This is a genomic window from Sinorhizobium sp. BJ1, assembly GCF_002531555.1.
Lineage (GTDB): Bacteria > Pseudomonadota > Alphaproteobacteria > Rhizobiales > Rhizobiaceae > Sinorhizobium > Sinorhizobium fredii_B.
In genome coordinates, this window is the sequence record NZ_NWTH01000025.1 from 1 (window position 1) to 57,671 (window position 57,671).

Genomic DNA, 57,671 nt, shown 5'->3' on the forward strand with positions numbered 1-57,671 from the left:
GAACGCGGCCCTCCAGCGTCTTGGCAAGCGTACCGAGACCACCGGACGTGTTGAATGCCTCATAGGTGACGCCGTCGAGCGAAAACTCTTCGCGCTCTTCCATTGCCGGAACCGTGACAAACTTGCCCTCGACGATGGCTTCACACGGTTCGATATATTCGTTGATCAGTCCATCCGTGCTCCAGGTCAGATTGTAGTTCAGAGCGTTCGAGGGATATTGCGGCAAGGCGCCGACGCGCATGCGCACGCTGTCCAGAGTGTCGAAGCGCTTTGCAAGATCATTAGCGACAATCGAGATGAAGCCCGGCGCAAGGCCGCACTGGGGGATGAAGGCGACGTCTGCGCCCTTGGAAAGTTCCTCGACCTTCTTCGTAGTTGCCACATCTTCTGTAAGGTCGAGGTAGTGCACTGAGGCCTTGAGAGCTGCCTCGGCGACCTTGCCGGTCAGGTTGAACGGCGCGGCGGACAGGACGGCGAACTTCCCGCGAAGCAGATCTACGAGAGCCGCGTCGTCAGTGATATCGACAACCTTTCCCGAGATCGCGGGATGCTTGTCGAGCTTGTTGATCTGTGCCTGATCACGATCGGTTACGACTACATTGTAATCGCCAGTTTCGGCCAGCATCAACGCGATGGCGCCGCCGATCTTGCCTGCGCCAATCACCACTACGTCTTTCATTGAAGTCCCCTTCGCTGTGAGATTTGAATATTGACAATTTCAGGCAAGGCGCTGCCGCTTCATAGGGGCACATTGCACTTTATGTCGTTTTGTTTTAAGCAATTCGTCGTATTTTGTTGTCTTAATGCAGGGGCTCCAATGAACGTCACGGAGAAGGATCGGGAACTGCTGGACTTGCTCGGCGAGAATGCACGCGCGCCGGTGGCGAACCTTGCCAAAAAGCTCGGTTTGTCGAGGACGACAGTTCAGGCACGGCTCGATCGCCTGGAGCGCGAAGGGGTTATTGCCGGATATAACGTCAGGCTATCCGACGCGTATCAATCGGGTCTTGCGAAAGCCCATGTCATGATTACGCTCGCACCGAAAGTCCTGGCGCAAGTCTGCGCTTCGCTGCAGGCAATTCAAGGTGTAAAGGCTTTGCATTCCGTGAGCGGCACATTCGATCTGATTGCTATCCTCGAAGCGCCCTCGATTTCGGAGCTCGATCAACTCGTCGATAAGATCGGCATGGTCGACGGTGTTGAGCGAACGCTTTCCTCGATTATCATGTCCACCCGGTTAAGTCGCTGACCGTATATGCCGCAACCAGTACCGTGACACCAATCAGGAATCGAACGACGATCTGTTGCCATCAACGAGGCGTTCGATGACTTGCAAGGGGTGTTCCAGGCTAACGGCGTCAAGCATCTTGACCTGCGACCGGCAGGAATATCCGGTGACCATGAGAACATCGTCTTCTTGTCGCCCCGCGAGTTGGGGCTTCCAGCTCAAAGCGTAAAGCTGTTCCGACAGTTTTCTGTTGCGCGTCTCATGCCCAAACGTGCCCGCCATCCCGCAACAACCTGTCTCCGCAATTGCCAGGTTGATACCCAGTTGCCGGAAAACCGCTTTCCATTGCCCTACGGCGGCCGGCGCATTCGTTCTTTCCGTGCAGTGAAGCATCAGCGTGTAACTAGCGCTTTCATCCGCTATAAGCGCGGGTTTCTCCGCCAGAGCATTTGCCAGCCATTCCTGTGGCAGAGCGACATCCGCCTTCAGGGGAGCGCCGGGCAGCGCTCTGTATTCGCTGCGGAAGGCAAGGGTCATTGATGGGTCGAGACCAACCAGCGCCACGCTGAGATCGGCAAGCCCTTGCAGATAGGCGGAGGTGTCCCTCGCCGCCTTCTCAAAACGAGCCAGAAAGCCATGCACATGCAGCGCCTTGCCGTTGATGTGCGGCGCGGCGAGCATCGGCTCATAGCCCAGCTTGCGCGCAAGTCTGATCGCGGCAAGTGCGACGTCCGGATCGAAATGGGCGGTAAAGACATCCGGTACGAAAACAACCGTCCGGGACAGTTTCTCAGGTGTGAGCCGTGTTAGATCCTCGGCGCACGCAATGGCCACCCCGAGCCGCCTGGCCTCCTTCTGCAATGAAACCGCCGGCAGACGCGGCAGTGCAGTCAGTCCGGTCATCCGCATCAGGGCCTTGCCAGGTGCTGTACCCGCGAAAAGGTTATAGAGCGGCCGGACACGCACCATGAGCGGCAGCATCGTCTCGATGGAGGCGACAAGCGGATCCTTCAGAGGCCGCAGGTAGCGGCCATGATAGATCTCAAGGAACTTGGACCGGAAGGACGGAACGCTCACCTTGACCGGACACTGGCCGGCGCAGGCCTTGCAGGCGAGGCAAGTATCCATCGCCGCTTTGACCTCGTGCGAGAAATCGTCAGCGTTTACCGGGGCCACCGAATTGAAGAAGCGGCGTGGCAGTTGCCATAGACCGGTGGCGTCGCGCGAGCGGTCCACTTCTCTTCGCGGATCGATACCCTTCTCGGCCAGCAGCCGCAGCCATTCTCGCATCAACGCTGCGCGGCCCTTGGGCGACATCCGCCGATCCCCTGTCGCCTTGTAGGAAGGGCACATGGGGCTAGTTTCGTCGAAATCGAAACAGGCGCCATTGCCATTACAATAGGCGGCGTTGTCGAAAGCGGCGCGGATGTCGCTGCCTAGAACCCTGTCGAAATCGCCGCGCAGTGGCACCTCGTCGATCTTCAGCAACGGGCGATCATTTCCGCTGGCGATCTTGCCGGGATTGAGCCGGTTTTCTGGATCGAAGACCCGCTTGATCTCCTGCAGGCATGGATAAAGATCGCCGAAGAACGCTGGCACATATTCGGAGCGGACGCCCTTGCCGTGTTCGCCCCACAAGACGCCACCATATTTGCGCGTCAGCGCGACCACGTCGTCGCTGATCCGGCGCACCAGGGCCGTGTGGTCCGGTCGAATCGGGTCAAGCGCCGGACGGACGTGCAGCACGCCGGCATCGACATGGCCGAACATGCCGTAGGACACGCCTGTGCCGTCGAGAAGGTCACGAAACTCGCGAATATAAGCGGCCAGATGCTCCGGCGGCACTGCGGTATCCTCTACGAACGGCACCGGGCGCACGGCACCCTCCACATTGCCCAAGAGGCCAACGGCGCGCTTGCGCATGGTCCAGATCGCCTCGGCATCGGCATGGCCGCGCGCTACGGAAAACCCCAGGCGGTTTGCGCCAGGCCCTGCCTCGAGCATAGCAGTGACCTCGGCAATCTTGTTCTCGAGCACGCGCGCATCGTCCGCCACCACTTCCACGATATTGATGCCGTTTGCTTCCCGATCGTCATCTGCCGGGAAAAAGCGGCTGATGGCGCTCCAGACGATATCGTCCCTTGCGAGACCGAGCACCTTTTCGTCGACTGTTTCGACCGAAGCGACGCCAAGTGTCACGAGATTGCGGGCATCTTCCAGCGCCGCATTGAAATCGCTGTAGTGAATGTTGATGAGCGCCACTTCGGCGGGAAGCGGCAGGAGATTGAGTTCGGCCTCCGCAATGAGGGCCAGCGTTCCCTCGGATCCGCACAAAACGGCATTGAGATCGAAGAGCCCGTCCTGCCGCCGCACATGTGCCAGATCATAGCCGGTCATGTACCGGTTGAGCTTTGGGAAGACGTCGGCGATCCGCTCCTGCTTTTCCCGCGTGATGCGTTCCACGACCCGATGCACTTCACCGATGCGGTCGTCACGCGCGCATAACTCAGCAAGCTCCGCGTTTTCGAGGGGGCGTGACCAGAAGTCCGAGCCATCCGTCAGCACCACCCGCAAGCCCAGAACATGGTTCGACGTTTTGCCGTAGAGGCAGGAGCCCTGCCCGCAGGCATCGGTCGAAATCATGCCGCCGATCGTCGCGCGGTTGGAGGTGGAAAGCTCCGGCGCGAAGAACAGGCCATAGGCCTTCAGCGCGCGATTCAACTGATCCTTCACGACACCCGCCTCAACGCGCGCCGTACGCCGCACCGGATCGATCTCGAGAATGCGGTTCATGTGCCGCGAACAGTCGATAACGATGCCATCCGTCAGCGATTGACCGTTGGTTCCGGTCCCACCTCCCCGTGGCGCAACGGTCAGATGACGAAAGGCTTCCTCGTCAAGGATACAAGCCGTCAGTTTCAGATCGTCCGCATCCCGTGGAAACAGGATGGCGGCCGGCTCTACCTGGTAGATGGAATTGTCCGTGGCATAGACGGTGCGCGACGAAGCCCGCGTCTCTATTTCCCCCTTGAAGCCTGCTTCGAGGAGCCGTTCAAGGAAGCTCGCATGCAACGGATCGACGGATGTGGGGCGAACAAGACGCGGTATCACGGCGGCTCAGTCTATGACTTCAGCGCCGCGCAGGCCCGTTCGATGCGGTCCAGCGCCTCCACCAGTTCCGCTTCGGAAGTGGCATAGGAAATGCGAAAGAACGGAGAAAGACCGAAGGCGGACCCGGGCACGACAGCCACATGGGCCTCTTCGAGCAGGTAATCTGTGAAATCTGTATCTATCAGCAGCGTCTTACCCTTGGGCGTGACCTTGTTCAGCACCCCCGCGCAGCCCGAAAAGGTATAGAAGGCCCCTTCGGGCGTGCGGCACTGCAAACCGGGGATGGCGTTGAGCCGGCTGACCACCAGATCGCGACGACGCTTGAAGCTTGCCTGGCGGTCCTTCAGGAATTCTTGCGAACCATTGAGCGCGACAACGCTTGCTGCCTGACTGACCGAGCACGGACAGGAGGTGGCCTGGCTCTGGATCACGGCCATGGCCTTGATCAGCGCCTTCGGGCCGCCGGCATATCCGATGCGCCAGCCGGTCATGGCATAGGCCTTAGAAACACCGTTGATCGTCAGCGCCCGCTCCTTCAGGCGCGGCTCCAGTGCCACCGGCGTCACGAACTCAAAGTCGTCATAGACGATATGCTCATACATGTCGTCCACCATCAGCCAGACATGCGGATGGCGCAGAATAACATCGATCAGCGGCCGGTAGTCGGCGGAACTATAGGCAGCGCCGGAGGGGTTAGACGGCGAGTTCAGCAACACCCAGCGGGTGTTCGGGGTGATCGCGCTTTCCAGTTGTTCGGCCTGAAGTCGGAAGCCCGCCTCAGCATCGCACGGCACCAGAACAGATGTCCCGCCGCAGACCTCGACGATATCAGAATAGGAAGTCCAGTAGGGCGTGGGGATGATCACCTCGTCGCCGGGGTCGATCGTCGCCATGAAGGCGTTGAACAGGATCTGCTTGGCGCCCGTACCGACTGTGATTTCATCGACCGCGTAATCCACGCCGTTCTCACGCTTGAACTTGGCGACGATCGCCTTCTTCAAGGCAGGCGAACCATCGAGCGCGGTATATTTCGTTTCTCCGGCATCGATCGCCGCTTTCGCGGCCTGCTTGACATGATCGGGCGTGTCGAAATCCGGTTCTCCCGCGCCGAGAATGATGACGGGCAAGCCTTCGCGTTTCATAGCAGCGGCTTTAGAGCCAATTTGCAGGATTTTCGACACGCCAACGGAGGCGATCCGCGAAGCGGGCCGGAAGCCCGCCTCCTCAACTTTCACTGTGATCGTCATGTGGACCCCGCCTTATTCGATGTCGAAAGAGACGCCCTGCGCGAGCGGCAGAGCCTTCGAATAGTTGATCGTGTTGGTGGCGCGGCGCATATAGGACTTCCACGCATCGGAGCCGGATTCACGGCCGCCACCGGTTTCCTTTTCGCCGCCAAAGGCCCCGCCGATCTCGGCGCCCGACGTGCCGATATTGACGTTGGCGATGCCGCAATCCGAACCGTCGGCCGCCAGGAACCGCTCGGCTTCGCGCATGTCCAGCGTGAAGATCGAGGACGACAGACCGGCGCCGACCGCGTTGTGATCGGCGAGAGCTGCGTCGAAATCGCTGTATTTCATCACGTAGAGGATCGGCGCGAAGGTCTCTTCGAGAACCGGACCGTCATGCGATGGCATTTCCACGAGGGCAGGCTTCACATAATAGGCATTCTCACTACCAGCATCGACCCGCTCGCCGCCATGGACCTGACCGCCATGCGCCTTGGCTTCCGCAAGAGCCTTCTGCATGCCGTCAAAAGCAAGCTTGTCGATCAGCGGGCCAACGAGCGCGCTTCCGTCCAGCGGATTGCCAACCGAAACGCTCGCATAGGCCTTCTTCAGGCGCGGTACGAGTTGGTCATAGACGCTGTCATGGACGAAGAGGCGGCGAAGCGTGGTGCACCGCTGACCGGCCGTGCCCATTGCGCCGAAGGCAATCGCGCGCAATGCCATGTCGAGATCGGCGGAGGGGCAGACGATGCCGCCATTGTTGCCGCCCAGCTCCAGGATTGCCCGGGCAAAACGCTTGGCAAGGCGCGGGCCGACTTCTCGGCCCATCCGCGTGGAGCCCGTTGCCGAAACCAGCGGCACTTTCGGGTGATCGACAAGGACTTCGCCGACCGTGCGATCGCCGATGAGGACTTGAGCAAGGTCCGCTGGCGCATCGCCGAAGCGGTTCAACGCGCGCTCGAGGATAGACTGCGCGGCGAGCGCGGTCAGCGGCGTCTTTTCGGACGGTTTCCAGACGACGCTGTTGCCGCAAACCAGGGCAAGGACGGTATTCCAGGCCCAGACGGCAACGGGAAAATTGAAGGCGGAGATGATGCCGATGACGCCGAGTGGATGCCAGGTTTCCATCATCCGGTGACCTGGGCGCTCGGTGGCGATGGTCAGACCGTATAACTGTCGCGACAGGCCGACCGCGAAATCGCAGATGTCGATCATCTCCTGCACTTCGCCCAGGCCTTCGGACGGGATCTTGCCGGCCTCGATGGAAACGAGACGGCCAAGATCGGCCTTGGCGGCGCGCAGTTCTTCACCGAACAGCCGCACCAGCTCACCGCGCTTGGGGGCGGGCACGAGCCGCCACTCTTTGAAAGCCACATCGGCGCGATCGATAACGGCGACGGCTTCCGCGGCGGAAACCGTCGTCAGGCTGCCGGTCTGCTCACCGGTGACCGGCGAGAAAGAGCTAAGATCCCCGCTCGTATAAGCGGATTTGTCCACGCCGAGGCGGTCAAGAATCGCGGCGGCTTCCGCTTTGAGGGAAAGGTTTGCAGCAACAATGTTCATTTGTGGAAACTCCAGAAAAGGATGGGGCCAGTCGGTCACTCGGCGGCGGGACGCTTTTGCAGCCCGTTAAGGCAGGCTTCGAGCGATGCCTTTTCGATGCTCGCGTAGTGATCGAACTCGTTCAGGACCTGGGCGCCGAGATCGGTCTCGAACCGCTTCTGGTTCGGGCTCGCCTCGAATTCCTGCTGCGCGCCGTCACCCAGATTGGACTGGAAGATGCCGGCGGCACTGACAGGCAGAAAGTCTTCATAGACAATCGGATCGAAGCAGATGATGCCTTCGGCGATCAGCGTATCGAGATCGAACGACGCCGGCGCCGCACGCTCCGCCTTTCCCGTCAGCGCATAGGTGAAGTAGCCGAGCCCTTGGCAACGGATCGACGCCCAATCATCCGGGAAAGCCTTGAACGTCTCGGCAAGCGCGGTCTCATAGGCAGCGGCATTGGAGCCATCGGCGGCCGGACGCACGATCTTGCGCGTGTGGTCGAGCAGCTTATCGTACAGGGCGCGGCCTTTCGGGGTCAAAGCGACACCGCGCTGCTCGATCTCGCCGAAGCGCGCCGTATGGGTGCCAGCGTGCCAGCCTCCCTTGCCGTCCTGAAAGGAGACCGCTTCTTCCAAAGCTTTGAACGAGGTCTGGCGCAGCAGGATCGGGCATTTGCGGGTGGGCGGACCTTCGACCACGGCCTTAGGCGCAATGCCATATTCCGGCATCAGGGTCTGCACCTTGTCGATGTCCAGGGTGCGGGGCGTCAGGTGGTTGATGTGCGGCCCCTTGAACGAAACGACATCGGCGATCAGCCGATGGGCGTCATGCAGGCGATGATACATTGACAGTTCGACATTGGCCTTGTCGTGCCAGCGGAACGTCTCCAACACTTCCGACACGAAGCGGGTCGCGTCTTCCTCGCTGAGTCCCCCTTCCCTCTCCGCCTTTTCCGTCATGGCAACGGCGCCAGGCGTGAAGATCTGGCGCTCGGCAAGAATGGCCTGTGCCTCTTGCCGCAGGATCTCGTCCGCGATCAGGTCGAGGCGAAGCAGCGACGTGAACACGCGGAAGGGATTGCGCTTCAACGCCTCCTCGCCAACTGGGCGGAAAGCCGTCGAGTGTACCGGGACGGCTGCGGTCGACAGGTCGTAATAGCCGACCGGGTACATCCCCATCACAGCGAAGACGCGGCGCATCATTGCAAGCTCCGCTGCGGTACCGAGCCGAATGGCTCCGTGCCGCTCCTCCGAAAGGCGCGACAGGTTGTCTGTCGCTTCGAGGCGGGATTTCAGCTCGGGATCGCTGGCCAGCGCTTCTTCGTTCACGCGAGCCACCAGTTCCATGAGCGTGCCGTAGGCCGGAACTTCATCGCGATACATTGCGGACATGGCACTCGAAAACGAAGCGCGGATGTCGCTTGCGGAAACTTTCTCGGTCATTGTGGAAATTCCTGTCGTTCGTGCATATCATTCACTACATTCACCATAACCCGGTTTTTTCGAATTGTGTTGTGAGGATTTCTGTTAAATTGATGAGGGTTTGGAATAGATATGCGCCGCGCTTTGATTCCTGACATCGTTAATTTGCAGGCGTTTGAATGCGCCGCGCGCTACGAAAATTTTTCCAGAGCTGCCGAAGAGCTCAATCTAACTCAGGGAGCTATCAGCAGGCAGATCGCTGATCTGGAGCAGCAAACAGGGCTGAGACTATTCGAACGCGTGAAGCGTCGGGTCGTTCTTTCCGATGCGGGGCAGAAGCTGCTGCCTGAAGTCAGACAATTGTTGGCGCAGTCGGAGCGCTTGATGATCGGAGCCGTAGCGGCCGGGACCATGAGTTCGTCTCTGCGGATCGCCACGTTGCCGACATTCGGGGCCAAGTGGCTGGTTCCGAAGCTCGGGAGATTCATCGCCGATCATCCGGACGTTGCGATATCCGTTGAGTCACGTTCGAGCTCTTTCAGCTTTGCCGAAGAAAGCTTCGATCTCGCCATTCATTTCGGACAGCCGACTTGGGCTGGCGCGACTGCTGTGTTTTTATGCCACGAGACGGTTCTGCCCGTTGCAAGTCCGTCCCTATTAAACCGCGGGAGGGATACCGGCGGCGATCTGTTTGAAAACGTGCCGCTGCTACACCTGACTACTCGGCCGAAGCTTTGGTCTGACTGGTCTACCCACCATGGCAAGCTAGTTCCCCATGCATATCAGGGACTTAGATTCGACCAGTTCTCGATGCTAACGTCGGCTGCGGTTGCGGGGCTTGGTGTTGCCCTTTTGCCAACGTATTTGATCGAGGAGGAGCTGGGATTGGGGACGCTGAGACCGTTCCTTAATCAGCCAATGTCGACGGATAACGCTTATTACATAGTTCGTCCTGAAAACAAGAGTACCCAGACAGTTGCGGGCGACTTTCAGGAATGGCTGCTTCGAGAGGTGAAAAGCTCCACCTAAGAAGCGCGACGCGAGCCCACTGCCCGGGCGCGACTAAAGCAATCGAACTTGCCGGACCAATCATATCGACAGTGAATAAATCGCTACATACCCAATATTTGACACCCCCCGGCAGCGGGAGAATGATCGGGAAAAGACACTGATCGGGGAACTTTGGCCGCTGCGGTGCCGCCCCATTAAGAAGCAAGGAAGAGGACATGACTTTTAGGGTGGCTGTCGGCGGCATCGAGCATGAAACGAACACATATCGCATGAAGGATGCGGATCTCTCGGATTTTTGCATTGTGCGTGGAGACGAACTTCTCTCCGAGCACGCAGGAGTGCGCACTTACCTTGGCGGAATGCTGGATGCTGCCGCCACCCATAAAGCGACCGTGATCCCCACGCTTCATGCGAAAGCCGAACCGGCAGGCGTAATTTCCGCGGCGGCTTACGATGAAATTGTGGTCGAACTCCTGGATCGGCTCAAGATGGCATTACCGGTGGACGCCGTCGGCTTGTCTCTCCATGGCGCAGGCATAGCGCGCGGCAGGGAAAATATCGAAGTCGATATTTGCCGACGTATCCGGGAGCTCGTAGGACCGAATGTCAGGATCGTGATTACGCTCGACCTTCATGGGAATCTTTCTCCAGAACTTTTCGATCTGGTCGATGTTGCATTCGGAACGCAAAATGCCCCGCACACGGATATGTTCGAGCGCGGTCGGGACGCGGTGGCGCTCGTTCCACAACTCATCGACGGCAGCGTCGTGCCCAAGCTGCACCTCGAACGACTACCCCTTCTCCTGCCCCCTGTTACGACGATGAATGGCATGACGGCGGAGATCAATCGGATCTGTCGTTCGATGGAAGAAGACAGCGATATCATCGCATGCACGTTCTTTCATGGCTTCCCATATGCCGACACCCCGTTCGGCGGAGCTTCCGTTCTCGGGATCGCCAACGGCAGCGCTGCCAAGGCACGAGAAGCGGCGCAGACCGTGACCCGGGCGATCTGGGACGCACGCATGGACATTCCAGCAAAGGCTTTCACGCCCCAGGAGGCTGTCGAACGCGCCCTTCAAGAGACGGTGAAGCCAGTCGCGGTGCTCGACGGAGCGGATAACACCGGCGGCGGTTGCCCCGGCGACGGCACATACGTGCTGCGGGCGATCTTGCAGGCAAAGCCCGTAGATTCATGCTTTGGCGTCATCTGCGATCCGGAAGTGGTCGAACAGGCCCACCGGGCTGGGCCGGGATCAGAAATCGAAATCCTTCTGGGAGGGAAATCGGACGATCTCCATGGCGACCCCGTATCGGCGGACGCATATGTGAAACTGCTTACCGACGGACAGTTCGTCCGCAGATCCCCGGCGGGCGAAGGAACGGTCGAGAATGTCGGCCGAACAGCAAGGTTGCAGATCGACGGGGTGGACGTTATCGTTGTCTCGAAGCGATACCAGCCGTTCGATCCGGAAATATTCGTGCTCCACGGCATCGACGTGCGCAGGCTTTCGATACTCGGCCTCAAGTCGACCAATCATTGGCGCGCAGGCTTTCAAGGCGTCCTCAAGAGTGATTTCCTGGCGGACAGTCCCGGCCTGATGACTCAGGACCTTTCCCGCTTCGCTCACGAGCGCGTACCCCGCCCGATTTGGCCTTTGGACAAGGAGACGACGTATTAAACACGCTGTTTGAAGGCACCTTTCCTCAGAGGTCTTTCAATTTCTCGACGACTTCGTTCGCAACGTTACGCATCACGTTAACGAACAGGTCGGCGTGGGCAGACCTCAGCCCCTTCGCCGGCCTCCATAAGTTCAGATGATAGGGCACTCGCACGCTAAACCGACGCAATGCAACGCCTTTTCCCGCATAATGTGAAGCGGTCAAGGGATTCACGATGGACACCCCCACCCCAGAGGCAACCATCGAGCAAACACCTGTAGCCGTCGTCGTCTCTACGCAGTACCGTCGTGAAACACCTTCGGCTTCAAAGATCTGGTCGATCTTCCTGCGGTACGGATCCTCTTGGGTAAAATACACGAAGTCAGCTCCCTGAAAATCTTTGGGCTCCAGTACACTTCTTGACGTCAGAGGATGTTTGCTAGGGAGAACGCATACGACCTCCCCAAGGTTGATTGTTTCCGCGCTTGCCTCGTCGGTTTCGAAACTTCCTTCGGTCAGACCTATGTCAAACATTTGCGTCGTAAGATCGTGTCGCAGCACGACTTCCTCAAGTGAATGTATCGAGAGATGAACCCGCGACCGGGTTTTGAGGAACCGCTCCGCCACCAAAGGGAGGAAAGCCTCGGCATATGCTGGGAGGCTTGCAATTCTCAATTGCGCTGCGTTGTGCTGCTTGATCGCCAGCGCCACCCGACTGATTTCCTGCATGCCTACAAAAGAGCGGCTTACGGCAGAATGGAGTAGTAGCGCCTGGTTTGTCGGCGAAAGGCGTTTTCCAAATCGATTGAAGAGTTCGAACCCGATGTAGTTTTCAAGCTCTCGCAACTCCCTGCTCACCGTCGGCTGGGAAGTCCCCAAGGTATCCGCAGCCGCAGTCATACTCTTGTAGATCATCACAGCATTAAAAATCTCGATCTGCCGCTGGCTTAGCCGCATGGCACCCTCCCCTTATATCGAAATTGAATTAGAGTCGCCCCACTTAGTATTTCGTCGCAGTTTTGTCATCTGCAAAGATCAGCGAAGGCAATGGCTATTTTTGCGGGACCCAGATGACACTCCCAACCACACATAACCGCGCAGGGCGGGCGACGGCCTTGAACCTCGGCGGCTTTTCCTATGAGAACGGCGAGCTCTTCGTCGAAGCCCTGTCGGTCTCTAAGATCGCAGACGCGGTCCCAACTCCCTTTTATTGTTACAGCGCTTCCTCGATCCGCAACGCCTACAACTTGCTGAGGCAGAAACTCGCCTCATCTCGAACTTCGATCTGCTTCGCCGTCAAAGCGAACAGCAATATTTCTGTACTGCGACTGCTCTCAGAATTGGGGTCCGGTATGGACATCGTTTCAGGTGGGGAGTTGGAGAGGGCGCTGGCCGCTGGAGTAGAGCCATCAAAGATCGTGTTTTCCGGTGTCGGCAAGACCCGAGCGGAGATCTCTCGTGCTCTGGAGGTCGGCATCCATCAGATCAATGTAGAATCGCCAGCCGAGCTCGATGCGATCAGCGATACTGCTCGTTCTCTCGGTCGCCGAGCGCCGATCGTCTTCCGGGTCAATCCAGATGTCGACGCGAGAACCCATGCGAAAATAAGCACTGGGAAGAAGGGTGACAAATTCGGTATCGCGATGGATGAGATCCCCGGACTTTATGCGAAGGCCGTGGCTTCGCCCGAACTCGATGTGGCAGGTCTCGCCGTGCACATAGGATCACAGCTCCTGGACCTTGCCCCGTATCGTGCAGCATATGAGCGGCTTGCGTCGCTGACAACGAAGCTACGATCCCACGGTCACCAGGTACGCCGGCTCGACCTAGGGGGTGGACTGGGAATCTCGTACCACTTCGGTGCGGGCCCCGACCTTACTGAATATGCCAAGATCATCGAGGAGACGTTTGCTGACCTCAACTGCGAACTCACCGTCGAGCCTGGACGCTGGCTTGTTGGGCCGGCCGGAATACTCGTAAGCGAAGTGCTGTATGTGAAGAACACCGGCAATATGGCAACAGCAATCGTCGACGCCGCCATGAACGATCTCATGCGACCCTCGTTATACGGCGCTGTCCATCCGGTGCTTCCGGTGCGCAATGTCAACAAAGATGACTCCTCCGCGTACCAATTGGTCGGTCCGGTTTGCGAAACTTCAGACGTTTTCGGGACCTACGACGCTCTGCCTCAACTTCGCTCGGGAGATCGGGTCGCCTTCGGGTGTGCCGGAGCCTACGGCGCGTCGATGGCTTCGACCTATAATTCCCGAGATCTGATTGCCGAAGTCCTGATCGATGGCGACCATTTTCGGATAATTCGGCGTCGGCAAACCATCGGGGATCTTCTCGCCCTCGAGGCGGCGACGCCTTGGCAGGCGCTGCGCTCCTGCCCTGAAGCGAAGACTGCACTATAAGGCGATCGCGACATGAACCATATTAAATTTCTTACGCAAGCACCTTCCGCTGATGCTCCCACGCTTTGGCCCTTCGTGAAGATGCATGGTTTGCAGAACTACTTTGTAATTATCGACAGACGTGAAGACACGAAGTCTTTTGACGTCGACGACATCGTAAGAATCTGCAGCACGAACATTGGCGCTGGTGGCGAACAACTGCTCACAATCGAACGACCTTCCGATGAGGGTCGGAAGGCCGGCGCCTACGCCCTGATGCGGATCTTCAACATCGATGGCAAGGAAGTCGGGGCGTGTGGAAATGCCACACGCTGCATGGCCTACCTGTTGCTCGAGGAAACGGGCACTGAAGAGGTCCTGATCGAGACCGAGTCCGGGGTACTGGAATGCCGCAAAGCCGGTCATCGGCAGATCAGCGTCAAACTGGGGCCGATCAGCCTGGACTGGCGGCAAGTTCCGGTTAGCCGCGAGATCGATACGCGCCATCTGCCTTTGACAAGCGGGACCTTGTCCGATGGCGTCGCACTGAACATCGGCAATCCGCATGCTGTATTTTTTGTCAACGAATTCGTCATCGACGACATTCCGGCCTACGCCCCAGCGGTACAGAACGATCCGCTTTTCCCGGAAAGCGTCAACGTTGGCGTGGCGCAGATCGTGGATTCGCAAACCATTCGTCTGGCGGTTTGGGAGCGTCCCGGCATTCTGACTAAAGCGTGCGGGACCGGCGCCTGCGTCGCCGCCTACGCCGCGAAGATGCGCGGCCTCGTAAGTTCTTCCAGGGTCACGGTGCACCTTCCCGCGGGCCAACTTCAGATCGAGCTTGTTGAAAACGACATGGTGATCATGACCGGCCCTGTCGCTTTCTGCTGCCACGGTTTCATTGAAGGGAACAATCCCGATCCGTCCGCGCTGGCCACGGCATAGGCCACTGGTCCGTTTGTTCAAACAAGAAAAAGGGGAATAAGATGACGATCAGAATAATCAGCCTGATGCTTGGCATTGCAGCAATGGCCTTGACCAATATCTCCACAGCCCATGCTGAAGACATCCCGGAGAACCTGAAGGGATCCGGGGAAGTCATTGTCGCAGTCGACGGTGGAAGTTACGAGGCAGCGCTCAGAAAGGCGTTCTTCGACCCGTTCACCAAGGATACAGGGATCAGGATCGTGGTCGTTCCCTCCAATCCCGGAAAGCTGCTTGCATCGGTGAAAGTCGGTCAGCCCGACGCGGATCTGACGTCCGTGTCCGGCGGCGAATTCCCCGGCTGGGTGTCGAAGGACGTCGTCGAGGCGATGGACTACAGCTTCTTCGCGAAAGAAACGCTGGCGGCGATGCCCGAGCAACTCGTGGACAAAAACGGCGTCGGAGCCCTGCTCTATTCCGCCGTCATCGCGTTCAACACCAACAAATTCACTGCCGATGGGAAGTATCCTGACACCTGGGTCGATTTCTACAATGTAAAGGACTTCCCGGGCAAGCGAGCGCTGCCGAAGTGTGAACGCATTCTTGCGGGCGGCCTCCTGGCAGGTGCTCTGCTCGGAGACGGCGTGATACCAGCGCAGCTCTATCCTCTCGACGTCGATCGTGGCTTCGCGAAAATCAAGCAATTCATGCCCAATGTGGGGCGCTGGTGGTCCGGCGGAGCAGAAGCTCCGCAAAGCCTCATCTCCGGAGACGCAGATATGGCGGTTTCCTTCAACGGCCGGATTGCCACCGCCAAGCAGGAAGGTGCACCCATCGCTTTCACCTGGAACCAGTCGCTTCTTCAGTATGATTACTGGGTTATGATGAAAGGCTCGCCAAACAAAGAAAATGCAAGCAAGTTCTTGGCCTATATCTCGCGGCCTGTCCCTCAGTCGCAGTTCGCACTGGCTATGCAATACGGGCCTGTCAACAAAGAAGCGTTCGGTCTTCTTCCGAAGGAAATCGCTGCGGATCTCCCCGGTGCGCCGGAAATCGCCGACAAGCAAATCTTCGAGAACTACAAATGGTGGGCTGAGAAGCGTCCCGATGGCCGGACAAACTACGACGACGCGATGAGCCGTTGTGTAGAGATGCTATCACAATAAAAGGCGAAGCGTCGGGAACCGCGAGTGCTGCGACAATGAAGATAACCGCATCATCGAACAGCGTTGCTTATGGAGAGCCTGGCATTTTCCGAGGTTACTTCTCCTTCGCCGCCCCTAGTCTTTCAGGATACACATGGCCTCTGTGCGAGATCCGTGGCGATCGTGATGGGCCGAGGCTTTGTATCTCGGCAGGGGTTCATGTGAATGAGGTCGCTGCTATCGAGGCTGCTGTTCGTCTTCAGAAGCTGTTCGATCCCCAAAGGATTCGGGGGTCGGTTTCGATTATCCCGCTTGTGAACCAGCCCGCACTGTACAAATACAGCGAATATGTCTGTCCCCTCGATGAGAAAAACATCAATTTCTCGTTCCCAGGCGACCCCAACGGCTCGTTTTCCGAGATCCTCTGTGACGCGATAATGAACGAGTGGTGCTTGGGTGCGGACTGCTACGTCGACATGCACGGTGGTGATCTTCGAGAAAATGTTTCCAAGTTCACCATCTTCCAACGCGCGGACGACCCGGCCCTGGACGAACGCGCAAGACGGATGGCGATGTGCTTCGACGCCGAGCTTGTCGTCGGTCTTCCCGCTGCACACATGTCCAAGCCAGGCCGCCCGCCGACGGCGTTCGCCACAAGGAGCAGGCTCGCCATTATGTCGGAGGCCGGCGCGAACGGAATAGTTGACGAGGCATCGGTACAATTCCACGTCGATGGCATCCTTAATGTCGCACGGACACTTGGAATACTCGACACAACCTTTACCGAGTTTGGTCGGGCACGGGTTCCTTGCGACGACTATATCTGGGTGGCGTGCCCCACAGATGGAGAGTTCCACTCCGAGGTGGAGCCTGGCGATCGGATTCTTAAGGGCCAACGGCTCGGGACCATCCGAGATCTGTTTGGCGAAACCGTTGCGGAGATTGCCGCCCAGGAAACAGGATTCTTACTGTGGCGGATCACGCATCCGTCCATTCCAAAGGGATCACCAGTGCTGGCGATCGCTGTAGAAGAACGAGCAGTTCACAGAAGCCCGGGAGACATCCTAACACCCTGAATTTCAGACAACATTCAGGCTGTGGCTCGAGTCCGACGTTCGAACAGAAACCAGAGTGACTTCAACAAAAAGGGGAATAAAGATGAAAACCACAACGATTACTCACTCAATCACCGCGGCAGTATTGCTTGGCACTTTGTCCATGCCTGCCCAGGCTGACGAAGTCCCTTCAAATCTGAAAGGCTCCGGTGAGGTCGTCATTACGTCTGGCGGCGGCACTTGGGAAGCGGCGCAGAAGAAGGCTTTCTTCGATCCTTTCACACGTGATACCGGGATCAAAGTGGTCCTAGTACCTGAAGACCACGCTAAACTGCTGGCGTCCGTCAAGCTTGGTCAGCCTGAAGCCGACCTTACATCCGTTCCCGGCGGCGCACTCGCAGGCTTCGTTGAAAAGGGCGCCGTCGAAAAGATTGACTACAGTCTGTTCGCAAAGGAAACCCTCGCGGAAATGCCGGAGCAGATGAAGAACGAAAACGGTGTTGGCGCACTACTCTATTCTGTGGGGGTCGCCTACAACACCATGAAGTTTCCGGAAGGCCAGGAACCAAAAAGCTGGGTTGACTTCTACGACGTCAAAAAATTCCCCGGCGCGCGAAGCCTGCCCAAATGCGAAAAGCTCGTCGACGGCGGTTTGCTTGAAGGTGCACTCATGGGCGACGGCGTTCCAGCGGACAAGGTCTATCCCATCGACATGGACCGAGCATTCGCCAAAGTGGCGGAACTGAAACCCCATGTCGGTCGCTGGTGGGTCGCTGGTGCAGATGCTCCTCAGAGTCTGATCAGTGGCGAAGTTGATATGGCCGATGCCTACAATGGCCGGATCTTCGGCGCCAAGAAAGAAGGTGCGCCTTTGGCATTTTCCTGGGATCAATCCTTACTTCAGTACGACTTCTGGGTCGTATTGAAGGGTTCCCCCAATAAGGAGAATGCCGAGAAATTTCTGGCCTACATTTCTCGCCCGAAACCACAGGCTGCTTTTGCCGAAGCCATCTCCTACGGCCCGGTCAACGAAAACGCTTTCAGCCTCGTACCGAAGGAACTGCTTGATATTCTTCCGGGATCTCCCGCCATCGCAAAGAAGCAGGTCTACCAGGACTACAAATGGTGGAACGCCAAGAACGCCGATGGACGCACGAACTGGGATGTCGCACTCGAGCGTTGCGTGGCCCTCCTATCGCAGTGAGGCGGCGTGCGACGCGCCATCTCATAACGAAAAATTCGATACACGCTGCTCGTCGTTGACGAGCAGCGAAGGAGCGAGCCATCATGGACGTGGCAACTTTAAATCCCGTCGCTTCGGCGTCGGACGGACTGGCCGAAAGACAACCGATGAAACGATCAGGCGGAAAATTGAAGATGGGTAGCGTTATCTCAGCTACTCCACTTCTCGTCTTGCTGATCGGATTCCTTGTCATTCCATTGTCCTACATCTTCTGGGGAAGTTTCGAAGGTACAAAGCTGAACTTCGCGCACTACAGTCGCGTGTTCTCCAGCGCCGCGAACTTGAATATACTCATTCATACACTTCGCGTGGGTCTGATTGTTACCCTGGTTTCGATTGTGCTGGGCTACCCGGTAGCCTATCTTCTGACGAAGGTTCGATCGCTCTCTTTGTCCATTCTGAGCGTCTTCATTCTGATCCCTCTCTTTACCGCCTTTTTGATCCGGACGTATGCCTGGATGATCATTTTGGGGCGTGAAGGGATCATCAATAATGCTCTGATTTGGTTTGGCGTAATCAGCGCGCCTCTTCAGCTTCTGAACACCACCTTCGCGGTCGTGGTCGGGATGACGCACGTCTTCGTGCCGATGGCAATCTTCACGATGTATTCGGCGATGGCCCGTATCGACCACAATTATGCGCACGCAGCACAGATCCTTGGCGCAAAGCCCGTCCAAGCCTTCCTTCGCGTGTATCTGCCGATGACGTTGCCGGGCGTATTCTCGGCAGGTATCCTGATTTTCATCACCGCTATCGGATTCTACATCACGCCAGCTCTGCTCGGTGGACCAAGTGACACGATGATTTCACAACTCATCGTAGACCAGATGACGACGCTTCTGAACTTCGAACTCGGATATGCTTCGTCCATGGTGCTGCTTTTCGTCACGATCGTAATCCTCTTCGTCGCGAGCTTGTTCATTCCTCTCGAAATGATCTGGTCTTCGGCGACGAGTTCGTCCGATAGCGAGCCTCGTGCCGCGGCGCGCCTGCTTAACCGCGTAAAGCGGATGCTTGGCCCGCTCGTGGATGTTGTTGAGGGCGGGACCCATGCGGTCACACGACCTTTGCTCACGAAAACTGGAGGCTGGCTTTGGGCTTACACGGTCGCGATCCTAGTGTTCCTCACGGCGCCTTTGGTCGTCGTGGTAATTCTCTCCTTCAGTTCTTCGCCATTCGTGGTGTTTCCTCCGCCAGGCTTCTCGCTGCAATGGTGGCAGAAGCTGGCGAATGCTGCAGACTGGCACCAGTCATTCTTCTTCTCGATTCAACTCGGGATCGCCGCGGCCTTCGTCGCTACGATCATTGGAACCATGGGCGCTTTCTGGCTCGTGCGCACGAAATTCCTGTTCAAGAAGATGCTCTTCCTGGTCTCTCTGTCTCCACTTATGGTCCCGGTCGTCATCATCGCGACATCTCTCTATGTGTTCGAGGCGCGTCTGAAGATCCTCGGGACCTTCGCCGGACTGGTGATCGGACACGTGTTGCTGTCCGTGCCCTACGTCATCGTGGTCATGGCCGCCGCGTTGAGGAATTTCGACGCCTCCCTTGAACCGGCTGCGGCAGTCCATGGCGCTCGGCCGCTCCAGGTGCTTCGCCTCATCACGCTTCCAATCTTGAAGCCGGCACTTGTCACCGCGGGCCTGCTGGCGTTCCTCACATCGTTTGACGAACTTCTTGTCGGCCTCTTCCTTCTGGGGCGTCAGACTCCGACGCTGCCGATCAAATTCTGGGCCGACATCAAGTATCAGATCGATCCGCTTCTCAGCGCAGCATCCACTCTCATCGTCGTGCTTGTTACGGCATCGATAATCACAGTCCAACTGATCCGCGTACGTCACGAAAAGCGCACTGCGGCCAGTGCGGCCGAATGATCGGAGACAGATATGTCCACCAGCCTTGAAATGAGAAACATTCAGAAGTTCTATGGCCCTCTGCATGTGGTAAAAGACTTCGATCTCCACATCCAACCCGGGGAGTTCGTTACGTTCCTGGGACCATCGGGCTCTGGCAAAACCACCGCCCTCAAGATGATCGCCGGGTTCGAAACGCCAACATCAGGCGACATCTTCCTGGACACCCGGTCGATCGTCGATCTTCCCGCCTATGAGCGCGGAATCGGCATGGTCTTCCAGAACTACGCGCTCTTCCCACACATGACGGTGGCGGAAAACGTGGCGTTTCCCTTGACGGTCCGGAAGGCACCTCGCAAGGAAACAGAGGAGAAGGTGGCGAGAGCGCTGCATCTGGTAAAGATGGATCAGTACAGCAGTCGCTACCCAAACCAACTATCCGGTGGGCAGCAGCAACGCATCGCCTTGGCACGTGCAATTGTGTTCAATCCCAGCATTCTCCTTATGGACGAGCCGCTGGGGGCTCTCGATCGAAATCTCCGAGAGCACATGAAGATTGAAATCATGCGCATCCAAAAAGAGCTGAACATGACGGTGGTCTTCGTTACGCACGACCAAGACGAGGCACTTACAATGTCTGATCGGATCGCCGTCATCAACGAAGGACGGCTTGTTCAAGTGGCCGACAGCAGAACCTTGTATGGCAGGCCGAAGGACCGTTTCGTCGCATCGTTCATTGGCGAATCGAACATTATTCCATGCAGCGTTGAACGTTCTGAAAATGGGATCGGGAGATTGCTTATGGCTGGAAAGTTCTTCGGAGCAGCACGGTTGTCCGGACAATCGAGCGGCAAGGAGGGATGGCTTTTTGTTCGCCCGGAACATGTTGAGATCGGTATGGGACCGGTCCTGGCCGATGCTCCGAATTCATTCGAGGGCGTCGTGGAAAATGTGCTGTTTCTTGGCGAGATGACGAGGTATCTGGTTCGCTGTGGGACAGAAATAATCACTGTAAAGCGCCAGAACAGAGGCCAAGCTCAGTTCTCGAATGGCGCCGCAGTCACGGTCTCTTGGAAGGCAGAGGACTGCACTGTGCTCCACTAATATGGTTTGTGGCGATGTTCGAAAGGACGTGGTACCGACGGACTCTAGAGTAAAGCGACCACCCACTCTCATACCGAGAGCGACAGTCGTCTAAAAGAGCTTCCAGCCAGGATGGCGAGAAAGCCAGTCGTTACGAGGCGGCCGATGTGAACTCCGAATCTGCGTCTGTTCCGCGACGCGATCCAAACCAAGAGTTTGTTTGGGGTTGCTCTCCGTTTGCCTCGGTCGACGGCAACTGCATAAAGTGCCAACCTGTCGCGCGCGTCATTGCCCCAAAGGACATTGCGCCACAGTCTGCGCTTGCCGCAACTCCTCGTGCCGAGGGTAGCCGCGTGGGTGGCACTTACCGGCGCGGTAGTCCACTGGAGCTGATACAGGAGCTCTCCAATTTAGTTTATGGAGGCTTTTGAAAAGCGATTTGGGCCAACACGTCATCGTCATTGGTTGCGGCATCATCGGTGCCTGCACTGCTCACGCTCTTCTGGAAGATGGGTGGCGCGTAACTTTGGTCGAACCCGGTGTGCCTGGCGGTGTTCAGGCGGCGAGCTTTGGCAATGGTGCCTTCATCAGTCCCGCATCAATCGTGCCGATGTCGACGCCGGGTCTCTGGAAGAGGGTTCCGGCTTACTTGTTATCGTCTGAAAGTCCTTTCACGATAAGATGGAGCTATCTGCCTCGTCTCTTCCCTTGGCTCTTCAGATTTATTTTGACAGGGAGTACGGTTCGCAAGGTCGAGCAGACCGCAAGGTCGCTGAACTTGCTGCTGAAGGACTGCGTGCTTCACCATCAGGCGCTAGCGAAAAGATGCGGGTGCGAGCACTTTATCCGCAAGGACGGTTTGCTCTATGCGTATCCTTCCAGGCACGCTTTTGAATCGGACACTCTGGCGTGGCGCCTTCGCCGGGAGAATGGCGTTAAGTGGCGCGAACTGGAGGGCGAAGACTTGCGTAGCCTTGAGCCCGCGCTCGACAGCCGGTACCTGTTTGCAGCTCTCGTCGAAGATGGCGGCAACTGCACCGACCCTGGCGGCTACGTCTCGTCCTTAGCGGCTTCAGCCGTCGCGTTTGGAGCGAACTTGGTCAAAGCTCGAGCGATTGGTTTCAATTTTTCCGAAAGTGCGTTGAAGTCGGTGAGGACAGACAAGGGCGATTTGCTCTGTGACAAGGCAGTCGTCGCGGCGGGAGTATATTCACCCCCCCTGGCTTCAACCGCTGGCGATACGGTTCCACTCGAGAGCGAGCGAGGCTACCATGTGGAAATCGAAGTGCCAGGGTCAACGCCAAAAATTCCAATCATGCCAAGTGATGGACGAATGGCGAACTGCGTTGTTTCGGGCAACCTGCGGGCTGCTGGGCAGGTTGAGCTTGCGAGCCTAGAAGCCGGGCCGAACTGGAGAAGAGCGGACCTCCTTCTAAGGCAGTTAATTGAAACCTATCCGACGGTCGGCCTAGCCCGCAAGGACCTAAAAATTAAACGATGGATGGGGCATAGGCCCTCCACCCCAGATGGTTTGCCTGTGATCGGATTTAGCTCGACCTCCAGGGACATAGTCTATGCCTTTGGTCATGGACATATTGGCCTGGCTGCCGGACCTCGTACCGCGAAGGCTGTTTCGGATCTCCTCGTCGGCAGACGTTCAGACCTTGATGTGGTCTCCTTCAGCGCAGCTCGTTTTAAGCGAGAGCGGTTCTACTGTCTCCGTCGATGGAGAAAGGCGAATTGATGATATACATGCCCACCATTCTCATCACCGGGGCAGCGAGCGGAATTGGAGCCGCAACGGCGCGTCGATTGGCCGCTCCAGGCGTCCAGCTATTGCTACACACAGGAAGCAATATGGAAGCGCTCCATGGCATCGCAAATGAAGTGAGATCTAAAGGCGCGGAAGTGGCCGCGGAGATCGGGGACCTCGCGGTGCCGTCTACCGCCGACATGCTCGTTCACGCGGCGAAGGAGAGGTTCGGAAAACTCGATCAAATCGTATCCAATGCCGGCAAGGCACAACAATCAAGCTTTGAATGCCTTTCGGAGGAAGATCTGCAGCGAGCCTTTTCCATTATGCCGATCGCGTTTTTCCGTTTGATTAAGGCTGCCTTGCCTTTGTTACGCCGATCAAATCAGGCGCGCGTTGTTGCTGTGAGTTCATTCGTTGCTCACGCGTTCGGCACGAACGGGCTGTATTTTCCCGGAACCAGCGCGGCTAAGGCAGCACTAGAGGCTCTAGCCAAGTCTGTTGCTTCTCAGATCGCACCGGAGGGCATCACCGTAAACTGCGTCGCTCCAGGGTTCGTCAGGAAGGATGCAACAGCCCACAACGCGACCTCAGCAGGAGCAATGGAGCGCGCACGGGAAATTACCCCTAACAGAAGACTTGGAGAGCCGGACGACATTGCCGATCTCATAGCATATCTGCTATCGCCGCCCGCCAAACATATCACAGGGCAAACAATCCATGTTGATGGCGGCTTGCTTTTGCCCTAGCGCTTCCTAGCGCGGTGCTTACGCATGTTTAGGTTCAGCCTTTTTTTCAAGGACACCTATCGGCTTGATGTTGACCTCGCTTCCATTCATCAGCCCGCGGGGCCACCGAATAAGGATGAGCAGGAAGAGGAAGGATAGACCAAACTCTCGCAAGCCGGCGACCGATGGGAGGTGAACGAGACCAAGATCCAGACCTGGTTCGATGCGACGCAGAAGCTCTAGAATGGCAGTAACCAGAAATGTCCCGACGATTGCTCCAGATAGCGTGCCTATTCCACCGATGACCAACATGCCAAGCAAGATACCCGTGGTGGAGAAGTAGAAGAAATTTGGGCTGAGAGAACCTACGAAATGGGCATATTGCGCGCCTCCAATGCCGACAATGAAGGCGGAAAAATAGTATGCGATCCGCTGACCTTTCTCAACGTCCAATCCGACTGCGGCAGCCGCCAAAGGGTCCTGCCGTGCGCTTCTGATCTTAAAGCCAACCCTCGAGGTTTGAAATGCCCATACCGCCAGGATCGCCAGAACCGCTGTGACCGCACTGGTTCCAAGCGTAACTGAACGAACGACGCCCGGAAGCAGGCCTGAGGCTCCCGTCACTCCATCCGAGTTTCGCAGTACCGATTGAATGATCATCAATACCAGAAGCGTTGCAATGCTGACGTTCAACTTGGACAACCTCATAAAAGTTCGTCCCGTAAATGCGGCAACGGCTAGAGCCGCACACCCCCCTACCAGGGCGGCTGCGTAACTCGGCAGCGTAATGTCTTTTAGCACCTCCGGAAGATTGGCGAGAAATATCATCTTGCGGTTCGGGCTCATGCTAAGAATTGCCGATGTATAAGCACCTATCGCCATGAATCCAACGTGGCCGAACGACATGATACCTGTCATCCCAATAAAGGCATGCATGCCGACAACTACCGTAAGATAGATGAGCCCGATCGTGACAGGCAGGCGAAGATCTTCCATAGTTTGTCCGACAGCGAAGGCGGCCGCGATCATCAACAAACCAAAAAACGGAATCGAAAGCTTGTGGTTCATAACATCCTCCCCCTGATCAGGCTTCTCGAGGGCCATACTTTTTGTTGGAAAACAGGCCTTGGGGACGAAACACAAGGACGCCGATGACGAGCAAATAAACCAACACATCCCTGAAAGGCTTGATACTGCTCGGTAGAACGGTTTGCAGCACCGACATGACAAGACCGATCAGGAAGCCGGCCAAAACACTCCCCCATAGGCTGCCTCTGCCGCCAATGATTGTGGCCACAAATCCAACAATTACGACACTTAGTCCCATCTGCGGGTGCACCGACCCACTACGAGCGACGACAGCTAGTGCGACGAAGCCGGCCAGAAGACCGCTCAAGGCGAAAGCTACAGCCACTACCCGGTTTGCCTTTATGCCCATGAGACGAGCCGTTCTGACATCCTCGGCTGCCGCACGCATGCTGAGTCCGATCTTGGTACCCTGCAAAAGGGCCACAGTGATGCCAAGTAGCAGGCTGGAAATCACGATCGTGAAAACATCGAGTTTCATGACCCTCAAATCACCGACAGAAAAGTAACCGCCGAAAACGCCGCTTAGGTCAACCGAACGAGGTTCGGCTCCTAGAAAAACAATCGCCGCGTTCTGCAAAAAGAAGCTGAGGGCTAATGAGGTAATCAGCATCGTCGAGTCGTCAGCGTTCCTCACTGGCCTGAAAGCAAGAAACTCCATAAGTAGAGCGAGAACCAGGGGCACAATCAAAGCAGCGGCGGCGGCGCCCCAAAAGCCAAATGTGCTCCCGAAAACGATCCCAAATGCAGAGGCCATTATCAGCTCGCCATGGCCGAAATTTATAAGTCTCATAATGCCAAGGATGAGAGCCACGCCCAATGCCACGAGGGAGAACAAGCTGCCTAGTCCAACTGCGTCAACCGCATATTGCAAGAGTGTGGACATCTTAATTTGCTTCCCCGCTGAAATAGGCTGACTCGAGTATTTCGGGTTTACTCTTGAGCTCACTTGCTGGATGTTCCGCTACGATCGAACCCTGCTTCATGATTATCGCCCAATCAGCCACCTCGAGAGCTCGCTCTGCAAACTGCTCCACCAGCACGATCGTCATCCCGAGTTCCTTCAGGTCGGATATGGTTTGATAGACGCGGTCCATCATCACCGGCGAAAGACCAAGCGAGGGCTCGTCCAGCAACAATACCCTTGGCCGAGCCATTAGTGCGCGGCCGATTGCGAGCTGTTGCTGCTCCCCCCCGGAGAGAAGGTCCGCTTTATACGCTCGGTACTTGAAAAGAACGGGAAAGCGCTTGTACATTTCTGCCAAGTCGCTTTGCACTCCGCTCTTGTCATTACGGGAGGCAGCACCGACGCGAAGATTTTCTTCCACCGTCAACGTTTTGAAGATATTCCTGCCTTCCGGCACGAGCGACACGCCTTTACGTGCTATTTCATCTGCGGCACAGCCGGTGATGATGTCACCGTCCAGCGCGCATGTTCCAGATCGGGTGGAGACCTGGCCCGCGATCGAACTCAGCAGGGAAGACTTGCCGGCGCCATTGCTGCCGAGGACAGCAACTGTTGCAGTGGAGGAGACGTTAAGAGTTACGGAACGTACTGCACGTGTCGCCCCGTACTCTACACAAACTTCCTTGAGCTCAAGCATATTTCGCATGTGCGCCTCCCAAATAGGCAGCGATCACCTTCGGGTTCTGCAAAACATCCGTGGGCGAGCCTTCTGCGATCGTCACGCCTTGGTCAAGAACGTGAAGACGCTGTGCAGTCTGGCGCACAAACGTGATATCGTGCTCTATTATAAGCAAACCGAGCTCGTATTTTTGCTGGAGGATCTTGATGCAGCTTGCCAATTCAGCGGACTCTTCTGAATTCAAGCCGGCGACCGGTTCATCTAGAAGAAGATATCCAAGCTTACCTGCCACCGCTCTTGCCAGCGCGAGTCTTCTGGCATCACCGTATGGCAGCGCATTCGCTAGAAGATGAGACTTTCCCGCCAAGCCTACGATCTGCAGCAGCTCACGTGTTTCTCGCGATGCAACTTCATTCGTCGAGCCCGCAGCAACGGACGCGACGAGCACATTTTCTGTGACCGTAAACTCTGGGAAAAGGCGGACCGCCTGAAAGGTACGGCCGATGCCAAGTTGTGCTTTCCGATGAGGTTTGAGGTCTGTTACGGCTCTTCCATTCAGTAATATCTCGCCTGCGGTCGGCGTTACGAAACCACTTATCACGTTTACAAGCGTTGTCTTCCCCGCACCATTCGCGCCAATCAAACCGAGGGTCTCTCCGCGAGCGAAGGACAGGCTTACGTCTGACACCGCCTTTATCCCTCCAAATGCAACAGTAATTCCATTCGCGGAGAGCATCTTCGCCTCACTGATTGATCTTAATGGAAGGTACAACTTTCGGCTTGTGATATTCGAGAAGCCTCGGCTGACCGTCCTTTATCTCGATGACAGCTATTGAGCGGGACAGGTCCATGTGCGCTTCATTCGAAAAGCTTGTCGGGCCAACGAGTACGGGAACCTTGTCGAACTTTTCCAGTGCATCAACCACGGCAGTGCCGTCAGTGGTATTCGCCCGGCGAACCGCTTCTGCATAGGCTTCGATGGTGGAGTAGCCCAGTACTGCAAGTGAACTTGGCGGGGGCGCACCAGTCTTGTCCTTGAACCTTTGCACCAGCGCCTGAATCTCAGGCTTGGGATCGTCTCCGTAAATCGACGCAACCGCGACATGATAGAAGTTGCTGAGATTGGGGATTGCCTTGAGCCACGCAGGTCCGTCAAATCCGTCGGCGCCGAGGATAGGAAGTTCAATCCCAGCATCCCTGATCTGTTTAACCGCACTGGCACCACCAGGCGGCTGGGAACAAACGACGACGAAGTCTGCCGCAGTCGTGTCCTTGATTTTGGTGACCTGGGAGGCGATAGAAGAGTCATCGTTACGGAAGGTGTCCTTTCCGGCAATCGAAGCCTCTCCGGCCAACTCAACCCAGCGCTTGGTGAAATTAGAACAAAGATTCTTGTTGAACTCGATCCAGGTGTCTTCGAGAATGAAGGGAGCCTTGTAGCCCCGATCAAATGCCCATTCGGCCAAGACATAGCCAAGAGCTGGGGAACCTGATGCCATCCCGAAAGCGAAACGACCGATACCTTCAAGTCCGAACTGGGGTGCGCCTGCACTCGGGGAAATTGCGGGAACGGACAAGTCTTGTGCCACAAAGGCCGCACCGCTGGCAAAGTCAAAGTCCGAACTTGTGATGATGAGTTTGGCACCCTCGCTAAGCAGTTCTTGCGCAGCGACGCTGGATTGGGCTGGGTCCGACTTGATGTCGGAAACAATCAGGCGAACTTTCTTACCCAGCAGGCCGCCCTTATTGTTGATGTCTTCAACCGCAAACTCTGCGGCACGCAGTGGCGGGACGTCGAATGCGGACATGACCCCGGTCAGTGCTACAGCGGCACCGATGATGATCTCATCACCGCTAGAGGCGGCAGCATCTTCTGCAAACGCGGTTCGAGACATCGCGCCCGCTGTGACGATCGCAGTGGATGAATAGGCAAGCAGGGACAATGCCTGCCGTCTGGTGATTTTATGCATAGTGTTGTTCCCCTTTCTTGTTGATTTGGAGCTATTCACTCCAACCGCCGCCACCCGGAGCAGTCAGCTGGATTACGTCTCCGGCTTTCATGACGATGTCGCTGATCTTACCGGGAAGAGTGTGGCATGCACCGTCTTGGACGAGTACCTGAAGGCCTGGATTGCCGTGTCCTCCGCCGCCATGACCGGCTGGACCTAGTTTCTGGCGATCGGATGCAAGCGTGACGCGTGCTGTGCCGCGTAGAAGCTCATACTCCTTGAACATGCCGGCGCCGCCCCGATTTGAACCAGTGCCGCAGCTATCACCCTGAAGCTGCATCCGGTTAATGCGAAAGGGGTATTTGCTCTCAAATATCTCGATCGGTACGTTTCTGCAGTTTGCAACTAAACCGAATGCAGACCCAACACCCGGTCCGTGAGACCCTGCTCCCCATCCGCCAGTTGGCATCTCGTAGAAGCTATAAGGAGCATTGTTCTTCTGAGGGTCAAACCCGCCCGCGAGAAATTGTAGATGATCCCCGTTACCGGCTGTTGCACGGTGCGGGATCGCTTTGCCCAAGGCAGAGCGCACGGTGTCAATCACGCGCAAGGCAGTGTATGTATTGCCGGATACGCATGGGGCAGGTTCACGGGGATTGAGAAAGGTTCCTTCCTCAATTTTGATAGTTACAGGGCGATAACACCCTTCGTTCACTGGAATTTTTGAATCCGTCATTGTCAGGATTGCGATAAAGGTTGCACCCGATGCGACGGCAAGAGGAGCATTGATGGGGCCCCGTGCTTGGGAGGATGTGCCGGCGAAATCGACTTCGAGGCTATCTCCTCGAACCGCAACCTTGACTTTGATCTCGAAGGGACCGTTTCCAAGACCGTCGTCTTCAACGAAGTCGTGAGCTTCGTAGATGCCGTCAGGAATCTCGGCGATCTCCCGGCGCATCATAGCCTCTGATGCGTCCAGGATAGGTGCCTCGCATAGTTTAAGTGCATTGAGGCCAAGGCGACTGACAATCTGGGACTTGATCTGTTTTTCTGCATGGTTCACAGCAGCAATTTGGGCAAACAAATCGCCTCGCATCGATTCTGGGTCACGAACGTTTCTAAGAACGAAAGCGAGCAGATCCTCCTGAAGCTGGCCGCGTCGGATCAAGCGAACCGGAGGTATTCTAAGTCCTTCTTGAAATATCTCTTCAGCGTCCGCCGTGAAACTGCCCGGCGACCAACCACCCACATCGGAATGATGAGCACGATTGGCGGCAAACGCGACAAGTAGACCTTCGCAAAAGATCGGCTTGAAAACCGTTATGTCGGGAAGGTGGGAGCCGCCGCTATAGGGATCATTGGAGATCATAAGATCGCCATCATCAATGACACCGGTTCCGCCCATTTCCCGCAAGCATTGCTTAACGTGAAATCCCATGGAGGCGAGGTGGATCGGGCAGTCATGTGCTTGGGCGAGAGTGTAACCTTCGGGCGTAAACAAAGCGCTGGAGAAGTCTTTTCCCTCGCTGAATATAGGCGAGTAAGCGCTTCGCAGCATGATGATTGACATCTCTTTTGCGATGGCTTCGAGGGCATTTCGCACAAGATCTATCAGTAGCGCATCTTCGACGCTTTTGAACTTTGTCTGTTCCATTAATTCTTCTCCAGGATAAGTACGCCAGTATCATGTACAGACAGGTTGAACCCTGGAGGTACGACTGTCGTTGTGTCGTACTGGCTCACGATGACCGGACCAGCTGTTTTCTCGTTTGTGCTGAGACCGTGCCGCTCGAGGACATCGGCTGCGCCCCGATAGCCAACGAAGGCCAGCTCGCGGGTTGACTTCAGGAGACTATCATCGCCGTAAGGTTCGTGAACCCGAATCGCTGGAAGGCCCATGCCGCCTTCATCACTTACGGCAGCCACACGGATCGCGACAAATTCGATAGCCTTTTCTGGAAAAGCAAAGGCAAACCTGTCATGGTGGAGCTTGTGGAACGCGGCAGCGACTTCATTCAATTGAACGGGGTTGGTTCTGGTAATCGGAACTTCGATCTCATGGGTTTGGCCGGCATATCGCGTTTCAATTGTATGAACATAAGTGACTGCCGAATTCGGGCGATCCCCAATCAAGGCGGTGCGAGCCTTAACCTCAAGGTCGGCAATGATCGCGTCCATCCTTTCAGGGTCTGCCTGCGCCAAAGTGCTGCTATAGGAATGGGCGACATCATATCTCAGCTTTGCGACTAGGAGACCGGATGCAGCTGTTACACCAGGGTGAGAGGGAATGATCACCCGCTTCAGATCCAGTTTTTCGGCAACCAAGCCCGCAAACATTGGCCCGGCGCCACCAAACGCGACCAATGCAAACTCCCGGACGTCCCGCCCACGCTCTAGGCAGAGCGCCCGGCATTCATGAGCCATCTTGTCGACAGCGAAGCTCACGATCGCAGATGCAGCCTGATGGACGTCCAGGACAAGACGGTCAGCAACCGACTTGACCGCGGAGTAGGCAGCAGCTTTGTTAAGACGGAGTTGCCCCGCAAGGGCTTTGTCCTCGCCCAAATATCCGCAAACCAAGGCGGCGTCAGTCAGTGTTGGCTGCAGTCCGCCTCTCCCGTAGCAGGCTGGGCCGGGATAGGAGCCGGCGCTTTGTGGACCAACATGCAAGCGGCCATTATCGTCGACCCGCGCTATGCTTCCGCCCCCGCTTCCGATAGTCGCAATTGCGTGGCTACGCACTTTAAGCGGAAGCCCTTCCACTTCGGCTTCCGTAATGGTCGCAGGGCTGCCGTTCTCGATGATGCAAATATCCGTGCTAGTGCCCCCGACGTCAAACGTGAGCGAATCCTTAAAGCCGGCTTTGGTGGCAATTTCAGCAGCTGCAACAACACCCGCACTTGGGCCAGACAGAATGGTCACGCAGGGCAAAGCAGTGACTTTTTCACTGGGGAGCACGCCCCCATTTGACTGCATGACGAGAAAGTCTCGCTCATGTCCTGCCTGGGACAGCGCCTGCCGGAGGCTTCGCATGTAGCTTCGGACGGGGTCGATCAGGTAAGCATTCAGCGCAGTTGTACTTGCGCGCTCATACTCCTTCCACTCAGGAGCGACTTCTGACGATATTGACACGAAGACATCCGTGTAACGTTCTTCGATGATCGATCGGATCAGTTGCTCGTGTCTGGAATTGAGGTATGAAAAGAGAAGACATACACCGATGCAGGTGACGCCCTTTTCGATAAGCTGTTCGACAGCCTTGAGCGCGTTTTCAAGCGAGAGCGCCTTCACGATTTCGCCGTCAGCGCCCACACGTTCGTCGACACCGACTACAAAATCTCGAGAGATAAGAGGATCTGGCTTGTTCCAAGACAGATCATAAAGGGAAGCGCGGTCCCCTCGTTGAAGAAGCAGGATATCTTCGAAGCCCGATGTTGTAATTAAACCCGCTACCCCGCCCTTCCTCTCAAGTAGAGCATTCGTGCCGACAGTAGTCCCGTGCAGAATTCGGTCAAACTTTGAAACAGGAGCAATACCTGAGACGCCCTCAAAAATCCCAAGTGCCTGATTTGGTGTAGACGGGACTTTCGCAATAGAGAGTTCCCCGTCTATGACAGCTACTACATCGGTAAATGTCCCGCCGACGTCTACACCTGCATAATTACGTCCTGCAGATTCTGCGCTCATGTCACCTTCCATGGTGTTGCATCCGCACGCGATGTCCTCGCGATCGGTGGTATGTTCAAACGAAAATCGAACGGACGCTTGCCAGTTCCCTTGTTTTTTTCGGCGGGCAATGCCTCAGTCGAGAAGGAGTCTATAGCGGGAATTTGTATTGTAAATTCAAAATTCACCCGCTTCTTATTCGCTTTTGATATGATGCGGCGAGGATGCCATGGGCCGCTAGAATAACCCTGTTCCCCAATCGCTGCCATCGCCGACCTACGTCAATATTGACCCGGAAGACGCGCCTTGCGTCCCTCAAGCGGCGTTCAACATAGTCAATTCCGACGAGACCGTCGTGCCGACTACTAGGGGGGCAAAAACGTCAAAGTTCACGTCGGCGCGGGCCCCAATCCAGCGCACTACTAATCCATCAGCCCAGTCGGGCCACCTCGGGCGTCTCATCGCGGTACGCCGAGCTACAGCAGAGTGCCACCCCGCCGCCAAAGCCAGAATGCGGAGACGCCGTCCGTCGGCGCGATGGACTTCCCGCACAAATAACAACATGATGATCTGCTGCGGCCCCGGTTGCTAACGACACGGCCTTCAGTTGGTGATGAGTTTTCCGCACCGCTGCCGCCGGCGGGTCGTGGGAGATGCGACCGATGATAGCCAAAAGATCAATTTCTGTATGAACCCGGAAACACCATGTCCTGATCGACAAACACGTTGAACTTGTATCCTGGCCGGATTTCCAGTGTCGGCTGCACATTGAGGTTTCGGCTGATCGTCTGTTCGGCAACGCGGCCGAAGCTTTCCGCAAAATTCCGTCTTGCCGCATCCGAGGCCGTCTCCTGGGTCGCCAGCGTCGAGCTTTCCGGCATCGACGCATCGATACCTGTTCCGATCAGCGCGATCAGCACCGCCGAGCCGAAGGTTCGGAAGTAATGGTTGTTCACCTTGTCGTGGAAGCCGCCATACCCCTCGGCATCGGTGCCCGCCATGCCGCCGATCTGCAGCGTCGAGCCGTTGGGGAAGATCAGGTCGGTCCAGACCACAAGAACGCGGCTCTGCCCGAACGAAACCTTGCTGTCATATCGGCCGAACAGTTTGGCGCCTTGCGGGATCAGCAGCCGGTGGCCGGTGGCGCTGTCATAGACGTTCTGGCTGACCTGCGCCGTGATGCGGCCCGGAAGGTCCGAATTGATGCCCGTGATCAGCGTCGCCGGGATCACCGAACCGCGCTTCAGCTCATAAAGGGATTGTTGCGGCACGACACGATTGGGCAGATAGCCGAGCTCCTTGAGATCGCTGTTGAAGAAATCCTCTTTCGAGCGTTGGCCATTCTGGTCGGCGTCCTGGCCGGTCAGGCCGTTCTGGAGTGCTGCGGCATAAAGGTCGGGCAAGGTGGCGCCGGTGTTCGACGCCACCGTGCTCTTGTCGGCCGAAGTTTGGTCGCTTGATTTCGCATTCGCCTCCAGCTTGCCGCGGTCAATGGCAATCGGCGCATCATAGGCGGCGTCGCTCGCCTGCAGCCGCGCCATTCGCTGCCGTTGCCGCTCGCGCAGATACTGCTCCTGTTGCTCACGCTGCAGCCGCGCCCGCCAGACCGAATCCGGTTCGAGTTCCTGCGTCCTTCGTGTCTCTTCCTTGCTCGCCGGTTGCGCGACAAAGGGATTGGCGGATTGATCGTCTTGTCTCTCGACCGGCGTCGGCTGGTAGGTCACCTGTTGTTCGGGATCGCCGATGATGCCGTCTGTGACACCGCGCTTGATCTGATCGGCGAAGGTCGAGGCGGGTGTTCCGCTGCTGGTCTCCAGCCCCGCGTCTTTGTTGAAGAACAGTCCGCGCGTGGAAAGTCCGTAGAAGATGATGCCGAGGAAGGCGGTCACCAGCACGATCACGACGACGATCGGCAGACGGTTGATCCGCCGCATGCCGGCTTGCGTCTGCTCGTTGGCAGCGCCGCCGAGTTTCAGGGACTGCACCATGGTATCCTCCCCTCACCCGCGTTTCAGGAGCGACAGCGCGCTTGCCGGCGCAGCACCGTTGGCCGTTACCGCATAGGCGCGTCCGAGTTCGACCGTGCCGGTCGAGAGCCGGGCGAGCACCTGTCCCTCGAAAGGCACGACCACATAGGCGAGCGGAATGACGTTTGTGCCTTGATCCGTCTTCTGGTCGGTGACGACGGCATAGCCCCAGCCTTTCAGCGCCGCTTCCAGCGCCTGTCCAAAGGGCGAGCCATCCGGCTTCAGTTCAATCGTCGCCTTGCCCTGTCCGATCTGTTCGGCGAGCCGGCTCACCATGTCGCCGGCAATCGCACTCGCCGCCGGACCGGAGATCTCGAGCGGCGCGTCGCTTTCCAGTAGCCCGCCCATCCCAGACGACTGGCATCCGGAAAGGAGTAGGGCGAGGGTGCATGCCGCGGCAAGGCTGCGGAGCGGGCGGGGAAAGAGGATGCGCATCACCGCCCTCCCCTTTTGATCGTGACCTTCTGCTGTTTCCAGCCCACACCCGAGACGAGCACGGCGCGGTCGACATTGTAGTCGACGATCATCATGTCGTTCTTCATCCGGTAATTCACGATCCGGTTCTGGCCACCGGAAGCGACGAACAGCACCGGCGCGTCCTCGCCAGAGATCCTGCGCGGAAACTGGATGTAGGTCTTCTCGCCGTCGCTATAGACGCGCGTCGGCCGCCAGCCAGCGCTGCCGGAGACGGAATAGGCAAAACTCAGGCGTTCTGCGGGAACGCCGGCGCCAGGAAGGGTGCTCGCCTCAAGCCGCGCATTGATGTCCGCGAGTTTGGCCGACACGTCCTCGGCATATTCGAAGCCGACGCGCGCCATATATTGGGTCGGATGGGACTTGAGCTGGATATGGTAGGTGCGCCGCGAGGTCGTCACCACCATGGAGGTGACAAGCCCCGGCTCCGACGGCTTGACGATCAAATGGATCGCCTGTCCGCCGGCGGCCCCCGATGTCGCCGGCTCGACCTTCCAGCGCACCGTGTCGCCGACGAGCACGTCGCGCACCACCTCGCCCGGCTGCAGCTCGATATCGCAAACCTGCAACGGGGAGCAGACCACAGAGGGCTGGACCTCGCCATAGAGAAAGACGACCTTGCCGTCCTCGCCCCTCGTCACCAGGCCGCGGTGGCCCCTCCACTTGCCGGAAATGTCGATCCCCTTCGCCTCGTTCGCGGAGACGTCAGTGGCACGCGCTGCCGGGGATATGGCGGCAGCGAGGATCAGGCCGCCTGCAAGCGCAAGCATCGGTCCGGCGCGGCGGATAGTCGTTGTCATATTCATGGTTGGCCGGCCTTTCAAAGCTGTGCAGTCCAGTCGAAGTCGCGGAGATAAAGGCCGATCGGATTGAGGCGGATGACGGCCTCGTCCTGTGGCGGGGTGAGCGTCACCGTGGCAATGCCGCGAAAGCGGCGCTGGGCCGTTTCCTTGCCCTTGCGGTCGCGCTCGAACTCGGTCCAGTCGATTTGGTAGGACTGGTTCGAGAGCGCCACGACATTGTTGACCTCGATGGCGACGGTCGCGGTTTTCGCCTTTTCGAAGGGCGAGTTCGACCGGAACCAGGCATTGATCTTTTCGGTCGCGGGATCGGAGGTTCGAAGCAGCGCATAGGTCCGGTCGATATATCGCTTCTGGACGACGGCGTCGGGCGTCACGGACCGGAAGTGCGACACGAAGCCGGCAAGGGTGGCGCGCACCACGCGCGGGTCAGCGTATTCGATCTGTTGCGGGAAACCGGCATTCACCGCCGAGCCAAGTTTGTCGACCTCGACGATATAGGGAACGAGCTTGACCTCGGTGCTTTGATAAAGCGCATACGAGAAGCCGATGACCGCCATGACCATGCCGGTAATGCCGACGATGCGCCATGAAGACGCCGCTTTCACATAGGAGCCGTAGCGCTCGTTCCATTCGTTGCGAGCGGCAAGATAGGGGTTATCCGGCGGGGTGCGATGAGACATGCGGCATTCAGCTTTCGATCAGGTGTGTTCGTGGAGGGGTGGCGGAGGCGATGTCGCCGGCCTGCCAGATTTGCGCGACTGGTCGAGCTTGGCGTTGGCAAGACCGAGCAAGGAGCCGGCATAGGCGCCGGGCGAGGCGATCGCCTTTTCCTTCGCCGCCGATCCGACGGCGCCGGCTGCCCCGCCAATGCCGGCTTCCATTCCCTTCAGCGCCGCCCCCGCAAGCGAGGCGCCGCCGGCTCTTGCAGCCCCCGCCGCCTGGTAACCCCTGTTTGCGGCCCCGGCAGTAAGGAATGCAGCGCCTGCTGCAAACGAGGCCGCCTGGCCGCCGTGGCGGATCGCCTCCATGCCGCCGGAGACCGACGCGCCCTGCACAACGCCCTGGATGATCGGCGGCACATACATGGCGATCACGAACACGACGACGGAAATGCCGGCAATCGCAAGCGTTGTGATGAACTGGTCGGACGTCGCGGTCGGGGCTTCGGCCAGGCCCAACAGGATGTCGGAACCGATCTTGGCGATCATCACCAGCGCCATCAGCTTCATGCCGACGCTGAAGGCATAGACGAGATACCGGACCGCGAAATCCTTCGTGTAGGACGAACCGCCGAGCCCGAGCATGATCATGCCGGCAAGCAGGCCGATATACATTTCCACCATGACGGCGACGAAGATCGCGGCAACCAGCGAGAAGGAGACGACCACCACGATCATGGCGAAGACGGCGGCGATCGCCAGCGCATTGTCCTCGAAGACCCCGAACTTCGCCTGTTCCGAGATTTTCGAGGCGACACGAATGCCGGCGTCGAAGATATTGGCAGGTGAGGCCGACCCGCCGCCGGCGCCGATCTGATAGAGGCTGTCGACGATCGCCCTGCCGAGCGCCGGGCCCTGATCGAGAATGAAGGCGAAAAGCCCGATGAACAGGATACGGCGGACGAGTTCCGCGAACCAGGCGTTGAGCGAGGCGGCATTGATGGCAAGCCAGACGGCGGCAATCCCGACCTCGATGCCGGCGAGAATCCAGAACAGCGACCGCGCCGCGTTCATGATGGTCGTTTCCCACCCCTTGGCCGCGGCCGAAACCTGGTTCTCAAGCGTTGTGAGCACGGCACCCTGCTGCGCAAGGGCCGGTGCGCTCGTCAGCAGCACAAGGCCGATGGCGATAAAAACGAGTTCGAGTTTGCGGGAGGGGCGGACGATCACCATCGCGGTTTCATCTCCTGTCCTCCGCGCACGTCGCGCTCCGGGTCGCCGCTGAAGAATTTTTCCCGATATTGTCGACGCTCGGCGTCGGAGACGGGATGCGTGGCCGATGCGCCGGCACCGACGCCAGACTGCGCGACGGCCTGAGGCTGGATCAGTATCCAGCTCAATCCGGCGCCAAGCGCGACAATGGCCGCGAAGGCAAGGGCAATGATCAGACGCGGGCTCACCAGCGCGGCTCCATCGTCTGGCCGCCGCGGATGTCGGTCTCGGGCGCGTTGAAGAACTGTTCGCGCCGGGCCTGGGCCAAGTCCTTTTGCGCCTGTTCCGACTGATACCAGGTCCCCATCATGGTCATCTGTTGCGAGACGAGGCCGCGCAGCTTCTGGATCTGCGCCACCTGTTGTGTGGCGATCTCATGTCCCACCTGGAGCGCCTTCATCTGGCCGTCGGCGCTTTCCGACATGGAGCGCAGCGACGACATCGTGCTCTCTTCGCTGGAAAATTGCTCGGCCGTCAGATTGGCGGCTTTAAGCGTGCCGGCGATCGTGTCGCGATTGGTGTCGGACCAGGACTGATAGGTGGTGGAAAAACTCGCCTGATCGGGCAGGCTGCTCTTCATCTCGGCATAGCTCTGGAACCGTTGCTTGAGCGTGTCATCAATATTGCCCATCGAGAATGCGATCCCCTGCCCCTGTCCGACGATGCTCTGAAGCCGGTTGAGATCGCCTTCGACCTGACCCCAGACATGGGCCGGCAACTGCGCGGTGTTCTGAAGCATGTTCTCGTAGATCCTCAGCTGGTTCTGGATCTGCTCGGCCAACTGATTGATCTGGGTAATCTGGTTGTTCACCTGCTCGGCCGACTTGCCGACCAGCGAGACAAGCTCGGCATTGTTGGCAAGCTGGGTGAACTCCGTCGCCTCGCCGGTGACGCCACCTGCCTGGCCCGGGACGGGCATCGTTATCAACGCGAGCGCTGCCATCGCCAGGGCGGCAACGGTGGTGCGCCGATCAGGCGCCGTGAAGATATGTTTGCGCATGGGCAATCCCCCTTTGCTGCAGCCAGTGAAGAGGCCAGTCGGCCGCGTGTTCGAGGCGAAGCGCACGGATGCGCTTCAGGTCTTCCTTGCCGGAGGCGCCGACGAAGGAGAGCGCAACAGGCCCGAGCGCCATGTCGAAGAGCCGGCGTCCATCGGGGGACGAGACGTAATATTCGCGCTTCGGAAGGGCCGTCGCGACGATCTCGATCTGCCGTTCGTTGAAGCCGATCCGCTCGTAGAATTCCCGCGTGCCTGGCTCTCGTGCCGCCCCGTTCGGCAGGCAGATCTTGGTCGGGCAGCTTTCCTTGAGGACATCGATGATGCCGGAGCGTTCCGCGTCCGAGATCGACTGGGTGGCGAGCACCACCGCGCAATTGGCCTTGCGCAACACCTTCAGCCATTCGCGGATCTTATCGCGGAAGAGCGGATGGCCGAGCATTAGCCAGGCCTCGTCGAGGATGATGAGACTTGGGGCGCCCGTCAGCCGCTTCTCGACCCGACGGAACAGATAGGTGAGCACCGGCACGAGATTGCGCTCGCCCATGTTCATGAGCTCTTCCACCTCGAAGCACTGGAAGGCACCAAGCGTCAGGCCGTCTTCTTCCGCGTCGAGCAGTTGGCCCATCGTCCCGTCGACGGTGTAATGATGCAGCGCGTCCTTGATTTCGCGCATCTGTACGCCGCTCACGAAATCCGACAGCGACCGGCCGCGCGAACTCGCCATCAATCCGATCTGTCGCGAAATGGCGTTGCGATGATCCGGCGTCACCGTGACCCCCTGAAGAGCCACCAACGTCTCCAGCCATTCGGCCGCCCAGGCGCGATCGCCGTCGGTTGCCAGCTCGGCGAGCGGGCAAAAGGCGAGGCTCGCGGAAGCCCCCTCACCTTCTCCGCTTGTATCGCCGCCAATCTCATAGTGATCGCCGCCGACCGACCAGGTGAGCGGCAACATCGAGCGACCCTTGTCGAAGGCGAAGACTTGGGCTTGCGGATAGCGCCGGAACTGTGCGGCGATCAGCGCCAGCAGCGTTGATTTGCCCGAACCGGTCGGGCCGAACACCAGCGTATGGCCGACATCGTCGACATGGAGGTTCAGCCGGAACGGGGTCGAGCCGGACGCCACCTGCATCAGCGGTGGCGAACCCGTCGGATAGAAGGGGCAAGGGGCAACCGGACTTCCCGACCACACCGAGTTCAGCGGCACGAGATCGGCGAGATTGCGGGTATTGATCAGCGGCTCGCGGATATTGGCATAGGAGACGCCGGGCAGGCTGCCGAGAAAGGCGTCCGTCGCATTGAGCGTCTCGATCCGGGCGCCGAACCCTTCCGCCTGGATCAGGCGGCGGACGGCCTCGCACTTTTCCTGAAGGCGCGGCTGTTCGTCATCGAAAAGGACGATGACAGGCGTGTAATAACCATAGGCGGTCAGCTGAGAAGCCGCTTCCGCGATCGCGTCCTCCGTCTCGGCCACCATCAGCATGGCGTCCTGGTCGAGCGAGCGGCTTTGCGTCTGGAAGAGCTGATCGAAGAAAGGCCGAACCTTCTGCTGCCACTTCTTGCGGGTGCGCTCGAGGCGGGCGCGCGCCTCCTCGGCGTCGAGGAAGACGAAGCGGCTCGACCAGCGATAGGTGAGCGGCATCAGATCAAGGGCGTTGAGGATCCCCGGCCAGCTTTCCGCCGGCAAGCCGTCGATCGCCACGACGCCGAGAAACCGGTTCTCGACGGTCGGCGTCAGCCCATGCTGCAACTCGGCCGTCACCAGCCAGTCGAGATACATCGGAATGTCGGGCAAGCGGACGGGATGGTTTTCGCCGGTGATAGAGAAGCGGATGAACTGGAAGAGGTCGTCGTAATGCGCGGTCCGCAAACCGCCGCGCTCCTCGACCTCCTGCGTGAGCATGCGGCGGATGGAAACGACATTGGCGAGATACTGTTCGACCTCGCGGATCGAGCTCGAAAACGCATCGAGCGCTCCGTCGGCATAGGTGGTCGATCGGCTCGCCGGATCGGAATAGACGTAGCGCGTCAATCCGGAGCGCCGCGGTTCGGGTGGCCGCCAGGTCAGAATCAGCGCATGCCGGCTTTCGAAATGCCCCTTCTCCCGTTCGAAATGCCCCCGCCTCTCCGCGTCGATCGCGCGGGTGACAGCATCGGGGAAATGGCAATCCTCCTCGGCCGGATAATCGGTCGTCGGCACGCGCACGGCCTCCACCTGGATCATCCAGCCGGAGCCGAGGCGGGCGAGGATCGCATTGATCTGCCGGCTGACCTCGTTTCGTTCAGTGTCGGTCGAGCTTTCGCTGTCCGGCCCCGCGAAATACCAGCCCGCCATCAGGCTGCCGTCCTTCAAGAGCATGACGCCATTGTCGACGAGCCCGGCATAGGGAACGAGATCGGAAAACGAGGGCCCGGAAGGTCGGAAACGCTTCAAAGCTACCATGGCCGCGGCCTCAATAGCGCCGCCACGGCGTCGACGTGGCGCGGTAGCAGGACCTGTAGGAGATGTGCCGGAGATAGACCCGGCGCATCAGCGGATCGGCTTTCGCCATCATACGAAGTCCTGCAATCGCCACGAGCCACAGCGCCATACCGAAGATCGCCGCATACCAGGTGAGCACGACGAAGATCAGGATCACGGCCGCGAGACCGGAGAGCAGCACGAGTTCACGATCGGCGCCCATCAGGAGATTGGGGCGCGACAGGGCGCGGTGGATGCGCGAGCGGACGAGGTTGGAGCCGGTCTCAGCCATGAGCCCCCTCCCCTTCCCGGCCGAGGACGGCGGTCTGCGTGGTTGGGCTTTCCGACGTCACCGGCTCGAGGCTTCCGATCGAAGCGCCGGTCGCTCCGAACAGGGCGACGATCTGGGTGGCCCCGAGCAGCACGCCGCCGACGAGCGCGATGTAGCAAAGGCGTCGCGCAAAATCGTTGAGTTCGCCGCCGAAGATCAGCATGCCGCCGGCGATCGCGACGGCGGCGAGCGCGATGAAGCCCGCGACCGGGCCGGTGATCGATTGCTGGATCTGCTGGAGCGGTCCTTCCCATGGCAGGCCGCCGCCGCCCGATGACGCAAGCGCGGGCGAAACCAGCATCAGCGACAACAGGAAAACGGTAAAGCATGTGGTCAATGCATGATGACGCTTAGGCGGCATGGCTGTCCTCATCGATCTGGGCGTAATGTTCGGTCTGATAGGTCGTGCCCCGGAACCCCTCGACATGGATGACGTCGCGGACGCGGCGGCTCCGTCCGCTCCGCTCGATCGAAACGACGAGATCGACCGCCTCGCCGATCACCTCGCGCATCGGCTGCTGGCTCACCTCGGCCGTGAGCTGTTCCAGACGCCGCAGAGCTGACATCGCCGTATTGGAGTGAACGGTGGTGACACCGCCGGGATGGCCGGTGTTCCAGGCCTTGAGCAATGTCAGCGCCGCGCCGTCGCGCACTTCGCCGAGGATGATCCGGTCGGGTCTGAGCCGCATCGTGCTTTTGAGGAGCCGCGCCATGTCAATACTGTCGCTGGTGTGCAGCAGGACAGCATTCTCGGCTTTGCATTGGATCTCGGCGGTGTCCTCGAGGATTACCATGCGATCGTCAGGCGCCGTCCTGACGATCTCGGCGATAACGGCATTGGCAAGCGTCGTCTTGCCTGATCCGGTTCCACCGGAGATCACGATGTTCATTCGTGAGGCGATCGCGTGTCTGACAACCGAGGCCTGGGCCTCGGTCATGATCCCGCTCTTCACATAATCGTCCAGCGGGATCAGCCGCGACGCGCGGCGGCGGATCGTAAATGTCGGCGACGAAACGACAGGCGGAAGCAGCCCCTCGAAACGATGGCCGCCGATCGGCAACTCGCCGGAGATGATCGGCTGCTCGTGATCGGCCTCCGACTGCAGCGCATGCGCCACGCTGCCGATGACCACCTCGGCGGCCGCGGGCGTCATCTCTCCGGCGGGCGCGACCCCATGCCCGAGCCGTTCGATGAACAGTCGCCCATCCGGGTTCAGCATGATTTCGACGACGGTCGCGTCTTCGAGGGCGACGCAAAGCTGGTCGCCAAGCGCATCCTGGAGTTTCCGGACAAGCCGGGAATGAGAGCGGAGCTGGGTCACGCCGCACTCCTGGCCGAGGCGGCACCGATCCCGAAGAAGGAGCATCGGTAACCGGCCGGTCGGACGCGCTCGAAGCTTGCGGCGTCGGCGGGCAGGCTGCCGGCGACTGCCATCGTATTGCCGATGGGCGCGGGGTCCGCCAATCGCGTCATCAGCCATCCGGCACGCTTCAGGATGCGCTCGAAGCGAAGGTCGGTCGCGGTGACGATTTCGTTATAGCCGTTGGCCATCGACCATTCGATGATGCCGGCAAACATGGCTAGCGTCGCAAGGTGCAGGTGCCCTTCCCTCCCCGCCTCAAGCGAGGTGTCGACGCAAAAGCGCGAGCTTTCGATCATCCCGGCATGGGCCTTCAAATCTCCCTCCTCCAGCAACTGGGGAAACGTGTCCTGCAGCATGGTGGGGCCGGTTGCGGGAAGGAGACGTGCCGAGCCGCAGACCGTGCCGGATTTGGTAGCGAGGATATAGGTGGGTCGGAGATCGTCGTACTCGTCCCGTTCACCGTCGCCGGTGGTCGTCACCTCCCAGCCCAAACGGGACCCGAAGACCTCGGCACGAAGGCGGTGCATGTGCCTGAGCAACCCGAAGTGCTTCTCGTAAACGTCCGGCGAAACAACCGTGATCTGCATGCTCCACTCCGTGATTCGAACTGGGGCATACAAAAATCACCACGAATCGCGTCTGGCTACATGCAGATCTGCACCTACGCGATTCTGCCGAATCGAGGTTTAGTAATGTGGAAACGATAAACAACCGTGTGGTCGTGACCTGCAGATCTGCATTTCCGGTGGATCAGTGTGGCGTGCGATTTCGCGATAAGCCACGGATCCATATGCATGAATCGAGATTCGGCGGAAGTGTTTAAGCGACGCGTTAACCTTTTGTTAACCTTAAACATCTTGCCAACGGCGGCGGAATCGGGCTTCCTTAGACACGGTAAATCGCTGTGTTTACGAAATATCCCGTGTGTACGAGAGGGCGACGTGGACAATCCCGCTAAGCTTCAGAAGGCAATCCATAAACTCATCGGAGCGCATGCGCGAGATCTTTCGGCGCGGCTCCATGAGCATCGGCTTAAGCTTTATCCGCCGGAAGCGCGCAAAACTCTGAGGTCGTTTTCTTCAACTGAGGCAGCTAAGCTTATTGGAGTGAATGACGGCTATCTCCGTCATCTGTCTCTTGAAGGCAAAGGGCCTCAGCCCGAGATCGGCCCGGCCGGAAGACGCTCCTATTCAATCGAAACCATACAGGCTCTGCGAGAATACCTTGAGGTGAACGGCAAGGGTGATAGGCGCTATTCCCCTCGCCGCTCCAGTGCTGAGCATCTGCAGGTTATTGCTGTTGTGAATTTCAAAGGAGGAAGCGGTAAAACCACTACCGCCGCCCATCTTGCTCAGTACCTCGCACTGAACGGCCACAGGGTCCTTGCGGTAGACCTAGACCCCCAAGCAAGCTTATCGGCACTTCACGGTTATCAACCTGAATTCGACATCGATCAGAACGACACTCTATATGGCGCTGTTCGCTACGACAATGAGCGCCGCCCCCTTTCCGACGTGATCAAGAAGACCTACTTCGCAAATCTCGACCTCGTTCCAGGCAATCTTGAACTGATGGAGTTTGAGCATGATACCGCGAAGGTTCTTGGCTCGAACGACAGGAAGAACATATTCTTCACGCGTATGGATGAAGCCATTGCAAGCGTCGCGGACCAATACGACGTTGTTGTCATCGACTGCCCTCCGCAGCTTGGATTTTTGACGATCTCGGCACTCTGCGCGGCCACCGCTGTTTTGGTCACCGTTCATCCGCAAATGCTTGATGTGATGTCGATGTGTCAGTTCCTGCTGATGACGTCGGAGTTGCTAAGCGTTGTTGCCGACGCTGGCGGAAGCATGAACTACGACTGGATGCGCTACCTCATCACCCGATACGAACCCGGTGATGGTCCGCAAAACCAGATGGTTTCGTTCATGCGGACGATGTTCGAGGAGCATGTGCTCAATCACCCTATGCTCAAGAGCACCGCAATCTCTGATGCGGGGATCACGAAGCAAACGCTATACGAAGTGAGCCGTGATCAATTCACCCGCGCGACCTACGACCGAGCGATGGAAGCGCTTGAGAACGTTAATTCTGAAATCGAGCAATTGATCCATCAGTCCTGGGGGAGGCCATCATGAGACAGGCCGCGAGACGAGACAGTTGTCGGCCGACAACTCTTAACGCAAGGGACCGTCAGCGCTCCCTAAAAGGAGCATTCTGATGGCCCGAAAACATCTTCTCTCGGACTTGGTTCCTCCCAAGTTGTCGGCCGACAACTCTTCTGTTGAGGTCCAGACGTCGCCCGAGCCGGCTGCGGCTGCTTTTGTTTCCCGCGGAGCCATTGGCGCCGTGTCCAGGTCCATCGAACTGCTCAAGTCTCAGTCGATCACGGAAATCGATCCGGACGTGATCGACGCTCCGGACGTCACCGATCGTCTGGAAGAAAGCGACGAACATTTCCAGGATTTTGCAGCGCAGATCAAGGAACACGGTCAGCAAGTGCCGATCCTGGTGCGACCCCATCCCACACAAGAGGGACGTTACCAGATCGCCTATGGTCGGCGAAGACTGCGGGCTGTGAAAGCAGTTGGGCGCCTGGTCAAGGCGGCCGTGCGACAAATGTCCGATGAAGAACTCATTCTGGCACAGGGCCAGGAGAATAGCGCACGGAAGGATCTGTCGTACATCGAGAAGGCCCTCTATTCGGCAGAGTTAGAGCGCAACGGCTATTCCCGGCAATTGATCATGGGTGCACTTGGCGTGGACAAGGCGGCCGTCTCTCACCTCATCTCGACTGCTGCCAGAATTCCGGCGGACGTAATTCGAATGATTGGCCCAGCTCCCAAAGCGGGCCGCGATCGCTGGGTGGAGTTTGCAAACCGGGCGGAGCAGAAGGGAGCGCTGGAAAAAGCGCGTAATCTTCTTCAGGGGTCGTTGAAAGATAGGCCGTCCGACGAGCGATTCGTCGCGGTATTCGAAGGGCTCGCGCCCACAAAGAAGCCGTCAGCGCGAGCTCGTGTCTGGACCGCCGACGACGGGGTCAAGGCGGCAAGGTTCAAGGACGAGAACAAGTCCCTGACGCTAATTATCGACAAACAAGCTGCGCCCAACTTCGGGGAGTATCTGATGACGGTGCTTCCGGAGCTCTATCGAGGCTACAAGGATGCCTATAAAAGGGCGAACGACGAAGAAGGGAGCAACTGAGCAAAGAAAAAGCCCTCCGAAACAGCGTTCCGAAAGGCTTCTCTCAGTTTGGTCGCTAAGAGAATCGCATTTTCCGGAATCGCAGTCAAGGCTTAACCGTCGTTTCGACGGGCGCTTTCTCTTTGCCTATTGAAAGGTGAAGAAGATGACTGCTGTTAATGCAACGACGCCCTTTGGGCGGCGGCCGATGACGCTCGGCCAAATTTCAAGACAAATGGCGGTGAGGGCCGTTAAGCCGGAGTCCTCCGCTCACAAGTGGCATGTCTTTCAAGATATCCGGGAGGCGCGAGAGCGGCTGGGCGCCACAGATCGCTCGCTCGCAATCCTGAATGCACTGCTGTCGTTTTACCCGGAGACCACGCTAAGTGGTCAGGCTGATCTCATTGTTTGGCCTTCGAACGTTCAGCTCGCTGCGCGCGCCAACGGGATGCCTGCGACGACGCTACGGCGGCACATCGCTGTGCTCGTCGATTGCGGTCTCGTCATTCGCCGCGACAGCCCAAACGGCAAACGCTTCGCCCGAAAGGGCAGGGGCGGGGCGGTCGAGCAGGCCTATGGCTTCGACCTTTCTCCGATTGTCGCACGCGCAGGAGAATTCAAGAACCTGGCGGAGGCTATTCGAGATGAGAAGAAAGCTCACCGGGTTGCCAAGGAGCAGCTGACGCTTCTACGTCGGGATATTGTCAAACTTATCGAGGTTGGCATTGAGGAGCGCGTTCCAGGCAACTGGGGACGGGTGCATCAGAGCTACCAGGCGATCATCGGCCGCCTTCCGCGCTCGGCGCCAAGGCAGCTTGTAGAGGATGTTTGCTCGGATCTCCACGCGCTATGCTCCGAAATCCGTGACGTGTTGGAAACATTCGCAAAAACTCAGAATCCGGACGCCAATGAGTCCCATTCCGGTCGTCACATACAGAATTCAAACCCAGACTCTAATTTTGAATCTGAAAATGGCTATGGAATAAGTGATGAAGCGGGCGGCAACGCTGCTGGACCCGACAACGTGCGGAGCTTGCCGAAACGGGAGTTACCATTGGGGATAGTTCTGGACGCCTGCCCCGAAATCCGCGAACTCGCCCAAGGACGCGCGATCCAGCACTGGCGCGACTTGTTGGCGACGTCTGAGCTCGCCCGGCCGATGCTAGGGATCAGCCCGAGCGCATGGCGGGAAGCCTGTGAGGCGATGGGCGAGCGACACGCTGCGATCACGCTTGCCGCGATCTACCAGCGGGCCGGCCAGATTAACAATGCCGGCGGCTATTTGCGGAGCCTGAGCGATCGAGCCAAAGAGGGGCAGTTCTCGACCTGGCCGATGATCATGGCCTTGCTCCGGGCAAAGCTCGGCGCGCAGAAACCTGGCGCCGGTGAGCACAAAGCGGAGGCTGCGCGTCAGGACGGAGCGGGCTTGCAAGTCTCGAACAGGCTATTAGCGACCCTGCAGAGGCCACAACCGCGATGAGAGCCCTATTCGACGATCGGCACCTCTATGTCGCAGGCTGCAGCAAGCAACCCCGTTCGAAAGGCGCGATCGATGAGGTTCTTCACGGAGGAGGGCGACCATTTGGAGCCGCCACGGGGAGTGCGCTCGTGAAGCCGTTCGAGTTGGGCAGCGATTTCGCGCAGCGTCAGATCCGGGTTCGAGGAGTGGATACCGGCGACCAGCGTCATCAATCGGTCCTCGGGCAGCCGAGGAGGGGACTTCCGAAGCAAGGCCGGGTCGGCCATGCGCTCGGCGACCATCCATTTGACGGCGCGGCGAAGGCGCTCCGGGGTCCAGTCGAGTCCGCGCTGCTTCAGTACGCGAGCGATGTCGTCCCAGGTGTGATCCGGCCGCATGCGCCGAGCGGTAGGAAGCCATTGATCGGCCGTTGCCTGTACGCGTTCTCCGTACGCCGCTCTTTGCGCCGCAGTCATCTTGGCCAGCGCCTCGGGACGCCGTTCCCGGATGCCGGGATTGCCGGGCAGCCTTCCCTTGGATTTTGCCGCCTTGATTCCTGCCTTCGTTCGCTCGGAAATCAGGGCATGTTCGAGCTGCGCCACGGCGCCGAGCACCTGGAGCGAAAACATTCCTTGCGGCGTCGTCGTGTCAATCGGATCGCGGAGCGACCGAAAATGCGCGTTCTTCGCAGTCAGATCCTCAATGACCTCGAGCAGATGGCTAACGGATCGTGCCAGACGATCGAGCCGCACGACTATGAGTGTGTCACCGGCGTTGATCTCTCGAAGCAGCCTGGACAGGGCTGGACGGGCGCGCGACGCGCCGGATCCGTGCTCCTGAACGATGAGATCGCAGCCGGCCGAGCGGAGCTCAATCTCCTGGGCCTCGGTCGCCTGTTCGTCCGTCGAGACGCGCGCATAGCCGATCAGTCGTCCCTGAGGTCGACGAGAAGAGCGATGTTGAGCGTCACGAGCCATTTGAAGCGCCTGAAAGGATGTTCTGGCGGGGATTTCCAAATGCAGAGGATACGGATAACCGATCGTTTGTAAACGTCTCTAGGGCTTGTTTTTATAGCCCGCGCGCCTCGGAAAGTCCGCAAATCCAGGCCTTCCCGCCGTTCTGCTGCCGGCTTGGCGAGTGCTTGTTCAATCAGGACGCACCAAGCCATATGGAAGTAAGCATGCGGAGGAAAAGTTACCTCTATGACGGAAGGTAAATTAATGATAGCTTCCATTACGGATATTTAATGGATGCTTTTCAATGGCTTATGAAATTGGGAGTTTGCCTCTCCAAGAGCTTTTGCCGGCCATCGGAAGAGCCGAGGATGGGCTAGCGCGATTGGATGAGGCTGTCCGCCGGAGCCCCGCCGGGTCGGGCTTCATCGCGCGCGGGCATTTCGCCGACGCGACGGCGAGTATGTGGGTTTCGGGCGAACTTGTCCATATCGAGGATCTGGTTCTCCACGATGCGCATATGGGGATACGGGCGCCGACGCACGAGCTGACCATCGCTCATGCGATCCTCCGTTGTCGACGTCGGATCGCTGCTGCTGATCCAAATTGGGCGATCACCACGCCGGGGATCACCAGCCTCGCAGGCCCGACGTCGGATGAGAATGGCGAGTCTTTCAGCCAAAAAACTGACAGGGGAGGGGAGGGGGCTCGCAGCGTTGAGCATCTAGGAGCAGATTCTCTTTCGGAGGATTTTGCCGCGATTGACGCGCTTCTTGATCGCTCGCAGCGCCTCCTTGACCAGGTGACCGACAAAGGCGCGACGGGCTCATCCAAACCGGCCTCGCTCAGGGTCGGCGAACTGGTAATCCGGGATGCGGACTGGGATGAACAGGAGCGGCTGCTGCGCTGGCGTCATATCGTCAAGGACGTCGAGCACTTTCCCGCGGCCCTGGCAGCGGCGCTGCTGTACGATGCCTGGAACGCAATTGACCCGATGCAGCGGCAGGACTGGCTGGGCGGCCAGCTCGCAAGTGCCTATCTCCGCTCACGAGGCAAGGTTACGTCTCATCTTCCGGCTTTCAATGTGGGCCTGAAGGCGATTCCACGCGATCGACGTCGGGCGCCGGCACGTCCGACGAGACTGATCGCTTTCCTCGATGCAATGTCAGCCGCAGCCGAAGCTGGCATTAGAGAGGTTACACGCCTGTCACTGGCGCGCGAGCAGATGGAGCGCACTTTGCGGGACCGTCGATCTACAAGCAATTTGCCGGCGGTGATCGAACTGGTGCTATCCCATCCGATGGTGTCGACACCCATGATCGCAAAAGCAGCCGGCGTGACGGCTCGAAGCGCCCTGAATCTTATCGCCGAACTTCGAGTGCGGGAGATGACGGGCAGAGGACGATATCGAGCATGGGGCGTGATCTGATGTCGCGATGCAATGAAAATGCCGGTGGCCAGAATCGAAGCTACCGAATAGCGGGCCGTGACAGGTCGCGTGAAGCACGGTCGCGATATGGAAAATCTGCTTCTCTGGCATTTGGATCTAGTGTCGGCCCGATCCTTCTGACGCGAGGCAGTCGACCAGACGCTCCCCGACGGGTTAAGGGTGGGAAGCTTTGGCATGGGGTTGTACGACTTCCAGAAGGTTCATCTGAAACTTGGTCCGCTGTCATCGACCCCTGGCGACATAGCGCAGGCATTAGGCCGCAGGTTCCACGGACGCGGTCATAAGGATGAAAGGGCTTCCTTTTCTTATTTTCGAGTTTCGCTGAAAAGTATTCAGCTAAAATCTAACTATTGTGGTTTGCCTGTCGTATTTTTCACGCCCATCGCACAGTAGAATGAGAACGCTTCGCGTGCGGCAGGGAATGGCAGAATGCCATGCCATAGCACGGTAAGACGGCGTAGACCGTCGCGCTCTTCAAGAAAACAATTCTCCAGAGGGAATCCTCATCATCGATCCGGCAGCCGGGAGAATCGGCCGGGTGAAATGGACGATGGCAATGGTGCGCTCAGGAGATAGATGGAATGATTTACACCAAGCACGGATCGCCTCGCAAAAATGGACGGTCGGTGTCGGCATCGAGCCACCGTCACGAGATTTTCGCTGCGGCCGTGGGGGCGCGTCAGTCTGCTGTCTGCAGGGTGACCCGCGCAGCAGATGAGAGAGCCTGGCGCGGGTGACTATGACACCCGAACTCCTTCAGATTGCGAAAGAAATCAGTGCGGCGCGATGTGAATCGGTCGGGTGAAGAAATCAGGCAACATTTGCATCGATGGCGTTCGGCTTCGATGATATCGGCGCTCACCCATCGCACAGATGGCGCCGAGATGGAATTAATGCGGAATACCGCTCGGAGTGCTGCTGAAGACGATGGTGGCTGGTTGGCTTGAATTATAGCTTCCGCACATCGTTCGTTTGCTAAGTGGCGTTGACGCATGCTGGCGTGAGACGCCTTGGAGTGGCTCGATAGAACGCTACCTTGCCGGATTTTGACAAGCAATCTGGACATTTCGGACAATCCGCACTATCTTCGTTGTAAAGAGCATTGGAGGCGCTTATGGCATTGACTGCTCCAAAATCGAGTAGTGAAAGCGGATTTGCGGTAAAGCCAGCTGCGATGCACGATATTCTAGAGGTCCTCGCCCGCCACAATCCCGGATTATCCAAGACGGCGCTCAAGGCGACGGGAAAGGTTGTGGCCGCCATTTCGGCGGCGACGGCGCAGCTCACGGCCGAGCAGCAACGGAAGATCGTATCCCATGAGGCGAAGCTGGCAGAAGCGCTCGGGGCCGTGGTCGCGGACATCGCGGCCGGAGATGGCCGCCCCTTGACCGTACTGAAAGTCGAGCGGCCGGTGGAAGTCAGTAAGGGAGCCGGGCTGGGTAACCTGTTGGACATGGACAAAGGACGACGACGACTGGCGGCCTATGCGACGCCGGTCCGGATCGAGGATTGGGCGGGACCCGTTGCTGGTCCCGCCGAGATCGAGAAGATGTTCGGCACGAAACGGTCGACGCTGCACGACTGGCAGAAGCGCGGGGCGGTTATCGGTCTGCTGAAGGGGGAGCGCAAGCACGTCTTCCCGTTGGCGCAGTTCGTGGACGGTCGCCCAGTTAAGGGCATATCGGATGTGACCCGAATTATTGGCAATGCGCGCGCGGCTTGGCAATGGCTAGTTCAGCCAAAGCCCAGCATCAGCGGCACGCCAATTGACCGGCTAAAGGCCGGGAAGATCGATGAGGTAATCGCAGCGGCCGAGCAGGACTTCGGCTGAATCGTGAAGCTCGATCCACAAACAGTTCTAGAACTGGCGCTTGAGTTCCAGCCGCAGTCCTATCTCCGCATAATGCCCGTAGCCTACATGGCGACTCCTCTCGGCATGGGTTTCGGGCAGACGCGGTTTTCCAGCCCGAGCAGGGCGTTCCAGCTGGTTTATGTAGCACGCGATGTGGCGACGGCGATAGCCGAAACGATCGTCAGGGACCGCTTCGAGGGCGCGACCGAACGGGTTCTTGACCAGACGGAGATCGAGCAATGGGCGATTGCCGAGGTGAACGCTCCGACGCCGCTGGTGGTGATCGACTTACGCGCCACCGGGCTGCTGAGGCTCGGCGTCAGCACGGATGCGGCACGTGCCAAGGAACACCGGGAGGGCCGGAAGCTCAGCGAAATTCTCTACAGCTCTTTTGCCGTCGATGGTCTGCTCTACTCGTCGCGGCTGACATCGGCTGAATGCTTGGCGGTTTACGACCGCGCCGTCGGCACCAAGCTGGAGGCAACGCCCGCGGTAAACCTCATCCGCCATCCCGACCTCATTCCAGCGCTGAAATCCATAGGTGTCACTATCCGGCAAGCGTGACGATGCGCGCGCGGTGCTTTCGATAAGAAGGCTATCTTCCAAGCTGGTTACAGTTTCCTCGCGCCCTGCAACCAAAGTTTGTTGAACTGACCGAGGGTTATTTCGGCTGCCACACATGACCTGGCTACGCCAGTCTAATCGCAAGCAAAGGCACCGACACTTGGATCAGTGCTCGATTTCGTCGAGAAAGCGTGACCGTGTCTGAGATCTGACGTCTCCCCAAGGCATTCTTCGACTGTGTGGATAAGATATATAAAGCCACCGGCGCGCCCGTGTCACCGCGACGAACATGGCATTTCGTTCTTCGTGGATCTGGGCAGCAGACTGCGCCCGGTAATCAGGAAACACCCCTTCACACATCTGGATCAGAAAGACGATGTCTTTCTCGAGGCCTTTCATGGTGTGCACCGTGCTAAGGGCCAACCCAGCGGTCTGCTGGTCCCCAGCAAGCTGTCCGAGCGCCATGGCATTTCGAAATGCAACCAAAGACGTTCCCATGCCCTTGGACTTGAACAGCGTCCATCGCTCATGGAATTCGTGCAACTCCACCAGGCTGCGCTCCAATTCTGATCTGTCGAAGTCGCTTAGGTTGTCAGAAGCGGCTTGATTGAGCTCAGTTTCGCAGTCGGCGACGAATTTTCGAATGTTTGGTTGTTCCGCGTCCAAGTGCCCAATTCGCTTCAGAAGCGACGTTTGTATGGCAGGAAACGCCGCCGAAGGGGACGCCTCGGAGGCAAGCCATTCCAGGGTTACCGCTTGGTCTGAAGGCGGTTTGCGCCCCAGAAGAGCCGCAAGTCGGTTCGCGTTGACCCAGTCCTTTGGATTGACCTTCAGACGGATCGCATTGTCCAGAACCCTCCCAAAGAGGCTGTTGGCGTCGCTCAACCGTTCGCCCTTTCGGAAGTAGAACGGAATATTTCGTTTGCTGAGCTCTTCCTCCAAGGCGGAGAAGACAAAGCGGTTTCGTCCAATTACGACTATCTTATCGAGGCCTATCTGTCCTTCGATCTCGGGGTGAACACCAAGCGAAAGCAAATGCTCGATCGTATGAACGACGCCGGTCGCCTCCGCGACCTCGTCGTCGTAGGGTGTGATCGACATCCCTCCCTGCAGGGCGAATTGCGTGACTTCTTGGGTATTTGGTTTGAGCTTATTCGCGACTGCAATCACTGCTCTTGTGCTGCGGTAGTTTTCGTTGAGCTTGACGATGCTGGCGCCGAATTCCGCAGGGAACCGGGACATCATGTACTCGGCGCTCGACCCATTGAACCCATAAATCATCTGATTAGGATCGCCGACGAATAGCACGCTCCTCACCGAGTTGCCGCAGAACGCCTTGATGAACTCAAACTGCAGCCGATTCAAATCCTGCGCCTCATCGACACAGAGGTGCCTGAACTTGGTCCTATAAATGTTGGCCACCCAATCCTGCATCAGCAGGAGTCGGTGCGCCAAAACCAAGACGTCGTCAAAGTCAATCCCGTCGCTGGCCAGAAGCGCCCTCTGATAGTCCTGAAAAATTTGCCAAATGTTAGCCTGCTCGGGAAAACGGGCGCTGGCCTCTTCTTCTGTGAGCATTTCGCGCTTGATGACAGAGAAGGTACTTAAATAGTTTTGCAAGATGCGCTCGCGGTTTCGGTGCTCGCGCTCGTCCGATACAGCGAGATAGTCGTCGATATCGACACCGGCGTCGCGCAGAGACTGCATGAACAGTTCCATCCGGTCGACGTCGCGTTCGATAATCTGAAAGTTTGCAGGAAGTGCGATCGTATGCCCGTATTGCTCCAATATACGCTGTGCGACCGAGTGAAGAGTTCCAACCCAGAGCCGCTCCTCGAAGTCATCTCCAGCGCCTTTGAGGCGCTGCTTGATCTCGGCTGCTGCCGCGTTCGTGAACGTGAATGCCACCACGCCGTCCTTCTTCGTTGAAGCAAGGATATGACGTACCCTTTCGGTGAGAACCCGAGTCTTTCCTGAGCCGGCGGACGCCAGAACCAGCAACGCACCGCCAATCGGGGCCGACACGATCGCCTGCTGGGTTGGTGAGAGCGTCAGTTCAGCCATTGGGCGATCTTTTCAAATGCCTGTCGAAGGGCAGGTGGAATGATCTGTTCGTTGGAAAGATTTCGAGAATTCTTCTTGATCATTGTCGCCAGGTTTGCGGAATATGAGGTTTTCGCTCCACGCATTCTTTCCACTAGACCGTCGTCGGACAGCTCTCGGAGTTCCTTTATTTTTGCGTCTCGCCAGCGCTCGTTTTCCGTTCCCCGCGTTTCAGTTTCGGTGAGCGCAGCTATTGCCTCGTCGCGCAGGCCGAGCACCGAGATAAGTTCCGCTTCGATGTCATTTCCTTCTCCAAGGTAGGAGATACCATAGTTGGTGTCATTAAGGACAAGTCCTGTCTCGGGCCCAATCTTTGCAAGCTGGGCATTTACGGACGCTCGGGTGTTTTCGTCGTTATCACTGACAATATAGATCGGAATACCGAAGCTGGCGGCCATCTTTACGAATGGCGCGTAGTGTCGACCCCCGACGCCGATCAAAGTGACGCCTTTTACGAAGGAAGGTTCGCTGAAATATTTCTCAAACATAGCAGGAAATATCTGCTCCTCAGTCAGACCTTCGAACACCACGGCTGCTCGCGCAAAGAGGATCTCCCCCCTGTTTCGCATCACTTCGCGCTGCAATACACTCAGCTCCTCCGGGTCTAACCCACGAACGAGCTGACGACATTCCTTGCGACCATTTGGGCTGGTGATGCACTTTAGCGACTCCAGGCCACACATCGCCGCGAGGTATGGCGAATGAGTACTGATGACAACTTGGCCGACGGAATCGGATAGCTGAGCATAAAGTGCGCGTTGCGCGTTGGGATGCAGGTGAGCCTCGGGTTCCTCAGCGGCAATTACAGGATGGAACGGACTGGCTTCATCCCGATACCTTTGAGCCTGCATATCGGAGAAAGCCTTTACTGCCAGCATTGACGCCCAACTGCGGGTACCCATGCCGTGATATTCCATCGAGAACGAAGTTGTGGCCGAACTTCCGAAATTGACGGAGAAGCGTCGGGAAAGATCACGAATTTTTTTCGGAAACGGCGTGACTTCAGCGCTGCCGGTCCCGCCAAATGAGTCCTTCAGCGAATCGAGGTGCGATTTAAGCAGGGTGAGCGGCGCACTCTTTTCGACGGCCTCCCTGTTCAACTCGGCTATCATTGATTCCAGCCGCGAGACATCTTCTGCGCCATACTGGATGCTCGACAGTATCCGTCCCACGAACGAAGCCTTCTCATTTAGCTCCTGGTGGATGTCGCGCTGCGCATCAATCGAAATAAAGGGAATGATATCATACCGCCTGTTGTGCCTTGTTCGCGGGGCGGCTCCTTCGGACATCCAGTTGCCGAAGGTGGGCCAGAGGTCATGGAGGTACCTGTCTACGACAAAGCCGCCTTTGATAGGATCGGGTCGGACTACCGTTCGGGTGGCCTGAAACTGATTGCCGTCCGCATCTGCACGGATCGTGTCCTCGAACTCCTGAATCCACTCAGGTTCAAACGTTCTTAATCTATTTCCGGCCGCGTCCACGGCCACGATGCGGACGTCAACAACAATCCGGAGCGCCCGTGTGTCAGACGCGTCAATGTGGAAATCCTCAGTGGTGAGGTAGCGGCCGTAATCGCCCAATGCGAGGTGAAGTGCCTTGATGACCGAGGTCTTTCCCGAATTGTTCGTACCGATCAAAACCGTAATCGGCGGAAGCTCGACCTCAATGTTCTGCAGTCCCCTCAATCCCGCGATGCGCAGAGTGTCAACACGTATCGGCACATTCCCTCCCTTTGTTGGCAACTTGACAGCTTAAGCGCCAGCCCGCAAGAAAGCGACCCTTAGCTGCCGCCAGATCACGTAGTAAAGAGCCTTGCGGCTGCTTGCATTTCAGCGAGGACACGCTGCTCGCGCAGACGGTTGAGAGCCAGTTCCAACTGATCGTTGGGTAGGTTGGCGTCGAGGCTTGGGCGACAATCGAGGGGATCATTGAAATCGCCTGGATCTGAATAATAGAGTTCATCTGCGACCAGCATGTCGAGAAGGCGAGGGCTGAACGCGCGATACTTGAATAGCAGTTTTGGTGGTTTCGCTGCCTCGCCCATATTTCCCCACTACTCTTTCGGCAGGGCGTACCGGAGCACGCGTAGCTCTTCCTCGTCTTCGAGGGAAACTTCCAACACCCGATTGACGAGATCTTCGTCATCGTCGAGTTCGATCAATGCCTGCTCGAACAACTCGATCTGCATGTCGAGGTCCATGCCGGGTGGGCCGTTGAGGCAAATCAGCCCGGCATGAATCGCGACGTCAGCATATTGTCCTTTCGTGCCTGGTTTGTCTTTTGGTCCCCGGAAGTCGACCGAGTTCTTGGTGACAAACGTCCAGTCGCCGTCAAGAATGATCGGCTTGAGCTCCCAGTCCTTGAGGCCGCCCAGCTTCATCCAGACGACATGACTGGTTTCGCCGTAACCTTTTTCCATTGCCATCTTTGCCAGTTCAGGGCTCAGGCATTCATCGATCAGAAACTTCATCCCGTCTTCCTGCGACGGGGGACACGACGATCTGCGATAATGACCGAGCCTTCGGGAAGGTCACCGGAAACGCGCGGCCGGCCTCGCAAGGGGTTGGCTTCCGCATAGATCGAGGCGAGTCTAATTTTTTCTGCGTCCAGGCTAGGCCAGGTTTCCAGGACACGCTCGATCGAATGGCCGGCGGCTACGGATGCGGCAACATCATAGACCGGAACGCGTGTGCCCCGGACAACAGGCGTGCCACCAAGGATGTCAGGCGACGATGTGACGGCCGCTCGGGCTGCGGCAAGGTCGTCCAACCGCTCACTCGCACCTCTCATGAAAGGCATAAGGTCGATCGTCAGAAACTCGTGGTGCACGGTCCAGTCCTCGCGCAATAGGGCCGACCATGGGAGTGCGCGCGCTCTTGCCAATCGGGCTTCTGCCGTACGGATGGCAAATAGCCGTTCTTCCGAGGTAAGGCGGCGCGCGCTCTCGAAATAGAAAGCGATGAGCGAGCAGGCCCCGGCCAGGACATAACGACCGTTGTCAAGCGAGACGAAGGCTTCTGGCAGAATGTGCTCGTCGATGACGCGATTGACATCGCGCAGGCTCACCCGTGAGACAACGGCGGCCTCGCTCGCCTTCAGCATTTCCGCAACTGCGGGCATGTGGGCCTCCATATTAATTCTTCCGATGAGTCGGAATATATAATTTGTAGATGGAGATATCAAGGCCCTGGCGGGAACGGCGAGACAACACCTGATGGCGCGACGCCAGCGACACCTGAACGTGCGAAGGGTTCTTGCAGCTTTAACGTCCCTATCGAACGACACAGACGTCGACAGCGTCGGTTCTGCGCGCGTCTTTCACGCCGAGTGCGTTACATTCAAAAGCTGAAGCAAGGCAGCGCCAATGGGCGGCCATTCCAAGGGAGCGCCGAAGATCTCATCGCGCGGTTCGCCGCTGAACGACCGTCTGCATCACGATGCGTCGATTAATTTTCACCTTCCACGCGATTTGAGCGGCTGAGAGCCTTCTCGATCTCGCCGTCTGCTTCAAAAACGTGTATTCCCGCTCTCCGTAAAGGTAGCCCATGCGGTATGCGTGTTCGATCAGGTCGTTGTTTGCGTTGGCCGTTGGATCTTTTGCGATGCGTTTCAGGCCTTCGAAAAGATTGCCTGTGTCGATTTTGATGAACCGGTTTATGCAGACGTTTCCAACGTAGGTTTCGCTCCCGTTTAGCCGGTTTCGGATGTAGCAGTGCTCCTTGATTTCTTGACCACAGGGGCAATTGTCGAACTCCTCGCTGATCTCGACAGCGACAAGCGACCACTCGGTTCGCGCGACATCAAAATTCTGCGAAACCGACAAAGGAAGGATATGCGCCTTCAGCTTTTCGGAACTGTGCCCTTCCATCCCTTGCCCCAGTCTCTCAGCGAACGCAACTTCTGCCGGTTAGTGCGCCAGCCATTTGGCGTAAGCCTTGATGTCGATCATTGGAACCGTGCCGCTGAATTGCAACATGGATATGAGGTTGAAAAGAAATGCGGTTGCCGGGCGTTCTCCCGCGGTCACGATATGCGTACT

Annotated in this window: 51 protein-coding genes (1 of these 51 running past the window's edge); 18 read left to right on the plus strand and 33 right to left on the minus strand. The window is 58.0% G+C overall.

Annotated elements, in window-relative coordinates:
* The coding region (locus CO676_RS25100) for a saccharopine dehydrogenase NADP-binding domain-containing protein (protein ID WP_179875639.1) at nucleotides 1-679 on the minus strand (679 nt) is incomplete at its 3' end.
* A 138-nt stretch (nucleotides 680-817) separates the two neighbouring features.
* On the opposite strand from CO676_RS25100, the gene CO676_RS25105 reads away from it, so the two are divergent.
* Nucleotides 818-1,249, plus strand: coding sequence for an Lrp/AsnC family transcriptional regulator (locus CO676_RS25105; RefSeq protein WP_097523065.1), 432 nt, complete (start codon nucleotides 818-820; stop codon nucleotides 1,247-1,249).
* A 33-nt stretch (nucleotides 1,250-1,282) separates the two neighbouring features.
* Here the strand turns inward: CO676_RS25105 and CO676_RS25110 are convergent, their stop codons facing one another.
* The 4 genes from CO676_RS25110 to CO676_RS25125 are packed head-to-tail and all read right to left on the minus strand — an operon-like array spanning nucleotide 1,283 to nucleotide 8,558.
* Entirely contained in the window at nucleotides 1,283-4,339 is a 3,057-nt protein-coding gene (locus tag CO676_RS25110) for an FAD-binding and (Fe-S)-binding domain-containing protein (protein WP_097523066.1), read from the minus strand.
* Between the two features lie 11 nt (nucleotides 4,340-4,350).
* On the minus strand, nucleotides 4,351-5,586 hold the full coding sequence (locus CO676_RS25115; protein WP_097523067.1) for a pyridoxal phosphate-dependent aminotransferase: 1,236 nt from the start codon (nucleotides 5,584-5,586) through the stop codon (nucleotides 4,351-4,353).
* Nucleotides 5,587-5,598: 12 nt separating this feature from the next.
* On the minus strand, nucleotides 5,599-7,131 hold the full coding sequence (locus CO676_RS25120) for an aldehyde dehydrogenase family protein (protein WP_097523068.1): 1,533 nt from the start codon (nucleotides 7,129-7,131) through the stop codon (nucleotides 5,599-5,601).
* A gap of 35 nt (nucleotides 7,132-7,166) precedes the next feature.
* Nucleotides 7,167-8,558: a VOC family protein gene (locus CO676_RS25125; protein WP_097523069.1), complete on the minus strand. Its 1,392-nt coding sequence runs from the start codon at nucleotides 8,556-8,558 to the stop codon at nucleotides 7,167-7,169.
* 105 nt (nucleotides 8,559-8,663) lie between these two features.
* Here CO676_RS25125 and CO676_RS25130 point away from each other — a divergent pair, with 105 nt between their 5' ends.
* Both CO676_RS25130 and CO676_RS25135 read left to right on the plus strand, forming a co-directional pair.
* Nucleotides 8,664-9,566 carry a LysR substrate-binding domain-containing protein gene (locus CO676_RS25130; RefSeq protein WP_179875647.1) on the plus strand — a complete coding sequence of 301 codons (903 nt, stop codon included), beginning with the start codon at nucleotides 8,664-8,666 and terminating at the stop codon, nucleotides 9,564-9,566.
* A 197-nt stretch (nucleotides 9,567-9,763) separates the two neighbouring features.
* Nucleotides 9,764-11,230, plus strand: a complete 1,467-nt coding sequence (locus tag CO676_RS25135; RefSeq protein ID WP_097523071.1) for a M81 family metallopeptidase — start codon at nucleotides 9,764-9,766, stop codon at nucleotides 11,228-11,230.
* A 25-nt stretch (nucleotides 11,231-11,255) separates the two neighbouring features.
* Here the strand turns inward: CO676_RS25135 and CO676_RS25140 are convergent, their stop codons facing one another.
* On the minus strand, nucleotides 11,256-12,167 hold the full coding sequence (locus tag CO676_RS25140; RefSeq protein ID WP_097523072.1) for a LysR family transcriptional regulator: 912 nt from the start codon (nucleotides 12,165-12,167) through the stop codon (nucleotides 11,256-11,258).
* A 158-nt stretch (nucleotides 12,168-12,325) separates the two neighbouring features.
* On the opposite strand from CO676_RS25140, the gene lysA reads away from it, so the two are divergent.
* The 9 genes from lysA to CO676_RS25185 all read left to right on the plus strand — a co-directional run bounded on the left by lysA (nucleotide 12,326) and on the right by CO676_RS25185 (nucleotide 23,411).
* Nucleotides 12,326-13,624: a diaminopimelate decarboxylase gene (gene lysA / locus CO676_RS25145; protein ID WP_245424446.1), complete on the plus strand. Its 1,299-nt coding sequence runs from the start codon at nucleotides 12,326-12,328 to the stop codon at nucleotides 13,622-13,624.
* 12 nt (nucleotides 13,625-13,636) lie between these two features.
* Nucleotides 13,637-14,551 carry a diaminopimelate epimerase gene (gene dapF, locus CO676_RS25150; protein WP_097523074.1) on the plus strand — a complete coding sequence of 305 codons (915 nt, stop codon included), beginning with the start codon at nucleotides 13,637-13,639 and terminating at the stop codon, nucleotides 14,549-14,551.
* A 41-nt stretch (nucleotides 14,552-14,592) separates the two neighbouring features.
* Nucleotides 14,593-15,696, plus strand: a complete 1,104-nt coding sequence (locus tag CO676_RS25155; protein WP_097523075.1) for an ABC transporter substrate-binding protein — start codon at nucleotides 14,593-14,595, stop codon at nucleotides 15,694-15,696.
* Nucleotides 15,697-15,731: 35 nt separating this feature from the next.
* Nucleotides 15,732-16,751, plus strand: coding sequence for a succinylglutamate desuccinylase/aspartoacylase family protein (locus CO676_RS25160; RefSeq protein ID WP_097523076.1), 1,020 nt, complete (start codon nucleotides 15,732-15,734; stop codon nucleotides 16,749-16,751).
* A gap of 82 nt (nucleotides 16,752-16,833) precedes the next feature.
* Nucleotides 16,834-17,934 carry an ABC transporter substrate-binding protein gene (locus CO676_RS25165; RefSeq protein ID WP_097523077.1) on the plus strand — a complete coding sequence of 367 codons (1,101 nt, stop codon included), beginning with the start codon at nucleotides 16,834-16,836 and terminating at the stop codon, nucleotides 17,932-17,934.
* A gap of 83 nt (nucleotides 17,935-18,017) precedes the next feature.
* Nucleotides 18,018-19,847 carry an ABC transporter permease subunit gene (locus CO676_RS25170; RefSeq protein WP_097523078.1) on the plus strand — a complete coding sequence of 610 codons (1,830 nt, stop codon included), beginning with the start codon at nucleotides 18,018-18,020 and terminating at the stop codon, nucleotides 19,845-19,847.
* A 12-nt stretch (nucleotides 19,848-19,859) separates the two neighbouring features.
* Complete coding sequence (locus CO676_RS25175) at nucleotides 19,860-20,930, plus strand: ABC transporter ATP-binding protein (protein WP_097523079.1); 1,071 nt, start codon at nucleotides 19,860-19,862, stop codon at nucleotides 20,928-20,930.
* A 406-nt stretch (nucleotides 20,931-21,336) separates the two neighbouring features.
* The gene (locus tag CO676_RS25180; RefSeq protein WP_097523080.1) at nucleotides 21,337-22,653 is read left to right on the plus strand and encodes an FAD-binding oxidoreductase; all 1,317 of its coding nucleotides are present in this window, start codon (nucleotides 21,337-21,339) and stop codon (nucleotides 22,651-22,653) included.
* The gene (locus CO676_RS25185; RefSeq protein ID WP_097523081.1) at nucleotides 22,653-23,411 is read left to right on the plus strand and encodes an SDR family oxidoreductase; all 759 of its coding nucleotides are present in this window, start codon (nucleotides 22,653-22,655) and stop codon (nucleotides 23,409-23,411) included. The genes CO676_RS25180 and CO676_RS25185 overlap by 1 nt, the downstream gene beginning before the upstream one ends.
* Before the next feature lie 18 nt (nucleotides 23,412-23,429).
* On the opposite strand, the gene CO676_RS25190 is transcribed toward CO676_RS25185, so the two are convergent.
* From CO676_RS25190 to traI, 19 genes are all read right to left on the minus strand, one after another.
* Complete coding sequence (locus CO676_RS25190) at nucleotides 23,430-24,458, minus strand: branched-chain amino acid ABC transporter permease (protein ID WP_179875640.1); 1,029 nt, start codon at nucleotides 24,456-24,458, stop codon at nucleotides 23,430-23,432.
* A 16-nt stretch (nucleotides 24,459-24,474) separates the two neighbouring features.
* Nucleotides 24,475-25,362 carry a branched-chain amino acid ABC transporter permease gene (locus tag CO676_RS25195; RefSeq protein ID WP_097523083.1) on the minus strand — a complete coding sequence of 296 codons (888 nt, stop codon included), beginning with the start codon at nucleotides 25,360-25,362 and terminating at the stop codon, nucleotides 24,475-24,477.
* Nucleotide 25,363: 1 nt separating this feature from the next.
* Nucleotides 25,364-26,089 (minus strand): ABC transporter ATP-binding protein, encoded by a 726-nt coding sequence (locus CO676_RS25200; protein WP_097523084.1) that lies wholly within the window; start codon nucleotides 26,087-26,089, stop codon nucleotides 25,364-25,366.
* On the minus strand, nucleotides 26,073-26,798 hold the full coding sequence (locus tag CO676_RS25205) for an ABC transporter ATP-binding protein (RefSeq protein ID WP_097523143.1): 726 nt from the start codon (nucleotides 26,796-26,798) through the stop codon (nucleotides 26,073-26,075). Before CO676_RS25205 ends, CO676_RS25200 begins: the two co-directional genes overlap by 17 nt.
* A 7-nt stretch (nucleotides 26,799-26,805) precedes the next feature.
* Entirely contained in the window at nucleotides 26,806-28,032 is a 1,227-nt protein-coding gene (locus CO676_RS25210) for an ABC transporter substrate-binding protein (protein ID WP_097523085.1), read from the minus strand.
* A gap of 31 nt (nucleotides 28,033-28,063) precedes the next feature.
* Nucleotides 28,064-29,665, minus strand: a complete 1,602-nt coding sequence (locus CO676_RS25215) for a hydantoinase B/oxoprolinase family protein (protein WP_097523086.1) — start codon at nucleotides 29,663-29,665, stop codon at nucleotides 28,064-28,066.
* Nucleotides 29,665-31,698: a hydantoinase/oxoprolinase family protein gene (locus tag CO676_RS25220; protein WP_179875641.1), complete on the minus strand. Its 2,034-nt coding sequence runs from the start codon at nucleotides 31,696-31,698 to the stop codon at nucleotides 29,665-29,667. The genes CO676_RS25215 and CO676_RS25220 overlap by 1 nt, the downstream gene beginning before the upstream one ends.
* 656 nt (nucleotides 31,699-32,354) lie before the next feature.
* Nucleotides 32,355-33,665, minus strand: coding sequence for an IncP-type conjugal transfer protein TrbI (gene trbI / locus CO676_RS25225; RefSeq protein WP_097523088.1), 1,311 nt, complete (start codon nucleotides 33,663-33,665; stop codon nucleotides 32,355-32,357).
* Between the two features lie 12 nt (nucleotides 33,666-33,677).
* On the minus strand, nucleotides 33,678-34,139 hold the full coding sequence (gene trbH / locus CO676_RS25230; protein WP_097523089.1) for a conjugal transfer protein TrbH: 462 nt from the start codon (nucleotides 34,137-34,139) through the stop codon (nucleotides 33,678-33,680).
* The gene (trbG, locus tag CO676_RS25235; RefSeq protein ID WP_144340197.1) at nucleotides 34,139-34,948 is read right to left on the minus strand and encodes a P-type conjugative transfer protein TrbG; all 810 of its coding nucleotides are present in this window, start codon (nucleotides 34,946-34,948) and stop codon (nucleotides 34,139-34,141) included. Before trbG ends, trbH begins: the two co-directional genes overlap by 1 nt.
* A 50-nt stretch (nucleotides 34,949-34,998) precedes the next feature.
* A complete protein-coding gene (locus CO676_RS25240; RefSeq protein ID WP_097523090.1) occupies nucleotides 34,999-35,661 on the minus strand; it encodes a conjugal transfer protein TrbF in 663 nt (220 codons plus the stop codon).
* Nucleotides 35,662-35,679: 18 nt separating this feature from the next.
* Complete coding sequence (gene trbL / locus CO676_RS25245; RefSeq protein ID WP_097523091.1) at nucleotides 35,680-36,873, minus strand: P-type conjugative transfer protein TrbL; 1,194 nt, start codon at nucleotides 36,871-36,873, stop codon at nucleotides 35,680-35,682.
* Entirely contained in the window at nucleotides 36,867-37,100 is a 234-nt protein-coding gene (trbK, locus tag CO676_RS25250; RefSeq protein ID WP_097523092.1) for an entry exclusion protein TrbK, read from the minus strand. Before trbK ends, trbL begins: the two co-directional genes overlap by 7 nt.
* Nucleotides 37,097-37,855 (minus strand): P-type conjugative transfer protein TrbJ, encoded by a 759-nt coding sequence (gene trbJ / locus CO676_RS25255; RefSeq protein WP_245424460.1) that lies wholly within the window; start codon nucleotides 37,853-37,855, stop codon nucleotides 37,097-37,099. The genes trbK and trbJ overlap by 4 nt, the downstream gene beginning before the upstream one ends.
* 28 nt (nucleotides 37,856-37,883) lie before the next feature.
* Nucleotides 37,884-40,352, minus strand: coding sequence for a conjugal transfer protein TrbE (locus CO676_RS25260; RefSeq protein WP_097523094.1), 2,469 nt, complete (start codon nucleotides 40,350-40,352; stop codon nucleotides 37,884-37,886).
* Between the two features lie 10 nt (nucleotides 40,353-40,362).
* On the minus strand, nucleotides 40,363-40,662 hold the full coding sequence (locus CO676_RS25265; protein ID WP_097523095.1) for a conjugal transfer protein TrbD: 300 nt from the start codon (nucleotides 40,660-40,662) through the stop codon (nucleotides 40,363-40,365).
* Nucleotides 40,655-41,062 (minus strand): conjugal transfer pilin TrbC, encoded by a 408-nt coding sequence (trbC, locus tag CO676_RS25270; protein ID WP_097523096.1) that lies wholly within the window; start codon nucleotides 41,060-41,062, stop codon nucleotides 40,655-40,657. Before trbC ends, CO676_RS25265 begins: the two co-directional genes overlap by 8 nt.
* The gene (gene trbB, locus CO676_RS25275) at nucleotides 41,052-42,023 is read right to left on the minus strand and encodes a P-type conjugative transfer ATPase TrbB (protein ID WP_097523097.1); all 972 of its coding nucleotides are present in this window, start codon (nucleotides 42,021-42,023) and stop codon (nucleotides 41,052-41,054) included. Before trbB ends, trbC begins: the two co-directional genes overlap by 11 nt.
* Entirely contained in the window at nucleotides 42,020-42,652 is a 633-nt protein-coding gene (gene traI / locus CO676_RS25280; protein WP_097523098.1) for an acyl-homoserine-lactone synthase TraI, read from the minus strand. Before traI ends, trbB begins: the two co-directional genes overlap by 4 nt.
* Nucleotides 42,653-43,006: 354 nt before the next feature.
* Between traI and repA the strand changes: the two genes are divergently transcribed.
* From repA to repC, 3 genes are all read left to right on the plus strand, one after another.
* Nucleotides 43,007-44,206 (plus strand): plasmid partitioning protein RepA, encoded by a 1,200-nt coding sequence (repA, locus tag CO676_RS25285; RefSeq protein WP_097523099.1) that lies wholly within the window; start codon nucleotides 43,007-43,009, stop codon nucleotides 44,204-44,206.
* An 82-nt stretch (nucleotides 44,207-44,288) separates the two neighbouring features.
* Nucleotides 44,289-45,272 (plus strand): plasmid partitioning protein RepB, encoded by a 984-nt coding sequence (gene repB / locus CO676_RS25290; RefSeq protein WP_097523100.1) that lies wholly within the window; start codon nucleotides 44,289-44,291, stop codon nucleotides 45,270-45,272.
* A 145-nt stretch (nucleotides 45,273-45,417) separates the two neighbouring features.
* A complete protein-coding gene (gene repC, locus CO676_RS25295) occupies nucleotides 45,418-46,731 on the plus strand; it encodes a plasmid replication protein RepC (RefSeq protein WP_097523101.1) in 1,314 nt (437 codons plus the stop codon).
* A 5-nt stretch (nucleotides 46,732-46,736) separates the two neighbouring features.
* On the opposite strand, the gene CO676_RS25300 is transcribed toward repC, so the two are convergent.
* Nucleotides 46,737-47,687 carry a recombinase family protein gene (locus CO676_RS25300; protein WP_097523102.1) on the minus strand — a complete coding sequence of 317 codons (951 nt, stop codon included), beginning with the start codon at nucleotides 47,685-47,687 and terminating at the stop codon, nucleotides 46,737-46,739.
* 283 nt (nucleotides 47,688-47,970) lie between these two features.
* Here CO676_RS25300 and CO676_RS25305 point away from each other — a divergent pair, with 283 nt between their 5' ends.
* The 3 genes from CO676_RS25305 (at nucleotide 47,971) to CO676_RS25315 (ending at nucleotide 51,529) form a co-directional block, all read left to right on the plus strand.
* Nucleotides 47,971-49,092: an RHE_PE00001 family protein gene (locus CO676_RS25305; RefSeq protein ID WP_097523103.1), complete on the plus strand. Its 1,122-nt coding sequence runs from the start codon at nucleotides 47,971-47,973 to the stop codon at nucleotides 49,090-49,092.
* A 1,123-nt stretch (nucleotides 49,093-50,215) separates the two neighbouring features.
* Complete coding sequence (locus CO676_RS25310; protein ID WP_245424448.1) at nucleotides 50,216-50,944, plus strand: hypothetical protein; 729 nt, start codon at nucleotides 50,216-50,218, stop codon at nucleotides 50,942-50,944.
* Between the two features lie 3 nt (nucleotides 50,945-50,947).
* Nucleotides 50,948-51,529: an RES family NAD+ phosphorylase gene (locus CO676_RS25315; RefSeq protein ID WP_097523105.1), complete on the plus strand. Its 582-nt coding sequence runs from the start codon at nucleotides 50,948-50,950 to the stop codon at nucleotides 51,527-51,529.
* Nucleotides 51,530-51,694: 165 nt separating this feature from the next.
* Here CO676_RS25315 and CO676_RS25320 read toward each other — a convergent pair whose 3' ends face one another.
* The 7 genes from CO676_RS25320 to CO676_RS25350 form a co-directional block, all read right to left on the minus strand.
* A complete protein-coding gene (locus CO676_RS25320) occupies nucleotides 51,695-53,593 on the minus strand; it encodes an ATP-dependent helicase (protein WP_097523106.1) in 1,899 nt (632 codons plus the stop codon).
* Entirely contained in the window at nucleotides 53,581-55,353 is a 1,773-nt protein-coding gene (locus CO676_RS25325; protein WP_097523107.1) for an AAA family ATPase, read from the minus strand. Before CO676_RS25325 ends, CO676_RS25320 begins: the two co-directional genes overlap by 13 nt.
* A gap of 74 nt (nucleotides 55,354-55,427) precedes the next feature.
* A complete protein-coding gene (locus tag CO676_RS25330; protein ID WP_179875642.1) occupies nucleotides 55,428-55,676 on the minus strand; it encodes a hypothetical protein in 249 nt (82 codons plus the stop codon).
* Nucleotides 55,677-55,685: 9 nt separating this feature from the next.
* Nucleotides 55,686-56,102: a DUF5615 family PIN-like protein gene (locus tag CO676_RS25335; RefSeq protein ID WP_179875643.1), complete on the minus strand. Its 417-nt coding sequence runs from the start codon at nucleotides 56,100-56,102 to the stop codon at nucleotides 55,686-55,688.
* A complete protein-coding gene (locus tag CO676_RS25340) occupies nucleotides 56,099-56,764 on the minus strand; it encodes a DUF433 domain-containing protein (RefSeq protein ID WP_097523108.1) in 666 nt (221 codons plus the stop codon). Before CO676_RS25340 ends, CO676_RS25335 begins: the two co-directional genes overlap by 4 nt.
* 265 nt (nucleotides 56,765-57,029) lie before the next feature.
* On the minus strand, nucleotides 57,030-57,500 hold the full coding sequence (locus CO676_RS25345; protein WP_097523109.1) for a hypothetical protein: 471 nt from the start codon (nucleotides 57,498-57,500) through the stop codon (nucleotides 57,030-57,032).
* Between the two features lie 39 nt (nucleotides 57,501-57,539).
* Nucleotides 57,540-57,671, minus strand: the end of a protein-coding gene (locus CO676_RS25350) for a DUF6602 domain-containing protein (RefSeq protein ID WP_097523110.1). The gene runs 591 nt beyond the window's last position; only the last 132 of its 723 coding nucleotides appear in the window; the start codon falls outside the window, past its right edge; the stop codon is at nucleotides 57,540-57,542.

What these genes read in the sequence shown, in the direction of transcription:
- CO676_RS25115 (WP_097523067.1), bottom strand. Translation starts at nt 5,586, where the DNA reads ATGACGATCACAGTGAAAGTTGAGGAGGCGGGCTTCCGGCCCGCTTCG.
- trbG (WP_144340197.1), bottom strand. Translation starts at nt 34,948, where the DNA reads ATGCTTGCGCTTGCAGGCGGCCTGATCCTCGCTGCCGCCATATCCCCG.
- CO676_RS25240 (WP_097523090.1), bottom strand. Translation starts at nt 35,661, where the DNA reads ATGTCTCATCGCACCCCGCCGGATAACCCCTATCTTGCCGCTCGCAAC.
- CO676_RS25345 (WP_097523109.1), bottom strand. Translation starts at nt 57,500, where the DNA reads ATGGAAGGGCACAGTTCCGAAAAGCTGAAGGCGCATATCCTTCCTTTG.
- CO676_RS25300 (WP_097523102.1), bottom strand. Translation starts at nt 47,687, where the DNA reads ATGGCTCGTGACGCTCAACATCGCTCTTCTCGTCGACCTCAGGGACGA.
- CO676_RS25185 (WP_097523081.1), top strand. Translation starts at nt 22,653, where the DNA reads ATGATATACATGCCCACCATTCTCATCACCGGGGCAGCGAGCGGAATT.
- CO676_RS25210 (WP_097523085.1), bottom strand. Translation starts at nt 28,032, where the DNA reads ATGCATAAAATCACCAGACGGCAGGCATTGTCCCTGCTTGCCTATTCA.
- CO676_RS25125 (WP_097523069.1), bottom strand. Translation starts at nt 8,558, where the DNA reads ATGACCGAGAAAGTTTCCGCAAGCGACATCCGCGCTTCGTTTTCGAGT.
- CO676_RS25140 (WP_097523072.1), bottom strand. Translation starts at nt 12,167, where the DNA reads ATGCGGCTAAGCCAGCGGCAGATCGAGATTTTTAATGCTGTGATGATC.
- trbJ (WP_245424460.1), bottom strand. Translation starts at nt 37,855, where the DNA reads ATGGCAGCGCTCGCGTTGATAACGATGCCCGTCCCGGGCCAGGCAGGT.
- CO676_RS25190 (WP_179875640.1), bottom strand. Translation starts at nt 24,458, where the DNA reads ATGAACCACAAGCTTTCGATTCCGTTTTTTGGTTTGTTGATGATCGCG.
- CO676_RS25305 (WP_097523103.1), top strand. Translation starts at nt 47,971, where the DNA reads ATGGCTTATGAAATTGGGAGTTTGCCTCTCCAAGAGCTTTTGCCGGCC.
- CO676_RS25200 (WP_097523084.1), bottom strand. Translation starts at nt 26,089, where the DNA reads ATGCGAAATATGCTTGAGCTCAAGGAAGTTTGTGTAGAGTACGGGGCG.
- repB (WP_097523100.1), top strand. Translation starts at nt 44,289, where the DNA reads ATGGCCCGAAAACATCTTCTCTCGGACTTGGTTCCTCCCAAGTTGTCG.
- CO676_RS25220 (WP_179875641.1), bottom strand. Translation starts at nt 31,698, where the DNA reads ATGAGCGCAGAATCTGCAGGACGTAATTATGCAGGTGTAGACGTCGGC.
- CO676_RS25265 (WP_097523095.1), bottom strand. Translation starts at nt 40,662, where the DNA reads ATGGCTGAGACCGGCTCCAACCTCGTCCGCTCGCGCATCCACCGCGCC.
- CO676_RS25195 (WP_097523083.1), bottom strand. Translation starts at nt 25,362, where the DNA reads ATGTCCACACTCTTGCAATATGCGGTTGACGCAGTTGGACTAGGCAGC.
- CO676_RS25205 (WP_097523143.1), bottom strand. Translation starts at nt 26,798, where the DNA reads ATGCTCTCCGCGAATGGAATTACTGTTGCATTTGGAGGGATAAAGGCG.
- CO676_RS25215 (WP_097523086.1), bottom strand. Translation starts at nt 29,665, where the DNA reads ATGGAACAGACAAAGTTCAAAAGCGTCGAAGATGCGCTACTGATAGAT.
- CO676_RS25120 (WP_097523068.1), bottom strand. Translation starts at nt 7,131, where the DNA reads ATGAACATTGTTGCTGCAAACCTTTCCCTCAAAGCGGAAGCCGCCGCG.
- CO676_RS25175 (WP_097523079.1), top strand. Translation starts at nt 19,860, where the DNA reads ATGTCCACCAGCCTTGAAATGAGAAACATTCAGAAGTTCTATGGCCCT.
- CO676_RS25260 (WP_097523094.1), bottom strand. Translation starts at nt 40,352, where the DNA reads ATGGTAGCTTTGAAGCGTTTCCGACCTTCCGGGCCCTCGTTTTCCGAT.
- CO676_RS25340 (WP_097523108.1), bottom strand. Translation starts at nt 56,764, where the DNA reads ATGGAGGCCCACATGCCCGCAGTTGCGGAAATGCTGAAGGCGAGCGAG.
- CO676_RS25335 (WP_179875643.1), bottom strand. Translation starts at nt 56,102, where the DNA reads ATGAAGTTTCTGATCGATGAATGCCTGAGCCCTGAACTGGCAAAGATG.
- trbL (WP_097523091.1), bottom strand. Translation starts at nt 36,873, where the DNA reads ATGGTGATCGTCCGCCCCTCCCGCAAACTCGAACTCGTTTTTATCGCC.
- CO676_RS25105 (WP_097523065.1), top strand. Translation starts at nt 818, where the DNA reads ATGAACGTCACGGAGAAGGATCGGGAACTGCTGGACTTGCTCGGCGAG.
- CO676_RS25135 (WP_097523071.1), top strand. Translation starts at nt 9,764, where the DNA reads ATGACTTTTAGGGTGGCTGTCGGCGGCATCGAGCATGAAACGAACACA.
- dapF (WP_097523074.1), top strand. Translation starts at nt 13,637, where the DNA reads ATGAACCATATTAAATTTCTTACGCAAGCACCTTCCGCTGATGCTCCC.
- trbI (WP_097523088.1), bottom strand. Translation starts at nt 33,665, where the DNA reads ATGGTGCAGTCCCTGAAACTCGGCGGCGCTGCCAACGAGCAGACGCAA.
- trbC (WP_097523096.1), bottom strand. Translation starts at nt 41,062, where the DNA reads ATGCCGCCTAAGCGTCATCATGCATTGACCACATGCTTTACCGTTTTC.
- trbH (WP_097523089.1), bottom strand. Translation starts at nt 34,139, where the DNA reads ATGCGCATCCTCTTTCCCCGCCCGCTCCGCAGCCTTGCCGCGGCATGC.
- repC (WP_097523101.1), top strand. Translation starts at nt 45,418, where the DNA reads ATGACTGCTGTTAATGCAACGACGCCCTTTGGGCGGCGGCCGATGACG.
- CO676_RS25170 (WP_097523078.1), top strand. Translation starts at nt 18,018, where the DNA reads ATGGACGTGGCAACTTTAAATCCCGTCGCTTCGGCGTCGGACGGACTG.
- CO676_RS25155 (WP_097523075.1), top strand. Translation starts at nt 14,593, where the DNA reads ATGACGATCAGAATAATCAGCCTGATGCTTGGCATTGCAGCAATGGCC.
- CO676_RS25330 (WP_179875642.1), bottom strand. Translation starts at nt 55,676, where the DNA reads ATGGGCGAGGCAGCGAAACCACCAAAACTGCTATTCAAGTATCGCGCG.
- CO676_RS25160 (WP_097523076.1), top strand. Translation starts at nt 15,732, where the DNA reads ATGAAGATAACCGCATCATCGAACAGCGTTGCTTATGGAGAGCCTGGC.
- CO676_RS25165 (WP_097523077.1), top strand. Translation starts at nt 16,834, where the DNA reads ATGAAAACCACAACGATTACTCACTCAATCACCGCGGCAGTATTGCTT.
- CO676_RS25320 (WP_097523106.1), bottom strand. Translation starts at nt 53,593, where the DNA reads ATGGCTGAACTGACGCTCTCACCAACCCAGCAGGCGATCGTGTCGGCC.
- traI (WP_097523098.1), bottom strand. Translation starts at nt 42,652, where the DNA reads ATGCAGATCACGGTTGTTTCGCCGGACGTTTACGAGAAGCACTTCGGG.